This is a genomic window from Oceanobacillus luteolus (assembly GCF_042678205.1).
GTDB classification, from domain to species: domain Bacteria; phylum Bacillota; class Bacilli; order Bacillales; family Amphibacillaceae; genus Oceanobacillus; species Oceanobacillus luteolus.
Window position 1 is genome coordinate 1 of record NZ_JBHUDE010000167.1, and the last position, 57,671, is coordinate 57,671.

Consider the following 57,671-nt stretch of genomic DNA (forward strand, 5'->3'; position numbering starts at 1 on the left):
AGAATAACCTCCCAATCTTATATGTTTATTCTAACAATAAAAAAATAAACTGCGAAGCAAGAGCCGTACGCTCTCTCACTTACACAGTTTATTTTACACTCCCAGTCATCCATATTTCACAAACTTATATCCCCTTCTTTATCCAAACGGAATAAAGTCGTTAACTTCCTCATTTATTTCGAAATGCAATCATCCTATATTTATATCGACCCTTTATTTAGATGATGGAAGTTTAAATTTCTCTTATCATTATAATAAAGAAAAAAACACACTATATTGTCATCCAAATATTCAGCTCTATACTTTAAATCTAACTAGAAATGAAAATTTAAGTTTAGCAGCACACCTCAATCAAACATTCAACACAAATTTTTCCGTTTCTAGTCATCCAGATGGCAATAAGAGTTTATTGAAGTTGAACAAAGAAATAGATGTAAGGTACTTTCTAGATCTGATTAAACCTTATGTTCAAGAAATACCTTCTATGAAATATAAAACATGCCTTGATGAGAAAATAAGATTGTACAGTAATAGGATAAAAGAAAAATATGGTATAGAGGTAATAATTAAATTAAGTTCATCAAGTAGAAGGAACCCTTACTCTACTCTCGAAATTAACAAGATTTTCCAAATGAAAAGGTCAGGGTACAAAGACAAAGAGATTGCAAATAACTTAGGAAGAACCTATTGGTCTGTTACCTATAAAATGAGTGAATTGAGAAAGAAAGGTTTGTTATGACTTTTATATTTGATGAACTGTCAGTTCGATAAATATTATTCATATAGAAAAAGAGACCCCAGATTTATAGGGTCTCTTTCTAATTATTATATTATTGAAGTAATTGTAATACTCCCTGTGGTTGTTGGTTGGCTTGCTTTGCCGCTGTGTCTTTCGATGCACAGAATAGACTATATCTTCACCCTTAACTTCATAAGGGGCTGGGCACTTCGAATGTTTTAAACACCCTACGGATTTCATCATCATAGCATTTGCTTTAGATGGTATATCCTAGTCGTTGAACGTTCTCCAAGATTTCTCTACAGGAGCTTCGCTGCTGATTATCCAATCTTCATGTTTTCATACCTTCACGCCCGCCGTTTCCAGCCACGTTGTGGTCGATGAAGCTCTAAGGATTTCCCAGCAATTCACCCAGTCATACTCCGTTAAATTACTTCAACGGACGCCCTAGAACAGTTTATGCTACATCCTGTTCAAATTGAGCTAACATAGATTGTGCCGCTTGTGAAAGGATATTGTTCTTAGTGAACTCCATCATTTCTTTCGCCATCGTGCGAACATTTACTTTCATAAATGACCAGACTATATCTTCACCCTCTAGTTTTCTAGTAGGGGCCGGGATCTTCGGATTCTGATAGATATTGCGGCTCTATCATTCACCTACGAATTTCATCACCATCGCATTTGCATTAGGTGGTATATTCTAGTCGTTGAACCTTCTCCAGAGTTTCCTCACAGGAGCTCGGCTGCTGATTGCCCAATCTCGTCTTTTTTCGAACCATCACATCTGCTGTTTCCAGCTCTGTTGTGGTAAGACAAGCTCTAAGGGGTTTCCAGCAATTCACCCAGTAGTAATCGCTAACCGTTCCCAGTTAGGACGACTGTGCCTCACTCTACATTAAACAGCTTCGGCATAATCAACGTCACGGATTCTTGATTCTGCAGCAGTTAAGTTTTCTGCTGAAGTACCTAAGTTATTGATTGTGTGTTCTAGTCTGTTTTGAACTGCTCCAAGGTTAGAACGTTGTTCAGAAACAGTATTAATAGCAGTTTGAATTAAATCCAGATTACCTGAAGCTGTTGCATTAGTTCCATCCAACGGTGTTAAACCATCTAAGCCTAAACCATCGACAGTAGCATCACTTAATGTTAACTCAATTGTTTCACCTGAGTTAGCACCAACTTGGAATGTGATTGCTTCAGTTGCAGTACCATCTAGTAGTTTCTTTGTGTTAAATTGAGTTTGCTCGGCAATACTTCCAATTTGTGCAGTAAGTGCTTCAATTTCATCTTCAATTTTCCCTGCATCTTCATCAGTCAGTGTTTCGTTCGCTGCTTGAGTGTATAACTCACCCATACGCTGTAAAATTGCATGTGTTTCGTTTAAAGCTCCTTCAGCTGTTTGGATAAGGCTGATTCCATCTTGAGCGTTTGTAGAAGCTTGTTCTAAACCACGAATCTGGTTACGCATTTTCTCAGAAATTGCAAGTCCTGCTGCATCGTCTCCTGCTTTGTTAATTCTTAGGCCTGAAGAAAGCTTTTCTAAAGATCCTTGTACTGCACCTTGGTTTACTCCTAATTGGCGATGTGCGTTAAGAGCTGAAATATTGTGATTGATAATCATAATCAATCTACCTCCCTGTTTTGTTTTTAGGGTCACATCCTTGTGTCCCTTTTATTTATAACAACTCTATGTAGAGTTATTACCGAAATTAATACGTCACTAAATTCGTGTATGAAAATACATCGTCTTAGTTGGTACCATACCTAAAAGTCTGTATTAAACAATCACTTCTTTGTGACTCAATTATTATATCGGCAGATTTTAAATTAAGTTAAATATTTCTATGGAAATTTTTTAGTATATATATTTTCCTCATCATCTTCCATGTGAAATAAGGTATCTCAACCCAACTGATATCCAGGCACTATGATTCCATTGTGTGATATTCTCCAGCAGCTTCCTTATACAAACGCCCGTTATCAAAACACTACATTTATAACCTAAACCGCCCAACTAATTCATTAAGCTCCTCAGCTAATCTAGCAAGATGCTCAGAACTCCCGGCAACCTCTTCCATTGATCCGTTTACTTCCTGGGCAGATGCAGCAGTCTGTTCGACTCCTGCTGCTGATTCCTCAGAAACAGAGGCAATTTCCTGAATATAGGCGCTCATTTCTTGACTGCCTGTAGTAATGACCGCTAGATTCCCAGTTGCAATATTGATATTTTCCACCATCTCTGTAATTGCTGTACTAATTTCTTGGAATGTCTGCCCAGTCGATATAACCTGTTCAGTTCCTTGTTCAACTTCTACATAACCGTCTTTTAAGGATTCTGCAATTATGGTGGATTCTGACTGAATATTATTGACCACAGTTGTTATCTCACTCACAGAAACAGCAACTTGTTCTGCTAGTTTCCCGACCTCATCAGCAACTACTGCGAAACCTTTACCAGATTCACCCGCTCGTGCTGCCTCGATAGAAGCATTGAGGGCCAACAGATTTGTTTGCTCAGCAATGCTACGAATTACAGAAACAAGCTGGGATATTTCCTGGGAGTGGTTCTCGAAAGTCTGCATTTTTTCCACGGAACTTCTAACAATTTGGTTGATTTCCCGCATTTTTATAGTCGATGTTTCCATAAGTTTACTACCTTCACCAGTCATCTCAAGAATGCGATTTGAATTCTGTTTGACGTGCTCACCACTGACATTTGCCTCATCTACTTTGCTCGTAAACGTCTCAGAAATTTCCGTGAGATCACTTGCGCTATCCGCTTGTCTTTCCGAGCCTTCTGCTAGTTCACTCATCGTAATTGCAATCTGGTCTGTCCCAGTAGTTACTTCGCTTGCTGCTTGGGTAAGTTCCTCGCTATGACTTGAAATTGTTTCTGAAACAACGTTTACTTGATTCAACAGCTCGCGCATATTTTTATTCATCTCATTCGTTGCGACACTTAACTGGCCCATTTCATCGACCGTGTGCACCCTTATCGGCTCTTGGCTCAAATCTCCAGCCGCAATCTGTTTCATCCGCTCCATTACCGTCTTAATACGGCTTGTGATACGCTTCGTAATCCAAAGGGATACAAGTGTCGCTAAAACTAACGAAAGTGCAAGAGCAATGGATATTGGAACAAGGATATCCCTTGCCTTTGCCTCAAATTCAGCCACATTCACTGTACCAGCAAGGATCCAACCAGTTGTCGGGTTCTTAGCGAAGGCCATGATTTTGTCATCACCTTCAAATTCATATTCCATAATTCCTTCTTCTTCGGCAGTCATCATCTCCTCATAGAAGCTATTCACAGAAGCATCCTCGCCGATTAGTGTTTCGTTCGGGTGAGTGATGTATGTTCCACTATCATCCAGAACAATTGCATATCCTGCATCCCCAATCTTTATCTCTTGAACCATTTCTAGGAGGATATCAACAGAAACATCCAGTGCAAATACACCAGTCAGCTCATTCGTCTTTTTGTCGTAAAAAGCTCGAGCTGCTGTGACAACTGTCTCTCCGGTTCCTTCATCTTGATAAGGCTCGGTCCAAATTGTTTCGCCATTCGCACCTACAGCTTGCTTATACCATCTTTGTTCAGTCGGGTTATACCCCTCCTCTAAATCTCCAGCGGGATCGATCATTTCTTCCGTTTCCTCAATTCCTGTATAGATGAAGGCAATCGTATCATCTGCATCCCTCGTTGCGGCCAGGTCTTTGAGTATCTCCGTCTTATTCTTCGGTTCATATTCTGCCAGCAAATCACTAGACACAAAACGATCGATATGGTTATGTATATTTTGGAAGAATATTTCAAATGTACCATTCATCCCGGCCATCTGGCTGTCCACATTATTTGTGAGCTCCTCCATTGTATTACGCGCACTAGATTCATAGCTGACAAACGCAACGACTCCAACTACTACAGTCATAAGAACGAGAAAAGGAAGTAATATCTGATTCCTCAGCGACCGATTGAAGATCGTTCCTTTTTTCTGATTTGAAGATGTACGCTTACCTTCTTTATTTATCATTTGTTCAATCATTCCCCCTATAATAATACTTTTATTGCCCTTTGTATTTGTTTAAGATACACCCTAGTTATATCGGCTGAATAGCAACCTATTTGCAGTTGAAATTAATGGTATTTTTTGTATATGAAATTTACTTACTGTGAACTCAGATAAAAAGAGAAACAAAAAGACACCTCAATGAATAGAATTTCTAACATTGAAGTGTCGTTCACACCAAGGTATTCTTAGTGATTCTTTTTAATTAAACAATAAATTTTTAAAATGCCGCAGTCCATCCTCCATCAACCGTCAACACCGCTCCATTTACAAAACTTGATTCATCGGATGCTAAAAACAATGCTGCATTTGCGATATCTTCCGGCTCACCAACTGCTGGGATAACACCTTGAACAACTTTTGTACGTTCCATTCCAAATTCACTGATGTTTTTCATAGATGCAGAAATATTCGTTTTTACCGCTCCAGGAGCAATCGCATTACAACGAATTCCTTTTTGTGCGTACATATATCCTGTGTTTTTCGTTAAACCGATAACTGCATGCTTAGATGCTCCATAAGTCGCTCCAGCATGTGCACCGTTCATTCCACCAGTGGATGCAATATTTACTATCGTACCGCTTCCTTGCTCAAGGAAGAACGGAATCGCTTTACGCATAGAACGCATCACACCTTTAGTATTTACATCAAATATCAAATCCCAGCGCTCATCGGTGATATCGGCGACTGGTTCAAATCCATCCATGATTCCTGCATTATTTACTAAAATATCGAGTTTCCCATATTCAGTCACAGCTGTATCAATCATTAAATCAATATCTTCTTGTTTTGCTACATTCACCTGTACTGCAATTGCAACACCATGATCAGCAGTAATTTCTTTTACTACATCTTCTGCTCCCTCGAGATTCAAATCGGCAACAATGACTTTAGCCCCTTCTTTCGCATACAACTTCGCAATCGCTCGTCCCATACCTGACGCCGCACCTGTAACAACCGCAACTTTTTCATTTAGTTTCAATTGAATTTCCTCCTTATTGATTAAGATAATAAACAACTGTACAATAATTATACAATCAAAAAAGAAAGTCTACAATCAACAGAAAAAGCTAAACTGCTTAGTATTCAACAGTTTTCAAAAATTTTGTTGAATAAAGGAGAAAATAAAATGAAAAAAGATCTACGCATCATTAAAACGGAAGAAAGCTTGCGAAAGGCATTACTTACCCTACTACAAACAAAACCGTTAGAAACAATCACCATTTCGGAATTATGCAGATTGGCAAAGATTAATCGTGGAACATTTTATCTCCATTATAAAGATGTCCACGGAGTATTCAGACATTACTTTGAAGTCATCGTGAAAGATTTGAGAAAGGCTTATGAGAAACCATATTTGAAGACTAATTTTCGCATCGATAATATCACACCTGATATGGTGGAAATATTTGTTCACGTCAAAAAGTATCAGGAGTTCTATCAAATCGTGTTCGACGAGAAAATCCCTATGACCTATTATTATTTAGTTTTTGATACAATCCGCACCTTTATGAGTGAATCTTTGAATTCCAATATGGAAACAGGTGAAGATTTCGATTTTCTGATTAGTTTCCACGCCAACGCAATATTGGGGATCATCATCGAATGGCATAAGCGCGACTACATCACACCGATTAAGGAAATGAATGAGAGGTTGATCAAGTTTGTATCACTATAGAAGAATATAGAGCCGTTTGAGGTAATTATCTTAGTACTTTTGAAGTTCATCGTTTCACTGCTTTAATCAATTCCAACATAATATTAATTGTCGGCTAATACAGGTGTCTTAGTGGACTGATTTTCATCAATCAGTCTACATACCATCCCCTGTAGGTTTCCAATCTTTCTCTGTCTCTAATAAAACATGATACTTGGTACTTAATTCTTATTTTTCTCTTTATTCTATCTATAAGGAAACTTAATTGGTATAATATGGTGGAATCTCAACTAGAAAAGGAAAGGAAATAGAAACTTGAAAAAATATTTTTTTACATACGTTTTCATTGCTATAGTCATATTTTTATCGGGATGCTCAGATTCTAAAGCAGAGGAAGAAAATGAAGCTACAGAGGAAAGCGAGACTAGCGTCGAAACTTCTACTGAACCAGGTACAGAACTTGAATCTTTAATTGGCCAAAAAATTGAAATAACGGAAGATGGCTCCATACAATTACCATTTGACGATCAAGTATTAGCTGCAACATTTTCAAATGATGGTCATGTGAAATTTTTGGCCTTTGATGAGTACATGATTCTAGTGGAGGGCGAAGAAATCATTCATGCAGACATATCTTCCCCGGATCACCACCTGGAATCTGATGAAATTGCATTATCTGAAGATGGGAGATTCGCTACATGGAGAACTCATCTCGATGATTTTGAAATCAGTGTTTATGATCTTGAAACCCGTGAAAAGCATGTAGTCGAAAAGACAGAAGATCACGATCCTTATAATGTATTTCAGCCTTGGCTCATTGAAAAACATGGAGATACTTACTATCTCATGACAAATGACTATTGGGCTGCGTTGGGAATAGGATATGAATCTGACGGCTCGGTCACTGTACTTGACTTGAATAATTTGGAAATCATCGATGAATATGACAGGGTGGAACCTCTCCTCCCCACAGAACCGATTGAGGATGATGATAAATACCATACGCTTAAAGCTGAGGCTGCCGTACTCGGTATGGAAGACGGGATGTATTCGCCGTATGGCTATTTCAAATACTTTTATGCCATCGAAGAGCCTGGCGAAGATGAAGACTCCATGATGTTAACAAACTTGTACGGTGGAGATACAGCGAATAGCTTTCTTAAAGAAATTAAATTAGAAGATTTAAAGTTTGGCACTGACGAGATCCGCGTCATGGAATTTAGACAGTTAGATACCCAACGGCTTCAGATTGCAGATAATGGCATGTTTATTATTCCCGTTGTGGACGGAAACGTGGAGGAAAATGATTATGCGCTCAGTGTCTATGTAGCTGACTTAACGAAAGATAGTCCAGTTACAGCAACACTTATTACAGAAATAGAAGTAACCGGCAATAGACCTTCTATCATTTTCAATGAAGATGAGTCTGCAATTTATTTATCTCATGGAAATATAATGGAAAGATTTGAACTGAAGTAGACATGCTGTCTAATTATAAAAATTGATTGAGGCAAGAAACAGAGCTCCGAACATCGATTTGTTCGGAGCTCTGTTTTGAACTTTATATGACACTATACAATATCCTCAAACCAAACAAGCTTCACGGGATTAGCATGGACACTCTTCCTCTCCCAAACATCCTCCAAATAAACCTCCGCAATCCTCAACTGCCTCTCATCCTTCACAGCCTCCTCAACCGCCACCACACTCTCAAATATCTCCACAAACCACTTCGCAATATCCTTAGAATAGTATGTTTGCAAATCATAAGAAAGCTTCTTAATTTCAGTTACATGATTCAATAATCCGTCTATCTCATCCTCCAAAACATCAATCCACCGGAAAAGTTCATGATCCAATTTACCAGAATTTCGAACACTCTCCAGCCGGTCCCTCATCTCCTCTGCAAACACTTTCTCAACCTCATATTTGCCAATCAACCGCAAAACCTCAAGCCCCAAAATATTCGCCGTCCCCTCCCAAACCGTCAAAACCTGTGCATCCCGAAGTAACCTCGGCGTTACAAAATCCTCTATATACCCATTGCCACCATGCATCTCGATTGCTTCATGGGCAAAGTGCACCGCTTGCTCCGCAGTTTCCTTTTTCATCACTGCGACATATAATCGAAACAATGCTTTCTCCTTTTCCGTCGCTGTATGTTTCGTATCAAGTCCCATCACCTTATCCATCAGCTCAATCACACGAAACAACGCATTCAGTTCAACTTCTTGTTTGGCGACCATTTTACTGAGCGTTGCTTGGATCATCGGATACTCCGTCAACTTTTTTCCGAATGCCTCCCGCCCCATCGCATAATTCCTTGCCTCCAAATAAGCCCGGCGCATAATTCCAAGCGAAGCTACAGCATTGGAAACCCGTGATAAATTCAACGCCTCAATCATATAGTAGAATCCCTGATTCTCTTCACCGACCAAATATCCTACAGCACCTTCAAACTCCACTTCGGCTGATGGCACTGCCCGGACACCGAGCTTATCCTTCAACCGCCGGATCCTCAGATTCCCAGCTTCCCGATTTTCTTCCCAAGGTACGAGAAAGAGACTTAATCCTTTTGTTCCTTCAGGTGCACCTTTCACCCGTGCAAGCACCATCGCTACACCGCACGCTCCTGCATTACTGGCAAAATATTTTTCCCCAGTAATTCGGTACACCTCTCCAGTCTTTACAGCAAATACTTCATTGGCACCGACGTCCGACCCACCCTGTCTTTCCGTAAGAAATGTCGCTCCCTCATACAACTTCACATCCCCGGTCGAGATTACGTGGGGGAGAAACTTTTCCTTTAATTCCTCGGAAGCATAATGGTCAATGAGGTAGGCGGTCGCCTTCGTCAGTGTCACGGGACAGGCAAGACCTGGTTCAGTATGCGAAAGCAAGTACTTCAGCGCATAAGAATAAACATAATTCCCTTTATGTCCAAGACTAGGAATCTCTTTATGGACATAACCGACAACTCCAGTGTTATACGTATCCTTCACGGATTGCTTATAGCCCTCGTTCAACCAGACCTTGGAGACTTCGTTTCCCATCTTGTCATAGCGGATCAGCTTTGGCTCGCCTTCCTTGTCCGTGTGTGCTGCTCTTTCATCAATTGGCCCTGCACATAATTCTCCGTAATTCTCCAATTCTTTATCCGCCCACTCGAAAAAATCCCCCGACAACGTTTCTTTTAACAGCCTGCGCAAATTAAGATCTTCAATATAAAAATTTCCTGTATTCTTCTTTTCTTTAATATCCAACATTTTCATTCCTCCTAAGATGTAGAACTTATCCTGTCACTTGTTTCCTTAACTCATGTTTCAGTAATTTCCCAGTTGCATTCCTTGGAAGCGCATTCATTTCTTCGTAAACCTTTGGAACCTTATAATCCGCTACTTTACCATGTAAGAACTGTTTCAACTCATTTTCCAAATCAGCTATTTCCCCATCAAGAACGACACAGGCTTTCACCGTTTCACCCCAGTCAGGGTTCGGGATTCCGACTACCGCGACATCTGAAACGAGAGGATGTGTGAGTAATAGATTTTCAATTTCCTTCGGGTAAATATTGACACCACCAGAAATAATAATGTCTTTCTTCCGGTCAATCATCCAATAGAATCCATCTGCATCCTCACGAGCCATATCTCCCGTGTATAGCCAGCCATCTTTCAATACAGCTTTTGTCTGCTCCTCATCCTTATAATATCCTTTCATGTTCCCTTCCCCACGAAGGATGATTTCACCGATTTCTCCCGGTTGTACATCCTCACCTTTGTAGTCAACAATCCGAATCTCACAATTCAAAGCAGCCCGATTACCGATGCTTCCTGCTTTTTCCTCATGATCCTCGAAACCAAGCAATGTTCCATTCGGACCTGCTTCCGTCAATCCGTATACGCAGACAAGTTGATCGGTTTTAAATTTGTTTTTCACCTGCATGACTTCTTCTTTTGAAAGTGGGGCAGCTCCATAAATCCAGTATTTCATCGAGGATAGATCGTAGTTATCAATCTCTGGGTGTTTAGAGGTGGCTAAATAAGCAATCGGTGCTCCGAAGAAATGGGTAGTCTTTTCCTTAGCAACCGTTTCAAGCAGCAATTCAGGAGTAAAGGTTGGCACGACGACATGGGTTGCGCCGACATATAGACCTGACACTAAGAAAAGATGTAACGGCGCCGAATGACTGAGTGGCATCATATGGAGGATGCGGCTCTCTGGCTTCAATTCCATCTCCACCGCAATCGTAAGGGCAACCGTCAATATGTTTCGATAAGTAAAGAGGACACCTTTCGGACTTCCGGTTGTCCCTGATGTATAGAGAATAGAAGCTTCATCATCCTCTGTGAGGTTGCATTCTATTTCTGTACATTCACCATTTGTCAGCAAATCTTCAAAGGATAGCCAGTTAGGCTCAGCTGGCCCTGTCTTAATGAACTGGACTTCAGGGGAATTCCTCGGCAAGTTTCGGACGTTTTCAAAAAGCAACTCATGCGTGATAAACATCGTCGCGTCACTATGTTCCAAAATATACTGTATTTCATTTTCTACCAATCGAGCATTAATCGGCACGGTAAGAGCGCCAAGTCGTAGGACGGCAATATAGGCGATTAAAAACTCTTTCGTATTCGGCAAGTGTAAGATGACTTTATCTCCTTGATCGATACCCAATTCTCTTAGACTATGTGCGAACTTATTGACTGCTTCGTTCCATTCCTTGTAAGTGACTCGTTCAGATGGTGTGACAATACCTTCTTGATTGGGATATTTTCTTGACATGACGGCGAGTAAATTTGGGGTATTCATTTACCTTCACGCTCCAATTCATTTAATTTAGCTTGAAACTCCTTCAACAACGATTCCATTTCTGAACGTATTTGGATAAGCTCGTCGATCCGGTTCGTCACCTCCTCGATTTTGTCTGCTCCATATTCGATTGTCCGTTGCAGCTGTTTTTTTCCGCTCCGGTCAAGGTCAAAAAGCTGAATCATTTCCCTAATCTCTTCCAATTGAAAACCATATTTCTTCCCACGGAAAATCAGCTTCAGCCTTCCACGTTCTTTGTTGGAAAAAATACGCCTTCCACCTTCTGTCCTCTTAGGTTCCAATAAACCAAGCTCTTCATAGTAACGGATAGCTCTTGTAGTTGTCCCAAATTCTTGCGCAAGCTCTGCAATCAAATACGTTTTTCCCCTTTGCATGTCAATCACCTTTGTTTTAATTTTCCTACAATTATAATGTACCATTGACGTTAACGTAAAGTGCAAGAGGGGCAGAAAGTTCCCCCCATCCCACATCACTTGGTAGCGACCTGACTTTTTAATAATACACTTACTAGGATTGCTCGCATTACATCAAACAAAAAATGGTTCTGAGCAACTCTTTCTGCTTAGAACCATTTTATCAAAAAGGATATATAGTTAATCCAAATCAATCCAGACGCTCTTCACTTCAGTATAATTTTCCAAAGCATAAGACCCCATCTCCCGACCGAAACCAGATTCTTTATATCCTCCAAATGGAGAAGCTGGATCCGTGACATTATAACAGTTAACCCACACTGACCCTGCTTTCAGTCGTTCAGCAACGTAATGGGCATTTCTCAGATTTTCAGTCCATAATCCTGCAGCCAATCCATATGAGGAGTTATTGGCACGCTCAATCACTTCGTCTAAATCATCGTAAGGCATAGCTACCACGACTGGTCCAAAAATCTCTTCCCGAGCAATCGACATCGACTCATCCACATTCGTAAAGACAGTTGGTTCAACAAAATAGCCTTTATCTGTATATCCGCCACCGGTCAGCATTGTTGCTCCTTCTTCATTTCCTTGGTTAATATATCTCTTTACCCTGTTTTGTTGTTCCTTAGAGACTAGTGGACCCATTTCCGTATCTGGTGATAATCCGCTTCCTTGCTTTACGTTTTTAGCATAGGATACTAATTCAGATACAACTTCATCAAAGATTGCCCTTTGGATATACACCCTGGAACCAGCACTACATACCTCTCCCTGATTCGCCATAATTCCTGAAAATACACCGGGCACTGCTTTTGTTAAATCAGCATCTGGTAAAATAATGTTAGGAGATTTTCCACCTAACTCAAGGGTTACTCTTTTCATTGTGTTAGCTGCTTCCTTCATAATAGATTTCCCAACAATAGTTGACCCGGTAAATGCAATCTTGTTTACATCTGGATGTTTAACAAGCGCATCTCCAGCCATCTCTCCAAATCCTGGAACAACATTAATCACGCCTTCAGGGAAACCGGCCTCTTTAGCAAGTCTCGCTAAATATAAAGCTGATAACGGCGTTTGTTCAGCGGGTTTTAAGACTACTGTACAGCCTGTTGCCAATGCTGGAGCAATTTTCCAAGAAGCCATCATCAATGGAAAATTCCAAGGAATAATTTGTCCTACAACTCCGACGGGTTCATGTCGGGTATAGTTTAAATAAGATCCTGCAACCGGGATGGTTTGGCCAACAATCTTTGTCGCCCATCCAGCATAGTATTGAAATTGTCCTACAGCATTTGGAATATCATTACCCAGCAATTCATGCAGTGGTTTTCCGTTATCGAGTGAATCAATTTCTGCCAATTCCTGTTTGTTTTTTTCAATCAACTCTCCTAGTTTGAACATCAATCTTCCGCGTTCAGCGGCACTCATTGTAGACCACGGACCCTCTTCAAAAGCTTTCTTTGCTGCTCTGACTGCCTGATCAACGTCTTCTCGCTGTGCTTCACTAACATAGGCAAGCAGTTCTCCATTAGCTGGGTTGTATGTTTGAAACGTCTTTCCAGTATTCGATGGAACAAATTCCCCATTGATAAATAAATTCTGATCACCTGATAAAAACTCTGAAACTTTTTTTGATAATTTTACTGAAGTAACCATTTAAAAGAACCTCCGTTTAATTATAATTTTAAGTTTCTTCAAGCTTACTGTTACTGATTAAAATGCGAATTAACATCTTCGAATTAAACTAATAATCAGTCTTTTATAAATTGAATTCATGTACATCGACACTCAATTAAACATTTCTCAATAGGTTTATTGCAGTACTCATTTCTTGATTAAAAATATACGACCCAGCAACTAATATGTTCGCACCTGCTCCTTTAGACAACCTTCCTGTTTCAATATTGATACCACCATCTACTTCAATTTTGAACTCTAAATTATCATCTTTCCGAAGTCTATCCAACCTGGTTATTTTTTTTATTGCCAGAGGCTGGAATGGATTTCCTCCAAAACCTTCATCACATGTTAACAATAAAACGACGTCAACAAGTTCCAAGCAATGGATAATTGTTTCCACTGGGGTTTCAAGTTTTATTGCTACTCCCGCTTTTACACCTTGCCGCTTAATATGAAGAAGTATTTTTCTAAGGAAAACTGTGCTTTCTGGATGAACTATTAATATATCTGATCCAGCTCTTAAATACTCGTCTATCAATCGCTCCGGTTTGTCTATCATTAAATGAACTTCTAAAGGCAATGAGGTTACATTGCGAATTGCTGCTACTGTAGAGGGTCCCCACGTTGTGTTAGTCACGAAGACACCATCCATAATGTCGATATGCAAATGATCAGCATTAGCTTGTTCCAATCGTCTGATATCCCTTTCCAAATTCAAGAAATCTGCGCTTAGAATTGACGGTGAAACTAACAATCTATTCACTCACTTTCAGCATGGATCGATTTACTCTTTCGCTACTGTCTTTTTAACATAAAGCCCCAATGGGATTGTAATAATCACAAGAATTCCAAGGCCGATATATCCAATGCTTCCTATATTTGCAATAATATAATCAAACACATTTCCATTCCAAAGTGCAGTGGTTTGTCCCTTAATGTCCGTGGCACCACTATTTTCCGCTAGTTTACTAAAGTATGGAGCAAACCAACTTGCGACGTATAAAACAATAACCATATTAATAATTCCGCTAATAGCAGTCTTCAAGATATTATTGTTATGAATAATCGTAGCCATACATGTAAAGAAAGCAATAAATGCCAAATCTCCTAATGGAAGAACTTTGTTACCTGGTAGAATTACTGCTAAAACTAAAGTTAAAGGAATTAGCATTGTTCCAACAATCTGAGTAACAGGTAACCCCAACGTGAGTGCTGAATCCAGACCGATATATACTTCTTTACCTTTAAAGTATTTATTGAAGAATTTCTTCGCAGATTCTGAGATTGGAAGTAATCCTTCGACAATAATCTTTACCATGCGTGGGAAGAGTACAATAATAGCTACAACACCCATCATCAGATTCGCTCCCTCGGTAAAATTGTATCCTGCAAGTAGAGCGAGTAAGATTCCTAGAAAAACCCCGATGATAATTGGATCACCGAACATTCCAATCTTACCTTGGAGATATGTTAAGTCGAGCTTTGAATTACGAAGAAACGGAATCCGGTTGTAAAGCTTATCCAATAGCGCAAATAATGGAACGGTACTTGCGGCATATCCCTGTGGTATAGATATACCATCTACCCCAAGCATGTTCTGTACCCTTTTCGCAGTATAATCGGCTGAAAGCAAAGACCATGTAGCCTGGATTAAACTAGCTCCCATCGCCAAGACAATACTTCCAGTCATGAGGTGTACTACTGCTCCCGTAAAGGCATAATGGGAATAGTTGAAGATATCAATATTCATTGTTTTGGTAAAACCAACCAGCAATAGTACTAAATTGAGTATAAATACTGCTGGAATGATTAACGCTCCTACTAATGTAGAGAAAGTGATACCTGCTGCTGCCCCTGAACCTACATCGATTACTGATAGATTAAAGTCAAAGCGTTGCATGATCTCATTTACAGCTGGTTCTAAAATAGTAGATATAAGTGATATGGCTAAACCAAGACCGACAAATCCAACCCCAACTGTAACTGCACTCCGAATCGACCGTAATACACCTTGACCTAAAATAAGACCAATTACTAAGAGCACCAGTGGAACAAACACTGTTGAACCTAACGAAAGAAAATAATCCACAATCCCCAATTTCTATTCCTCCCTTAGTATTTTTATAATTTTATCTTTTACTTCTTCTTCATTAATACCAACTAAGAATGGAGTTCCTACTACAATAGGTGTCTTATATTTACTTTCATCTATTTTCATAGAAGTGATGAATATGTCAGCAGAACCATCAAACGAATCCAATTCAAAAATCTGTGCTTGGGTGATTGAATAGTTAGTGATTCCTTCCTCTTGTAAAACGCTTTCAACTTTTTGTATAATCATTGTTGATGTTGCAAGTCCTGCTCCACAAGCAATAACAATCTTCTTTTTCATAACCAATCTCTCCTATTCATTAAAATGGTTTTGCATTAAAGAAATCAATTCATCTTGGGATTTCACGTTTTTTATCTTTTTTATGATGTTTCGGTCTTGTAATATATTCGATAACTTTTGTAAAACCTCTAAATGTTTATCACTGTCATTCAATATCAACCCAAATACAATATCCACATCTAGAGGTTGCAAGTCTTGTATGTTCTTAAATTCAATGGATTGTTCAGGCTTAACTACAACAAGTTTTTGTGCTCTGGAATATGTTGTATCGGTATGAGCAATTGCCACATTAAAATCTCCTAAACTCAAACCCGTCGGAAATTCTTTTTCTCGAAGCTTTATTGCCTCTCTAAAATCTTTTGTTACATATTTTTTCTTTTCAAGTTCATCTGCCATAAAGTCAAACAACTCATTTTGGTTAGCTAAAGGTTGGCCATAAAATACTAGGTCCGCTTCTACATACATTTTGAATCCTCCATATTATGAAATAGTACTTTTATCTTGGAATAAAGTAATCAATTCTTCAGGTTGCTCAAAAGACATAATTAACTTGCTTCCATAAATCTTTTCTAACGTATAAATGATCTCGTATAATTTCCCGAGAAGTTTTCGTATGTTTACAACATCCTTCTCTGCCACAGCAAGTAGAATAATTAAGGATACACAGTAATCATCATTCCATTTAATTGGTTTTTTCGTCGTCATAATGGCGATTCTAGTTTCATTTGCCATTGAAGACAGCGCATGTGGTACAGCAACCCAGTTTTTGACCATTGTATTTCCTAACTTCTCACGTTCGAAAACAGATGTTTTAAAATCCTTTTTGACAACGCCATCTTTTTCAAGTACATCAATCAATGTATCTAAACATTCTTCCTTTGTCGTCACATTCTCTTGCAGGAATATATAACGGTCATTAAAATAATTTGATATCGTTTCAGAATTTAATTTACTTTCTTCCCGTTTCCTTTGTGTTGAAGAGTGCTTCAAGTATGTTGAATAGATTCCGATCAATTCTTCATCACTGACTAATGGTGATACATAGACTATTGGTTGTGTAATATCTTCTAACTGGACGGAAGAGATGATGAAATCCACTTCGGATAAGTCCTCATTGTTCAATTGCGATTTAGCTACCAGTCTCAAGTCAACACTGGCAGGAAGTAAGCTTTTAATACGATTCATAATCAAATCGGATGTGACAAGACCGGTTTGACAAACAATCAATACCTTTGACATCTGTTCTTTTCTTTCAATTGCTACTCGAAAATGTATCGTAATAAATGCAACATCATCATCAGTCAGCTTGATTTCATACTTCTTTTCAAAATCCTCAAGGACATACCACAAAATTCTAAATAGCACTCCATAATTGCTTTTTATTTCACCCAGTAATGGATTATAAATATTAATATTTGACTTCAAACGATATATCATCGGGAACATATGATAGATCAACGCATTGTATAATTTATCATCAGTCGTTAAATCTATATTAATCGCCTTGCTCACTTGATCAATGATTTGGCTGATATCTTCAGAAAGTATATTTTTAATATATTTATTACTCAATTTTGCCTCAATCCGATGAGCAAATAGTTGGTTACTAATATGCTGATGTTCTAGCTCGTTAAAATTAAATGAAAGTGATGAAGAAATACGGTGGCTGATTTGGACAGCTAAAGGATAATTTGTAAGTACTGCCCCATCAAACTTAACATCTGGCATCGTAGTCAAATGGTAGCCTCTATAAGCACGCTCGGTTAGTATTAATAAGGATATGAAAAATGACTTCAAATACTGTTCTGAGATATTTAAATCTAGCACTGACACTAGTTCATCCATAGTTTTATAGACAGTGTCTAGAATATTTTTCGTAAACAATGGTTCCAGAATTTCTGCATAAGAAGCCAATGTAAAGTTATGCACTTTTTGTTCAATTAAATAGTACGCAAAGCGTTTGACCGTTTTCTGAATAGTGATTTCTTCACCGTGGATTCTAGTTCCCTTGATGTCTGAAACGAGCCTTACTTCGTCATCCATAAATTTTCGAATCCGATTGATATCTTTGATAATTGAAGTGGTGCTTATATACAAATCTAATGATAACGATTGGTAGGTTACAGTTTGACCTTCCATAAACAGTCTTCTAAAAATTACAATCTGTCGTTCTAAAGATGAATAATTAGGTGTTTCTAGTGTCCCTTCCAATTGATAGATCATTCTTTGGACAGCAGCTGGTTCTCCATGCAGTTTAATTCCTTGGTTAGGTTTCCTATGAATTTCTATTTCCAGTCTGTTAAATACTTCTTCTAATCCTTTTAAATCATTAAAAATTGTTCTTTGCGAAATATTCAGTCTGTTAGCGTAATATTTAGCTGGCATATATTTTTCATTTCTTGCCATTAATTCTACAAGTTTTGCTTGCCTTCTCGTTATATCTAACAAAATCGACACCCCCAGCTAAATGAATTTAATATAGGCTATTCACCGATTACCTTTATAAGACAAGTTCGATCTCTTTTACGGATTTGGTCCCAGTCAATGAAGTAAATATTACCCACCAAACCAACTTGTAATTCACCACCTTCTATTACAAATGTCTCACTAGTACCGAGTAGTGTACTTTTTAAGTGTGCATCTGTATTTAACATCGTGTATGCTTCTGGGCTGATTTTGCCTTTAAAATCTTCTAAACCAACTTTTATATGGTTAGGTCCCGGATGATAGTATTGGCCTTCTGTTGTGCAACGTGGGATTAATTTATCTAGAATATTATTCAAATCCAGTTGCAAATACTCATAACCGTAATAATTTTTATCGTAGGATAGTTCCTCAAAAATGACAGAGCATGTTGTATGCGGGGAGGCAACTACACAAATCCCCTCCTTGATTTTACTATTCATCACATGCTCTTTCACCTGTTCGGTAATATCATGGTAAGTTACCCGATTACCATGGGAGGTCAATGTGAGTTTTCCAGAATAAATTGCCATCGTATTACTTCCTTTCTCCTCTAAATGAAGCTACTACTTGAATCATTTTTTTCATCATTTCTTTCGGATTCTCCGCTTTAACAATTCCACTTGTCACCCCCACCCCATCCGCTCCAAGATTCAAAAGTTCCAATACATCCTTTTCTGAACCAATTCCAGCACCTTGCTCTACCAAAACATTCGAATTGATTTCTTTGATTTGTTCGATTGTTGATAAAACGTAATCCCGACTACTTATTTGATTTTTACCGATTAATGACGTCGGTTCTGCCAATAGGATATCTGGATTTAATAATGCCAAAGCTTGAGCTTCTATTACTGAATCAGCACATACAATCGTCTGTAATCCTACTTGTTTTGCTCGGTTTATTGTCTGTGCAATTTCAGCTACTGACAGTGGATGATCCGCATGGTTTAGTACGACTACCTGAACACCGACATTTTTTAAGGATTCAGCAGAAATTCTTCCCATAGAATCACCAGGATGAATCGGGTCCATATGTTGTGAAGTGATTAGTAGGTTGGGACATTCTTTCGATAAAATAGCCAACTCCGCTGTCGGTGCGGTAAACAGAATATCAAGATGATATTCTTCTGCCAATTGGTTAGCATATTGGGCCAAGTCCAATAGAATCTCCCCAACTAAAAAGTTTTTTGGATTAACAACAAAAAATGGAGCTTTAACTCTTTTATTAGGCAACTTATCATCATCCTTTGTCATATATTAATAGCCTGTGTATTAAAAATGTCATAGTAATGATTCAGACATTGTTCAATACCAGTTTGTAAATGTGTTACAACTTCAAAATAATTCTTTTCTTTAGAAGGTAAATCTTTAGTAGAAGCATTAATTAAATCAGTAAAGATATTGATTTTAACAATTCCATTTAATGCACACCGCTTCAGATTTTCATCCCCCGTTGATGAACCTCCGTGTAACACAAGGGGAACAGCTACACTCTTAGAAATTTCCTCTAGCCTGCTAAAATTTATTTCTGGTCTTCCTACGTAATTTCCATGCGCAGTTCCTATAGATATTGCCAATGAATCAACCTCTGTCTCTTTGTAAAAACGTTCAGCTTCCTCTACACTCGTATAGGAAGAGTCACTAATTTCGTGGTTTTCATAATTATCTCCCGAACCAACATGGCCAATCTCCGCCTCTACAACAACTCCTCTTGGTCTCGCATAATTAATGATTTCTCTTGTTTTCATTACATTTTCTTCATAAGTATCTTGAGAAGCGTCAATCATTACAGAGGTAAAGCCAAAATCAACTGCCTGTTTTACAAAATCTATATCCTCACCATGATCCAGATGTAATACTACGGGTACACTAGCCTTTTCAGCATAATATTTACCTAATATAAAGGCTTCTTCCAAAGGCAAAATTTCATTGTGAGCTTGTGCAAATGAAACGATTAGTGGCAGCTGTCTTTGTTCAGCCACAGAAAGATAAGCACGTAATGTAGTTTGGTCTACAAAGTTAGTTGCTGGAATTGCGAATTTCTTTTTAAGGGCTATTGCAAATAGTTCTTTCGATGTGACGAGCATTTTTTCCACCTCGCATTAACTATATCTCTATGTCCAACCTATGAATAAATTAACATGAAAACGCTTACTCATCATTTCGTTTTTGTTCTATAATAATCATGAAATAAAAAATAATGCACCGAGCGCACTCTTACTCCTCCCAAAACAAAAAAACCCAAAACACCTTACATGTTTGGGTTTCAAGCTTTAATATATAAAACAATAATTCCAAGGCCGACTCACGAAAACGATTGGGTAGTTCGGGGACTGCACTAATTCCACTATCCAAAAAAGCTCTCCGCCTTCTCCAAATAAACTTCCTGCTCCTCCGTCAAATCATGTTCATCGACAATGGCTTCAACTGGGCATGTAGCGACACATGCACCACAATCGATACAGGCATTCGGATCAATAAAAAACTGATCGTCACCTTCCACAATACAATCTACCGGACAAATGCTGACACATTCGCCTGCTTTCTCGTTTGTACAAGGACTTGTAATGACAAATGCCATCCTATCCTCTCCCTTCCTCATGAGGTACTTTTTCTAGTGGCTGATAATTTTCAATATCCAATCCTAAGAAGCGTAAAGCATTAAGACCATGAATCTTTTGCTTCTCCTCTGTGCTTAAAGTAGTTAATGTATCCACGACTTTTCCGGATGGTGCTTCCCGGAGTAGAAAAGGATAATCGGAGCCTGCGATGATTTGGTCTGCCCCGAAACGGTCAATCATAAATTGTAGATTGTTCTCATCGTAAACAAGAGAATCATAATATAGTAGTTTCGCATAGTGGCTTGGCGGGTGTTCCGTTTTTCTAATCTGCGGCCAAACATTCCAGCCCTTGTCCATTCGCGGCAATAGATAAGGCAAAGAACCGCCGCCATGAGCGAAGCAAATTTTCAGATTCGGATACTTATCCAACATTCCGCTCATAATGATACTTCCCGCTGCCAATGCCGTTTCTGAAGGCATGCCCACCATGTACATAAAATTATGCCGAGGCATCCGTTCTCTTCCCAGCGTTTCCCACGGATGCACGAATAAAGGAACATCCATTTCATGAGCAGCCCTGAAAAATTCATCGAGCGCTTCATCATCTAAATTCTTTCCGTTCACATTACTGCCGATTTGAATTCCTTTTAATCCCAATTCATTAATCGCCCTATCCATCTCTTGGATGGCTAATTTTGTATCTTGTAAAGGAACAGTGGCCAACCCGATGAACTTCGTTGGATGCTTTTGAACAATTGAAGCGATGAAATCATTTTGAAATTTCGCCAGCTCCAATCCCTTTTCAGGATCTGACCAATAACTGAACGTCACAGGAATCGGTGATAAAACTTGGATATGTATCCCTTCTTCCTCCATATCCTTCAAACGTGTTTCCGTATCCCATGCTTGATCGGTTATTTCTCTGAATTTCTTTCCTTTGATCATGATATTGGCACCACAGTCACATGTTTTTTCTAGAATCGGCCAGCGTTCATCATTGTATTTCTCTGCTAAGTTTAAAAACTCTTCTGATATGACATGCGTATGAAAATCAATTCGTAAAGTTTTATCCACAGTAAAGGCACTCCTAGTCATTGAATGGTTAAAAGGGAGAATGGATCTCCCTTCTTTTTTATTTTCCTAATTTCGTACCGTACGTAAAATAAGACTCCGGCGGTTTGCTTCCCCACATTTCCATACCGAGCTCCCCAACATTTGATGGCCATTCTATCGGCTTCCAGTCAGGAGCAAACATCAACAATCCTCCTGTCCAGATTTCTACTCGGTGACCAGATGGTTCAAATACATAGATGAATTGTGCACCACTCGTACCATGTTTTCCTGGTCCCCATTCGATTTTAATACCATTTTCCGCCATGATATTGGAAGCTCTTAATAATTCATCTGGTGAATCCAGATAATAGGCGAGGTGGTGGAAAATCCCTCCATTTTGATTGCCGTTTCTCATAAAGGCTATTTCATGCGCAATATTTGTGCGGCTTAACCATGATCCTAACCGGATATCTTCTTTGTTTTGTACAAAATAACGATGATGAATACCTAGTAATTCCGTCCACCATTGTTGCTCTTTTTGCACATCACTAACCATGAAATTCACATGGTCGAAACGACGCGGTGAGACACCTCTTGCAGGATATTTGCTTGGATGGCTCGGCATCAGGGATTTCAAGTTCGGATCATCTGTCGTGAATAATTCCTTTTCCCAATACAGTTCGATGGGAATTCCTGATGGAGATGTAAAATGAATCGCATCACCCAGTGCCTTCTTCGTTCCACCTTCCACCCAAGTAAAATCAATGCCCATCTTCGTTAACTGTGTTTCAAATAAATCCAATGATTCTTTTGAGCTGACACGCCAACCTACGCGATTCACTTCGGAAACATCCGCTGCTTTCAGTACTAAAGTATGGTGATCATAATCTTGCCATGCACGTAAATACGCACGATCCCCTTCCACTTCGGTTACTTCAAGACCAAGTATTTCTCGATAAAAACGTAAAGACTCTTCAAATTTTGTCACACCGATTTCAACATGACCTAAATGTGCGACCGTTCGTAGGTAAGCATCTAACCTTGCCTGTGTAGAATCTTGTGCAATACTTTCTGGAACCTTAGCCATCTCATCCACTCCCTAATTTTTAACTTTTTCTTTTTTCCGTTCATTATTTTTTCTGCTCATGATCGACGTGCTATGTGCAACGTGTAACGATTCATTCGGGTTAATGAATATTTTTGCATTACTAACTGCAATTGGTGCTTCTCCAAATCCAGTTGCCATCAACTCTACTTTTCCGGGATAGGTTGAAATATCTCCAACTGCATAAATCCCAGGTATGTTCGTCTCTGCCCGCGAGTTCGTGACAATCGATTGTTTGTCGATTTCCAATCCCCAATTGTTGATAGGACCTAAATTGGAGATGAAACCATAATTTACGATATAATCATCTGCTTTTATTTCGATTTCCTCTTTTGTTTTTGCTTCTCTTAAAATAATGGATTCAACTTTCGATTCCCCTATTAATTCTTTCGGAACATAAGGGGTAACCACTTGTACCGAACCGTCCTTCAATTGTTGGACACTATGTTCATGGGCACGGAATCGATCTCTTCTGTGGACAATGGAAACGCTTGATGCGATATTTTCAAGCATTAATGCCCAGTCGACAGCTGAATCTCCTCCACCAAAAATACAGACGTCTTTTCCTGCAAAATCCTGGATATCATGTACACTGTAATGCAGATTCGCATGTTCAAACTTTGCTTCGTTATCCAAATTCAACATTCGTGGTTTAAACGCACCATTACCTGCCGTAATAATGATCGTTCTGGAATAATGAACGTCCGAGCTTGTCGTTATTTTAAATACATCCTCTTCCCTCGTTACCTCGAGAACCTCTTCATTTAGGCAGATTTCCTGTTCAAATTGGCTCATCTGCTTCATCAGGCGATCCACCAAATCTTTTGCCTTAATTTCAGGGAAACCTGCTACATCATAAACATATTTATCTGGATATAACGCAGCTAGCTGACCACCTAGCTGCGGTAAACTCTCGATTATTTTTACACTTGCTTGTCGCATGCCTGCATAAAAGGCAGTAAACATACCTACAGGCCCTCCGCCAATTATGGCGATATCGACTACTTCAATTTCATCTCTCATTCATGTACCACCTCTCATGAAGCTAAAGGATTAAACTGATTTTGCCTTGGGGTCTTAAACTATCAAGATTTAAAACTACTTTTTTATGTTTGATTGCTAATCTATCATTTTCGATCACGAGTTCATATTTCAATTTGCCGATAAACGTATCGACTACTTCCCGCTTCGTACGATGGGTTGTAAAATTGCATTCCACCGTAATGACATCAGCATCCAAATCACCAACAAGGATATTATGATAATTTCTAGTCGTCGTAGAATGCGGGTACTCCACATGGGCTTCTTTCTTCAGTAGCCTTTCCGCCCGGTCCTGGAGTCGCGTCCGGTTATCATGGATGTAGTAAAGGGATGTCGTTGGTTCGGCCTCCGGATTGCCAATCGGCGGAACGATATACGTCCCATCATCTGTGAATAATGCCGCCCACTCTTTCAATCTCCATTCATCCAATATCTTCGCTTCGGTGTATAGAAAATCGACAACATCCTGACGCTCTACTGTTTTCACTGTCATTGGTGTGCAACCTCCTTTTCCAGGGATTGTTGAATAATCGTGTTATAATGTCTCCAAAAACTCCGCATTTGCAGTTCATCAGTCGCGAGTGCGTTTTCTTCTCCTCTGACCATTCCTTTGGAAATGTCGTTCCACTGGACTTCGGCGTTGTTGTTATAAGCTTCCTGACATAGTTCCAATGCTTCGTTGTCATCTGGAGTTGCAAAGCCGCCTGGGCCTAAGAATTCTAGGAAGTTATTATTTCTCGCTAAACGATGTTTTTCACTTTCACCTTTAGGAGCCAATGCATAACCCTGTACTTCCATATATCCTGGGGATGTAGGATAGAAGGTTCTTGCGGTTACTGCCATAATGTCATTGATGACGAGATTCGGGAAAATAACAATATTTCTGTTGAAGTTGGCTATACGATTGGCACGTTCTTCTCCAAAACGCTCCGTTAATCTTTGCTTCATTTTTTCCATGTCTTTCTTGAAATCGTCATCCCAAATCGGTGTCCATTGCGCAACCGGTCTTCCCCACGGTGCCTCGTATTCAATGACACTATGGCCGTTGCCTAAGCTGATTCCTCTACCTTCTAAACGCACGCGCTTTAAGTTAGGATCTTGGGCCTGCTTTATATCAAAGTACGTTTTGTGCGTCGGCATGCCATGATATAGATCCACACTATTCTCCGCCAACAGCTTCCAGTTCGCTCTCACACTATACTGTTGAACACCGCCTAAAGCTTCCATCCCGTGCTCTGATTGATCAACAACCAAATCAATGTATTCTTTCGCATTTCCTAAGTATTCTTCTAGGGAAATAGCATTGTCATCAAAGTTAACGAACATGAAACCACGGTAGCTTTCAAGTCGGTTAACCGCTTTCATATTCTTGGTACCTTCATCATTAAAATCTTCAGGGAACCCATCCTTACCTGGCATCCCTACTAGTTCTCCATCATTTTTAAAACTCCACGCGTGATAGAAGCAACGAAAGACCCTTGAATTCCCTGAATCTTCCCTGCAAACAAGTGCTCCACGATGCGGACATGTATTGAATAACGCTCTCACCTCACCATCGTGACTGCGGACAAATAATAAGTTACGGCCACCTACCTTTTTACGCTTGTAATCACCGATTTCCGGGATTTCCGTCTCGTGTCCAATAAATAACCAACATTTGCTGAAAATTTCCGCTCGCTCTCTTGCCAAAATTTCTTTGTCAGAAAAAACACGCCTGTTAACAAGAAACTCACTCTTTTCAAAATTATCTTGGATGATTTTCATGTGAACCCCTCCAATATGTTTAATCTCCAACACAATGTAACCACTTACATTACATTGGAAAATTTTTACTCAAACCAATTATAATAGACAGATTATTTAGATACCAATCGAATTTATTTTGCTTTTCAATCAATTTCAAAAATATATTTTATAGTCATTATGATTTTAAGTATTTTTGATAACGTTTTCATTGACATTTTATGGTTAAATAAACTAATATTTATAACAAAGCTTAAGAATTATCTGAAATAATAGTGAAATGTATCGTTTTTTTTAAAAAGTAGTTTCTTGGGGGGATTATATGAACGAATGCCAGTTGGAAACTTTCCTTACCATTTCCGAATACAAAAGCTATTCAAAAGCTGCGGAAGTCCTTAATGTCACCCAGCCTACCGTTACATCAAGAATCAAATCATTAGAAGAAATCTTGCAATGTTCGTTATTTTCGAGGCTTGGTCATGAAATTTCCTTGACCGAAGAGGGAGTCTTATTTACGGAGTATGCCAAAAATATCTTAATCTATATGAATCACGCAAAAGAGATTAAACAGATGGTTAAAAAACCCGTGATTAAAGTTGGGTTCTCACCTGGGTATTCCTACTCTTTCATTATTGAGATTTTGAAAGCTGTAAAAAACACAGAAAATACGAACGCACAAATAGTAGATCGCTATAATTCCACCAATTTAAATGAAATGTTGCGATCAGGAGTACTAGATTTAATTTTTACGAGAGATATCCTTACAGACAGCCAGAATATCATTTCAGAATATCTTTTCGACAATCCGCTTGTTGTCGTTCTCCCTATCAATCACCATCTTAGTCAAAAACACCCCTTGCACATAGAAGATTTACACCATGAGACCATTTTCAGTTATAAAAGGAACTCTTCACTTTGGAAGTCGATTGATCAAAAGCTTATCCGGGCTCGGGACATCACACGTGTGGATGTTGAGAATAATGAAATGCTGCTGAACGCCGTAGCAAATGATTTAGGGATTGGAATCATTCCAGAGCTCGGAATTGATTCTAAATATCATTCGAAGATTATAACGAAGAGAATCGATGAGCTGGACCAAATACAAAATAAAGTTTATGTCCATTACCGGAGGAACTCACAAATGGAAAAGCTTGCAAAGAAGATCATTTATGCGGTTATTCAACATAAGTATAGCGAAGAATAGGCAGGGAAAACCCTGCCTATCTTTATTTTTGAGCTGAAGTAGTTTTACTTTTATTAAGCTGCAACTTTAAAAGTTCCAAGAAATGATCATCTCTTGTTTGAATAGCTTGTTCACCGAAATCATCATATTTATAAAAACCTTGGTTCGTTCGGATACCATGTTGTTTATTTTCTACCATGTCTGTTAGAAGAGTTGAGACTTCTCTTGAGTTTGATAGATCTTTCATAATGTTGCCTACCATTGCCTTTGTTGTTTCAAGACCTGCCAAATCCTGACTCTCCATTGGACCACAGAATGCCCATTTAAATCCTAGACTCCCCTTCATCGCAATATCAATATCTTCCGCAGTTGCAACACCAGCTTCCATCAAATGAAACGCCTCACGGAGCATCGCTACTTGAATGCGATTGACGATAAAACCTGTAATCTCTTTTTTTAGAACTACTGGAGACTTACCAATTTCTTTCATGAGGTCATACGTTTTGTTTACGATATGTTCTTCTGTCTTTTCAAATTGAACGATTTCTACAATAGGCACCAGTTGTGGCGGGTTAAAGAAATGAGTAATGATGAATCTTTCTGGGTGACTTGCCCCTTGGGTCAACTCTTCCAATGGAAACGTAGATGTGTTAGATGAAATAATAACACTACTTGAGACAGCTTCTTCCATTATTCTATAAGTAGCTAATTTTTGATCGAGAACTTCCGGAATCGATTCAAGAATAAAATCTGCTCCTTCTATCGCTTCTAGTAAATCTGTTGTGAAAGTGATCCGATCTAACGTTTGTCCCACTGCTTTTTCTTCCAGTATTCTCTTCTCTACCATTATTTCTAGGCTGTTACTAATGAGTTGTCGTGCTTTTTCCAGAGAGGATTCCCGTCGTGCTTGGATTTTTACATGTTTACCAGCTAAGGCAAATAATTGTGCGGCACCATGCCCCATTATTCCTGCTCCAATTACGGCTATATTTTTCAATCTCATTCCTCTTTTCTTATAGATTTTTGGTGTCTGTAGAAAAACTTAGAAACTCATTATCAAACGTATAATTACTAAATAGTCAGACTATCTCTCTTCAGTCTACAATGGATTTCCGATATAGGAAAGGTTGCTGTTCCTCTAAGTGGAACTAGAAAGGTATTTTTTAATAGGAATGAACTCAATCATGATTTTATCCATCATCGATAAAAAACCTCTTTGGAAATCCACTATTTTTCACGAAAATTTAACAATCTATTAAATATATTTTAATGTTACCGATAAACTAATGGGCAGACAAAATCATAATAGATTTCAAAGCACCAATTAAAATATTAGGAAGCGGGTAGAAATATGTCATCAAGCAAAAGTAAAAAATCACCAAGGTTCAACTGGATTCAAAGGAAAATCTCAAGAAAAGTCGCGTTTGCTCTTTTCATAGCTATATTTTTGGTATTCTCTGCCACCGGTTTCTTCATTCACTCCTATACGAAATCAATTCTTTTAGATCGTGTGGAAGAAAACCTAGCTAATCAAAGTGATGCTATAGCTGATCAAGTTAATAGCATGTTTAAAGAAAAAGCTACCATCGTCCGTCAAATTGTTACAAACCAGGGAATCATAAAATACTTAAACACTACCGATTCCAGAGACGAGGCTCTTGATAATGATTATTATGCAGGGGTTTCTAAAGCGCTGGATGAAATTGTAGAAACGGATGAGTCGATTGCAATGGCATGGGTGGCAAGTAATCGTTCCAACTTTTTAGTCGGAAGTAATGAGGTATTATCTGATCCTTCTTTCGATATCGCATCTCGACCATGGTATGAACAAGCAATTGCTGAGGAGGACGTTTATTTTACCGAACCGTATATGGATGAGGTGTTTGGAGAAATCATCCTTAGTGCGATGACACCAATAAGTGAAAATGGTAATGTCATCGGGATTGTTGCAATTGACATATTCCTAGATGAATTACCTAATCTGATGGAGTCCTTCAAACTCGGAGAGAATGGTTATTCCTTCTTAGTCACCAATGATGGAACTTTTATTTACCACCCAGATGACTCGTTTATACTGAACGATGAGAAAAACATCCTCTCTTTTGACGGGGAAATCAGTGATATTGGAGCTAAAATGCTTGCTGGAGAAAGCGGTTTGCGGTCTCTTGTGGTAAATAACAACAGAGAATATGTTGGATATTCACCTGTACCAACAACTGGATGGGCAATCGGTACAAGTTTACCGGAAGAAGAGGCACTATCCGTGCTAGAGACATTCACACTATTCATGGTTTCGTTCTTTATCGCAGCCTGTCTGATTCTGCTGGTGGTCGTCACCATCGTTCTGACACGCATGCTTAGAAATATCCCACGGGTAACCGAAGCGATGAACGAGCTTGGCCAAGGAAACTTAAACGTCGTCAATATTGAAACAAAATCTCAGGATGAAATAGGACAGCTCGTTACTTCCACAAATTTGATGCAGCAAAGAATGCGTGAATTGATTAGTAAAATTAGCAACGTATCGGAAACAGTCAGCAGCAAGAGTGAAGAGCTGACTCAATCAGCCAACGATGTCAAAGCTGGTTCCGAACAGGTTGCCACAACGATGCAGGATTTAGCTGACGGCTCAGAATCCCAAGCAAATTCGACAACTGAATTATCCGCAATCATGGCTTCATTCTCGGAAGAAGTTATCGAAGCGCATAACAATAGTACACAAGTTTACGAGTCTTCTAATACTGTTCTTGAGCATACCGCAGAAGGTAGTAATTTAATGGAACGCTCGACAGAACAGATGAAACGGATTGACCACATCATTTATGAATCCGTACAAAAAGTAGAAAACCTGGATACAGAAAGCAAAAAAATCTCTGAACTTGTTTCCGTGATTAAGGGAATTGCTGATCAAACAAACCTACTTGCATTGAATGCTTCGATTGAAGCTGCTAGAGCTGGAGAAAGTGGTAAAGGCTTTGCAGTGGTTGCAAACGAAGTCGGAAAACTAGCAGACCAAGTAGCTTCATCCATTACAGGCATCACAGACATCGTCGAGACGATTCAATATGAATCTGCACAAGTTACGGAGTCTTTACGTGATGGATATAAAGAAGTAGAACAAGGAGCAGAGCAATTAACGGTTACGAGAAATACATTTGAAGAAATCAGTGCCTCCGTTACCCAGATGGTAGAGGGGATTCGAACCATTTCGGATAATCTTTCCTCCATCTCTGTAAAAAGTGATAAGATGAACGTCAATATTCAAGAGATTGCCGCAATCTCCGAGGAATCTGCAGCAGGTGTCGAACAAACCTCTGCCTCTTCCCAACAGATTACCAGCTCCATGGAAGAAGTAGTTGCGAGTTCCGATGAGCTTGCTATACTAGCGGAAGAATTGAATGAATTAATTCATCAATTTAGATTGTAATCGAAAAGGGACAGCCTATGAAAGAAAACAATTTTCTGGCTGTCCTTTTTTATTGTTCGAAAATCACAGACACCTCAATACTCCCGCTTCGTCTCCACATAATTAATCGCCATAATTCGATACGTTTCCCCTGACTCTACAAGTATATATTCCTTCATCCGTTCATAATCAATTTCTTGGTCAAGATGATTCGTAAAAGTGAATTTTTCATTGGTCGTGACAATATAACCCCCATCTTCCATTGATACAACGCTCCATACATTATTTTCCTTAAAATCAAATTGATACGTGCTGTCCTTGAGAGCTGCAATATAATCCCGGAGTTCACGGAAAGCAATACTGTCCGCTAATAAATAGTCCGCAATCAGACTGAAATCCTTATTATTCAGGGCTATCTCATAGTCATTTCGGAAGTTTAAAACGATACTTGCAAGATATTGTCCCAGTTCTCCTAGCTGTCCACTATTTTCATGTACAGCTTCTTCACTTGTCAGATCAACTGCATTCAAGTCGTTATTTTCCACAAAGTAAAAATCCAAGCCAGATAACTCATTATCAGCGAGTGTCATAACTTCCGTCTCAATCATCTCTCCCGCTGCATTTTCCCACACTCCATGCAATTCCGGATTTGCACCAAATGGAAACGGACCTAACTCATCCAAATCCGCAAATGTCACTCCAGTATTTTCTCCATTGATATATAAATAAGCATCGTTTTTATTCGTGCTGAAAGGATACGTTTTTCCAAGGAAACCGATAGAATACTCATACTCCTCATTCGGATAAATATTCACTTCTTCTTCATGAGTGAATTCACCAAAATTATTGTTAGCGTAAGCCTGAATCGTATATTTGCCAGGATAGACCCACATCAGTTCCATTGGTTCCATCGTCTCCAGTGTATGGGTGATGCCGTCAATCGAAACTTCTGTCCTCTCCATGTTCGCAGTAATGATGAGCCGCGTCGGGACCGCTTGGAAAGAATAGGTATGATAAAACCATAAAACTGAATCCTTTTTCAGATGAAACAATCTTCCTCCATTGTTACTATATATAATCTCATTCATCGCATTCTCACTTTCCTCCGTTAGATGGAGAAATTGTTTTTTTATCCCTTCCCACTCCTCATATTTTATGAACTCAAAATAACTCTTCTCATCCATCAGAGCTGCAGCATTCCATTCAATATATTCCATAAAAGCACTGACATCATCATCTATAATGGCCCGCTCCATTTCTCTGAAATCTTTTATAGGGTTAAAATAAAATGTTAAAAATAAGTGCAATCCAATAAAAAGAACACCAAACACACCTGCTATCCAAACCACCCACTTTGTCCGTTTCGATATCAGTTTTCTGGTGTTATAACGTAACTCTTCTGCATTTTGACTAGATTGATAATCAGGATGCTCGCTGCCACATTCTGGACAAAAGCTTTGATCATCTTCTAATAGCTCGTAGCACTCTTTACAAAATCTCACATCACATATCTCCCTCCCATATTTTTATGTAGCTCCGAATGTTGCCAAATCACTAGCTTTGATTTAGCCCAACTAAAAACCTACAAACTTTCCCAGCTGTTTTTAACAAGCATGAAATCAAAATATATTATTAAATCACTATAATACTTAGGAATTTCATCCATTTGATTAAGTAAAAATGGACAATCAAGGAGGGAATTATAAAACAAGGCCAACATTGATGAAGGAGAATAATAATGATGTTAATACTATGTATAGAACGATTAAGGGGATTTATGCCTACATAAACAACCCAGTTACTATCTTTATAAAATAAAAGAAACTCAAAACATCAACGTGTTATGAGTTTCTATATGAAAGACTATGGAATAACTCCTAACCCTAGAGCTATCAGCATCGCGATAAGCAATAAGTATTTCTCCACTTTCGTAACGTCATAAGCATCTCGAGTGTTCATCCTTATCAATAACCAAGCTACAAGTAGGACAAGAACAGCCAACATCATAGCAGCCAATGGACGAGTGTATGCGATCCAAATTGCAGTACAACCAGTTAACAAGAAGTAGATTATAGCTGGCAGTTTTGCCGTAGATTGGCCGAATTGCTCAGCGAACCATACGACCGATGTTCTTTTAGGGGGCACTGCCTCTCTATCCGCTTCCATATCTGGAATATGATGGACCATGACCCAAGCCATGCAGACGAGTGCATTCACTACCGCGTTCTGATACGCCCAAATCGGTATTTGATCAAGAAGCAACCATGGACCAGCAATCCCTAAAAATAGGAAAGCAGGAAATAAACTTAGCCACTCCCCAAGAAATGGGCGATAACTAAATCGGAAAGGCGGAAGGGAATACGATACCGCTGCCCATATTCCGACCAGAATAAGTACACTCAATTTAATTTGACTCGTTAAGAAAAAAAGAACAGCAAGCAATAGAAAAATACACGAAAGTACTTTACCAATCTTCCAAAGCAATTCTGGCGGGAAAATACCATCCTGAATCACTCTGCTCCCACCCGACAAGATAGCAGGACTTTTTGTATCTGTTCCAGAAAGATGATCAGTATAATCGTTAAAAACATGTGTCAATACCCCATGAAAGAGGATCGCTGCAGAAGTTAAAAAGAGAAACATGAATGTTAGAGTAATCGTATCGAGGTTTGAATAGAGATATAGAGGGAGCAAACTTGATAAAATCGTAACCATGCTGGATGACAAAACCGCTATCATCCGCAGCAATTTTAAGCTTCCCCGTAAATGATAAGCTATTTGTTTCATTGACTGCCTCCGTTCCACATCTTTGATTTGTATATAAATAAAAGAACCCTGTGTTATTATGTACCACCGGGTTCTTCAAACTATACATTCTCCCTCTATTTTTCCGAATAAGTTTTGCTTATCGTCAAACCGACTATACGGAATGGAAGAACATTACATTTCCGTATGGATATAGTCTACAAATCTTTCAAACTGCTCATCATACATTGGCTTGACTGCCCATTTCATCATTTTCATTGTCGTTTTGTAGATCCAGTTCGATGGAATTAAGTAAACGTCAACGGTAAAAATCGTTTCTCCGTCTAGTTCCTCTAGTCTATATTCCGTCTTGCTTATCCCTTCTTTTGTTTCCGTCTCTACAACAGCGAAATATGGCGGATCGTACTCTACATACTTTCCTTCCAATTCATATACCTTTCCCCCTATTTTTTGGACCGTTGTAAAAGTTGAGCCTGCCTCTAGATCTTCTTCACTGCCTTCATATATATTTCTAATGATTTGAGTATTCCACTTCAAGACATGCTCGTCTTTGTTTAAGCATTGAAATACAACATCTATCGGTGCAGAAATTTCTGCTGCAAAATGATAACAATGCATCTCTTTCTCTTTCAAAATCCTATCCCCTGTCATAAAAAAATAAGTCCAATTTGATTATATATCGCTTTTTGAAAATTAACTATACCAATGAGGGGCATTCAAAATAAAAAACCCAAAACAATATCTGTTTTGAGTTTTTATCAATATTCCATTATTGAGCTGTATACCCACCATCAACTGGAATGGTGAGTCCTGTTAAGAATGTGTTCTCTGCAGCGAAGATGACTGCGTGGGCAATTTCATCTGCCACACCAAGACGTCCGATTGGATGTTTTGCAACTAGTCCATCATAGTATTCTCCTAATGCTTCTTTATTTACCATACCAGATTCTACATAACCCGGAGCAATTCCCACACAACGGACATTATCTTTCGCATACTGAAGTGCCAACGATTTAGTCATTAATACGACTGCACCCTTCGCAGCGTTGTATGCAAAAGCAGTCGGCTCACCAACAAGACCTAGAATAGAGGCACAGTTGATGATGACCCCGCCACCATTTTCCCGCATCACATTAAGGGCATGCTTTGCACCAAAGAACACACCATCCTGATTGATTTTTATTACTTTTTCGTAGTCTTCATAAGAAAGTGCATGTGTTTCGCCTTGGGAGCCGATCCCAGCATTGTTGAAAATAACGTCTACTGTACCAAAAGTTTCTACCGTTTTATCAACAAGCGCCTTAACTTCTTCCTCTTTTGAAACATCAGCTTTCACAAAGATTACTTCTCCTTTTTCAGCCAGACGATCAGCTTGTTGTTTACCTAATTCCTCATTATAATCACTTAATACTACCTTAGAACCTTTATCAAGAAATGCTTCAACTGTTGCTAAACCAATACCAGAAGCTCCACCTGTAATGATTGCTACTTTACCTTTAAGATCATTCATGTTTTAACACTCCTCTTTAAACTTGTGATTTATTTCACAATATAATTGTATAATGATTATAAGTTATATTCATTAACCATAACCCCTAAACTTCTTACTGTTTTTTATCTAAAAACAGCAAGAAAGTTGTACCTACTTTCTTCTATTAGCGTGATATAATACAAATGACTATTAAATTTCACACACCCTATATCATGGGAGGTAAACAATGCCGAAGAAAATTATTTATTTATTTTTTCTAACACTGCTCAGCATACTATTAGCTGGTTGTTCACCAACGGATTTGTTGGATGTGCTGCAAGACGAAGATCTGACCGATATAACAGAAGATGGACATTATACAAGTAAAGAAGAAGTTGCACTATACATCCATACATACAACAAACTTCCACCAAACTATATAACAAAACGTGAAGCAAGCGAATTAGGCTGGGAGGCAAGTGAAGGCAACCTTTGGGAAGTTACCGACAAGAAAAGTATCGGCGGTGATAAATTTTATAATCGCGAAGGAAAACTTCCGAAAAAAGAAGGCAGGCAATACTACGAAGCCGATATCAACTATGAAGGCGGCTATCGTGGTCCCGAACGGATTGTATATTCGAATGATGGGCTGATTTACTATACGGATGACCATTATGAAACTTTTACTCTATTATATGGAGATGAATAGAATGGAATATATTACATTGAATGGAAAAGAAATGCTGAAAAAAGAAGATGTACATCCATATTTAAAAGATAAATTGTCTATAAAAGACTACTATGGAAATAACCTGGATGCATTATGGGATGTACTAAGTTCATATAACAAAGCGTTGCAAATTGAACTGCTTCATCATGATGACCTGCTTGAAAACTTAGGTGAATACGCCCAAGCCATTGTTCAGTTGTTTCATGATGCAACGGAAGAAAATCCAAGGATTGAATTTAAAATCCGTTAAGACCTTCCTAAAAAATTAAAGCTGGGACTGTAAAAGAATTGCCTTACGTCCCAGCATTCAAAGAGCTTATCCTGTTTTTCCAGCTACGGAAACTGGAGGCTCTTTTTTACCTTTAAGATAATTCATTATGAATACTATAATGATAATGCCATAGCCCAGCATATCAGTAATCAATTCAGGAACGATTAAAAGTAATGCTCCCGAACCGAGAATGATTCGACTGAGAACCCCCAGATTCGTCTTAAAATACCCTTCTACAGCTGCACTTATGGCGATAACCGCTATCGCTGAACTTACCGCAACGATCAGGATATCTATAACACTTGCAAAAGGAAACTCTGTTGCATTCGGAGGCAAGCCTGTTGGATTAATAAGCAGCATCGCTGGTTCGTAAACGAAAATAAATGGTACGATGAACCCTGCTATCGATAACCGGACGGAGATAAATCCTGTCTTCATAGGATCTCCGCCAGCCAATCCCGCACCAGCAAAGGAAGCGAGAGCTACAGGTGGTGTAATGTTCGCGAAAATTCCAAAGTAGAATACGAACAAATGCGCAATGAGAACTGGTATACCGAACTCTGCAAGAGCAGGCGCAGCCATTGTAGCCGTAATAATATACGCTGGGATTGAAGGTAACCCCATACCTAGAACAATCGATGCAAGCATGGTCAAAAATAACGTAAGCATGAGTGATCCAGCACCGATGCTCGTAATTGCAGATGTCAATGTTGCACCAAACCCAGTCAAGTTAACAACACCGATAACCACACCGACAACACCACAAGCAATGACTGTAGACAGTGCTTGTCTTGTACCAGTTTCCAGCGCATGTAAAATATCCATAAATGACATTCTCGTATGTTTTCGGAACCAAGATACAACAACGGTTAACACAATGGTGTAAAAAGCGGCGTAAGAAACAGGCATACCTGAGAACAACATGGCAATCAAGATTACTAATGGAATCATCAAATGCCAGCCCTCTTTTAGCACTTTCTTCAATTGTGGAAGATCGGCCTTAGGTAATCCACGTAAATTTGCCCTTCCCGCCCGGTAATGAACCTGCATAATACTACTCAAGAAAAATAACAGTGCTGGAATAATCGCTGAGAGAGCAATCATTCCATATGATATACCAGTCGTCTCGGCCATAATAAAGGCACTTGCCCCCATAACCGGTGGTAATATTTGTCCACCAATTGATGAGCTTGCCTCAACAGCACCAGCAAAATTTTTATCGTAGCCGATTTTTTTCATTAAAGGAATCGTAAACGCACCGGTACTAACGACGTTTCCAACTGCAGAACCATTGATCGAGCCCATAAAGGCACTTGAAATCACAGCAACCTTCGCTGGTCCACCTTGTTTATGTCCGGCAAGCGCTAGAGCCAAGTCATTGAAAAATTGCCCCATTCCAGACTTTGCTAGGAATGCCCCGAATAAGATGAACAGGAAAATAAATTGCACCGATGCTCCAATTGCTGTAGAGAATAGCCCTTCAGTTTTTGTATACAACTGTCCAAAGATATCCGCCAAATCAAAAGGTCTTGTAAGCAACATCCTCGGAAGCCAATCTTGATGGCTGAAGAAAGGATAACTAAGGAAGAGCAATGCTAATATCGGTAAAATCCAGCCCGTGACCCGACGTGCCGCTTCAAAGACTAATATTACCGTTAATATTGCCATCATAATGTCGGTATTATTGGCAACTCCCCCACGGGTCGTTACGATATCTTGGTAAACAATAAACAAATAGGCACAAGAAGCGATACTCAGTGCAAATAAAATCCAATCATAGTAAGGCACCCTCGTGCGGTCTTGTTTTTTAAACGTCGGATAAAGTAAAAAAACGAGCGCCAAACCAAACATCAAATGCATACTACGCTGCAATAATGTCGGCAACGGATTAAAGGTGATGTACAAATGAAATAATGCATACGTGATTGCCAGAATACTGAAAAACAACATCACATATTTATTATTTACTTTTCGTACATTCGATTCTAAATCGAATTTTTCCAACACCTTCTGCACCTGTTCATCTGAAATCTCAGCAGATGCTGTTGGCATCGGCTTAGCATTTTTCATAAAAACTCACCCCTTACGTACTCCCAAATCGGTAGATTAGTCGTTTTAATGGTGACCGTTTCGTATTGATCAAAGTATCGGTAAAGAGGGACTTCGCGATCCTCGAAAAAGATTGTGGTTTGTACATTTTCTGAGACGGTTATATTTAATTTTTCATAAACAAGATCCATTTTCATTTGAATAAAGCCGTCCTCCGTCTCTGTTTCCACTGCTTGGTAAGGCGTACCAGCACCATATGTCTTAAAATGGGTTTCCGTTAAAACAAGGTTTTGTTTTTCTCTCTTATATGTTTCGAACCATTCTTCTTTTTCGATAGAATGAATCCAACCCAGAACCATCTCTTCCTCTTGAATAAAATAAGTGGTGCTGTTGCCTGCCAATTCGATGACTGGTATTCGGATAAACAGAAGAAAAAGGAGCACGATCAGGGACGCGCTCCCAATCAAAAATCGTTTGACCCTATTGCTCATTGAAGTATTTTTCAGCCCCTGGATGAAGTGGTGCAATCAGACTTTCTTGCGCACCTTCTAAAGAAATATCAGCTGCCGCTTGATGTGAGTTCACCAATGTATCTAGACTTTCAAAAAATGTTTTCGTCAATTGATACACATCATCCTCGCTTAAATCACTCCGCACAACAAAGGCGTTTGGAACAGCTGCAGTCGGAATTGGCTCTTCATTATCATAGGTGCCCGCCGGGATTTCATAAGGGATAAAATAAGGGTGTTTTTGTGCAATTTCATCTACATTATCTGGATCCACAGAAACAAGAACGATATCTGTCGTCTCTGAAAGTTCCATAACGGAAGCATTCGGCAGCCCACTCGTTAAGAAAGCAGCATCAATTCTGCCGGCATTTAATCCATCGGCTGCTTCAGCATAACCAAGGTAGTCAGCTTGTAAGTCATCGTATGTAATACCATGACCGTTCAACAACGCACGCGCATTCAATTCAACTCCTGATCCTTGGTCTCCAACAGCAACCCGCTTTCCAACTAAATCTTCAATCGTTTCAATTCCAGCATCTGCCCGTGCAACGATTTGGACCACATTCGGATATAGTGTCGCTATTTGCGAGATCCCATCTAAGGGTTCTGAGAAGCTCTCTTCTCCGTTCAATGCTTGGCTTAAAGCATCACTCATAACAAAGGCCATTTCCACCTTACCGTCAGCCATTAAGTTTAAATTCTCCGCAGAAGCCCCTGTTGTCTGTGTTCTTGAGTTGACATCAAAAGTATTCGAATAAACATCTGCCAGTGACGTTGCAATGATGTTATACGGACCTGACGCACCACCCGTGGCGATGGTTACAATATTAGATTCAATACTAGCCGAATCCCCTGAATCTGCTTCTGCTTCATTGTCTGAGTCATCACCACATGCCATAAGGACAATGGCGAGTAAAGCTGTCACAAATAAAACAAGCCATTTTTTATCCATACTAATCCCCTTTCGACAATATATTAAAGCGTTTTCATACAATATAATGTTTCAAAACTATTTTGTCAATTAGAATAGAATAATTTTTAAGAATATTCGGTTGGTAATGGGAGAATTGTCATGAATTATGAAGTAGAGATAAGTGGAAGGTTAATTAATAGGAGTATTAACTTATTGAGCTTCGTATATGACTAAGAATGTAAGAATATTAATCTCGTATACTTATGAAAAAGCATTATAACAACACGAACAGGACATTCAGTACCCGATATGTGCTCTTAGAACTTCTATAAAGACTCGAAGGAGTGATTCTGTATTCTATTCGAGCTCTTAGAACTTGTATAAAGACTCGAAGGAATGATTATGTTCTCCATTCGAGCTCTTAGAACCCCTATAAGGACTCGAAGGAAAGATTCTGTACCCCATTCGGGCTTTTAGAACTTCTATAAAGACTCCAAGGAATGATTCTGTACTCCATTCGTGCTATTAGAACTTCTATAAAGACCCGAAGGAAAGATTCTATACTCCATTCGGGCTTTTAGAACTTCTATAAAGACTCCAAGGAATGATTCTGTACTCCATTCGGGCTTTTAGAACTTCTATAAAGACCCGAAGGAGAGATTCCGTACTCCATTCGGGCTTTTAGAACTTCTATAAAGACTCGAAGGAGAGATTCTGTACTCCATTCGGGCTATTAGAAACTCTATAACGACTCGAAGGAATGATTATGTACCTCATTCGGGCTATTAGAACTCCTATAAAGACTCGAAGAAGAGAATCTTTGCTCCATTCGGGCTATTATAGCTTCTATAAAGACCCGAAGGAAAGATGATATCCCCCATTCAGGCTATTAAAACCTCTATAACAACACAAATGAATAAATTACAATCCAGTCCAAACCCCAATAAATAAAAGGACAGGAAAATTCCTGTCCTTTTATTTCCATACACTTAACCGCTCCGAACGTTTGACAAATTTAGCGGACATGGCACGCATTCTGGCCTTTAATAATAGTTTTCGTCCTTCAGGTGTTCTTGTATAAATAAGTTCTGCTTTACCAATCTTCTTCTGCCATTGAGCTAGGAACGTTTCCGCGTAGTCTTTCCTTCTCCCAATTTCTTCTGGTAAAGCATGATAATCATGTTTGACCCAAAGAGTTTTACCAGACTGTCGATGCAGTATGTATCTAGGGTTTTCAATTGGATCTAGTAATTCTTGTAAAGCTTGTAAAAATAACTTTTGTTCGTATTTTGTCCCTCTTTCCAGATGACAATAGACTTCACCTAATGGAGCTTGTTCCGTATATATTCGATTTTCAGAAGGCGGCGTTTGAAGCAATCCAATTTCATAAAGTGTGTGATAGATTGCTTCTCCAACCGACTTCATCCTTTTCTCTATCGAAGAATTAAACAGAAATATCCGCAATGCTTTCCACCAAAACGGCGAAGATGCGAGCACACCGAAAATGAGTCCCATACTTAGATAGACTACTCCTTCATTCGATTCAACCGTGGAAAAACGAATTTTTTCAGCAAGGGCATTAAAGGTATAAGCGATTGTTATAATAGACGTCAATACAAGCGATTTCAATGTATTACGGAGAATAAACGGTCTCGGAATAAAGACTTTATCAACTTGAAGTTCCTCGCGTTTCTGTGAACCTTCCGAAACTGCCCTTTTCCAGCGTGTAAACAACCTACTTCGATCAATAGCACGCCTAGTCATTTCTTGATTGATTTCCTCAATCGTCGCTTTAGTATAATCGTTTTGCGGAATACGCAACCTATCTATTCCGGAGACAATTAATGGCAATTCTTCATCCACCCCTGTTAATGAACGAAAGCGTCGTCTCAAGGATTTCAAGTCATATCCTCCATCCTCAAGAGCAGAATCGACACAGACTAGGTGCCATATATTTGCTGCCTTTTCCGGATTGCCCTTTTCAATTCGGATAGCGCGACCACGCATCTGGTTTGTCAGCATGAATGTACCGACATATGAAGCTAGGATCAGCGTATTGACGCTCGGTGCATCCCATCCTTCTCCAAGCAATGCGGTTGTTCCGACTAATACATCAATTTCACCCGCAGCAAAGATTTCTGTGATGAATTGGACCATCCGCTGCCGGGAAGCTCCCTGCCAAGAGATTTTCACATACCGTTCATCGTGAACCAATACTTCTGCTTCAAACTTTAACTGACTTTTCTCTAATAGAGGAAGTGAACTTTTTGGTATGATGACGATGGAACCTGTCAATACACCTAGTTTGCACTGTTCACCTAGCTCTCTTCTTGCACTTTCAAAAACCGGTATAACACCAAGCCGAACGAGAGGGCTAATGTCTTCCTTACTTTTTGGTAAATCATCACCATAAATGTAATCTGCTAATATAACCAACCTTAAAGAATCACCGAGGGATTTCTTTTCCAATAAAATTATTTTATTGATGCTGTCGAGCTTCGAAGTACTATGTAGTAGTGTCCGCTCCATCGCTTTTGTAGCAATTAATTGTACCCTTCTTCGTTCGATGGCGCCAATTGCTGATAGCTTTTTGCGAATACTTTTTATCGGTTCTTCTTTCGGATCCACCCATTTATCTTTATAAAGCAAACTGGTTAACAATTCCTGCGTCCATTCCAAATCAAATTCCGGTAAATGTTCCGCTTTTTCATCGACAAGCTGGAACGGTTTCTCCCAAGCATTACTTCCTATTTCCTTCAAGTACAATATCATACTGATAAAGTAAGCATGGTTCGCCAACTTCTCTTCCACAAATTCTTCCGATTGAATCCACGGATGAGATTGGATCAATTGTTGGAAATCTTCATTATGTAATAAATCATTTTTGAACTGCTCTACTTCTCTATGATAAAACTCAATTGGACCTTGCTCCTGTTTAGTAGGCTTAGACATCCAAATATAGTCCTGATGCGGACAAAGGTCACCTTCCTTCACGAGGGCGGCAACTTCAATCTCTTCATCTATCGGTCCGCACAACTCTATATACCTGTCCCATTCGGACTTGTCCACATCGTAAGGGGGTGTTGCGGTCAATGCTACTGTACTTAGATTTGTCAGCTTTTTACGTACATCCGTCAACGTCCTCCACCAGCTTGTCCGCAAATGATGGGCTTCATCAAGAATCAGCGTTTGAAAGTTGCATGCAAAAAATTTAGTACGTGCTACTTCTTTTTCACTAAACTCTACTTCTTCCGCTTCCTCATCATCAATCTGCTCGGTGTCATCATGCCCATTCTCATCAAACAGCGCATGTAATCCTTGATACGTGGTTACTGTCAAAAATGTTGGATTTCTCAAGTCCATCGAAATCCAATCAGGTACTTCATTCACTTGTAAAAACAATGACACAAACCGATCGACCCATTGATTGCGGATAGCCAATGTAGGAGCAACGATTAACGTCGGCTTATTTAAACGCAACATGACCTCCAATCCAAGGACTGTTTTCCCCGATCCAGGAGGGGCAATTAAATGAAGATGATTATTTTCCAAATGCTCATCTAAGTTTTTCAATACCTCAGCTTGATAACTGCGCCAAGGATAACAAAATTCAACACTTTTTGGGAAAGCTTCCATAAAATCACCTAATGTAGTTTAGTTGTATGACTAAGCATATCTTGGATGAAATATCCGTTTAACGATTATAGTATCATAGTTTGATAGGGGATATATTAGTTCATTTTACTCAAAATATATTCATCATATGTTTTGACGCAGACAATTGCTTCAAATATACTGAAGCCAACACGAATCGATCGATACCGAATCTAGAAAGGAAATCAAAATGAAACTCTACACTTTAACATCAAAACAGCATCTACCTGTTTCCCGTGAAGAAGCCTGGAATTTCCTTTCGAACCCGGCTCAATTAGAAAATATCACCGCTGATAATATGTCGCTCACACCACTCGAGCCACTGCCGCAAGCGATGTATGAAGGTATGATTATCCATTATCAAATCAGACCATTCCTTGGCATCAAATTGAATTGGGTTACGGAAATCACTCATATTGATGAAGGGCAAATGTTCGTTGACGAGCAACGTTTTGGTCCTTTCCGCTTCTGGCATCACGAGCACCGACTCGTTGAAAAAGGAAATGGCACGGAAATGCAAGATATCGTGCATTATGCAATGCCGTTTTCTCTACTCGGTTGTATTGCACACGTTGTATTCGTACGGAGCATGTTGGAAAATATGTTTAAATACCGTAAATCCGTGATGAAAGATATATTTAGTTAGTGAATTAGTCCTTGTATTTCTCCAATAGACATGGTAATTAGAAAAAGCTAGAACTGTAAAGTCCTAGCTTTTATCTATGATAATAGAAGTCATTTCCTATGAATCTATCCCTCTACCTCAGACCTTAAAGGCTCTCGTAGCTTCCACTGCTTTTTGCCATCCTGTATATAACCCTTCTCTTTGCTGTTCATCCATTTCAGGCTCGAAGGTTTTTTCTACCACCCACTGTTTGGCGATCTCTTCTTTGTCTTTCCAATACCCGACAGCCAAGCCAGCAAGATATGCCGCTCCAAGGGCTGTCGTTTCTTGGACGACTGGACGCTCTACTGGGACATTAAGGATATCACTTTGGAATTGCATGAGAAAATCGTTTTTAACCGCACCACCATCAACCCGTAATGCTTTTAGTTCTATATTTGAGTCTTGAATCATCGCATCGAGCACATCCCGCGTCTGATAAGCGAGGGATTCCAACGTTGCGCGAATAAAATGTTCCTTCGACGTTCCACGTGTAAGACCGAATAGTGCTCCGCGAGCATCACTATCCCAATACGGCGTCCCTAAACCAACAAAAGCTGGAACCATATAGACTCCATCCGTCGATTCTACTTTTGTTGCAAAACTTTCACTTTCCGGTGAAGTTTCGATGATCTTTAGACCATCCCTGAGCCATTGAACGGCAGAGCCTGCAACGAACACACTTCCTTCAAGGGCATATTCCACTTTGCCATCAATTCCCCAGGCGAGCGTTGTGAGCAACCCGTGTTTGGAACTTACTCCTTTTTCTCCCGTGTTCATCAGCATGAAGCAACCAGTTCCATACGTATTTTTCCCCATACCTTCTTCAAAACAGGTTTGACCGAATAAAGCTGCCTGTTGGTCACCCGCAATTCCAGCTATCGGAACTTCATGTCCGAAAAAGTGATAATCAACCGTGTTTGCATAAACTTCAGAAGAAGAACGAACTTCTGGCAGCATCGTTTTTGGAACGCCGAGAATGTCCAGCAACTCATCATCCCACTTGAGGTCATATATGTTGAACATCAATGTCCGGGAAGCATTGGAGTAGTCCGTCACATGTGTTTTCTGGCCCGATAATTTATAGACAAGCCAGGTATCGATGGTGCCGAATAATAAATCGCCGTTTTCCGCTTTTTCCCTTGCACCGTCCACATTATCCAGAATCCATTTCACCTTCGTTCCGGAAAAATACGGATCAAGCAACAGACCGGTTTTGTCACGGAAAAGGTCATTGTAACCTTGTTCACGAAGTTCATTACAAATTTCTTGTGTTTGCCGCGACTGCCAGACGATGGCATTGTAAATCGGCTTACCTGTATTATTGTCCCAAACAACCGCCGTTTCCCGCTGATTTGTTATCCCGATTCCAGCGACTTGATCCGGTTCAATGTCTGCTTTCCGGAGCACATTCGCAATACAAGAAAGAATCGATGTCCATATTTCATTCGCATCATGTTCAACCCAGCCAGGTTTCGGATAAAATTGCTCGAACTCCTTTTGAGCAACCTCCACAATTTCTCCATTATGATTAAATAATATGGCACGGGAACTTGTTGTACCTTGATCGAGAGCGAGTATATATTTTTCTTTTTCCATAAGATGCATTCCTCCGATTTAGCATATTTATTTCTTATCCAAATTTCATACTATACAGCCTTTGATTTTATCTCTTCCTTCTGCAGATCTTTTCTCATTTCCATATTCACTGCGCCAACAATGATAATCAGGACAAGTACACTCATAATCCAGAAGAGTGTAGAGAACTCTCCCAAAAATAATGCTTGATAAAAAACTGTGCCATATACTCCGCCAAATAATGGACCAGCGATTGGTATCCATGCATATCCCCAATCAGAGCTGCCTTTACCTGGTATCGGCAAGAGTGCATGGGCAATTCTTGGTCCCAAGTCACGCGCCGGATTGATTGCATACCCGGTTGCACCACCTAGGGAGACACCAATCGCAACAATCAATAGTCCAACGATTAACGGATTCAATCCTTCTGTAAATTGATTGGCTCCGATAAACATAAGTCCAAGAAGCAATACAAACGTGCCAATCATCTCACTTAGAAAATTTGAAAATGGACTTCTGACAGCTGGTGAAGTCGAAAATACTGCAAGCTTTGCACCAGCATCCTCTGTTTTACTCCAGTGTGGCAAGTAATTCAGATAAGCAATCGTTGCACCAAGAATCGCACCGATCATTTGCGCAGTAATATAAAGCGGAACCTTTTCCCATGGAAATTCCCCGACTGCAGCGAAACCGAGTGTTACAGCTGGGTTGATATGGGCACCTGAAATATTACCAACTGCATAAACGCCCATCGCCACCGCCAATCCCCAACCGACTGTGATGACAATCCATCCGGAATTTTCTGCTTTGGTGTTTTTCAACACCACTCCACCAACGACTCCTGCACCAAGTGTAATAAGAATCATCGTACCAATCAGTTCACCTAAAAATTCGGACATGGTTACACTCCTTTCCATAAACCATTGCTTATTTGTAGGGACGGACATTTGTAAGCGCTTCAAATTCATTGAAGTATATTACAAAAATGCCCACACTCTAAATATATTACTTAGAAAGTAAGTTAGAATGTGGGCTTGTATAATTAGTTGCTATATTTATTTTTCAATAGGTAGTTTTTTAACCGATAGCATCAGCCGTATCCAGTTTCAGATGTTTACGGACCGTGCCATGAGGATCGATGACAAACTTTCTTGCTGCTCCTCCATCGAACTTCTGATACCCTTCAGGAGCATCATCAATGGAAATAACAGTAGCATTAACCACTTTCGAGATTTGTGCACGGTCACTGAAGATTGCTTTCATGAGGTCACGGTTATATCTCATAACAGGAGTTTGTCCAGTTACGAAATGATGTGCCTTCGCGAATCCTAGACCGAAACGGATTTTCAACGTTCCTTCTTTCGCATCAGTGTCTACCGCACCTGGGTCTCCTGTTACGTACAATCCAGGAATACCTAGACGGCCGCCAGCTCTCGTAATATCCATGATGGAGTTCAGTACTGTTGCAGGAGCTTCACCAGCATCACGGCCATGTCCGCTAGCTTCAAAGCCAACCGCGTCGATTGCACAGTCTACTTCTGGAACTCCAAGAATCTGTTCAATTTGTTCGCCGAGATCATCATGTTCTCTCAAGTTGACCGTTTCGCATCCAAAGCTTCTAGCTTGTGCGAGACGCTCTTCGTTCAAATCTCCAACAATTACAACCGACGCACCAAGCAATTGTGTAGAATGTGCCGCCGCAAGTCCAACTGGACCAGCACCAGCTACATAAACGGTGGACCCCATTTTAACTCCTGCACTGACCGCTCCATGGTATCCTGTCGGGAAAATATCAGAAAGCATGGTTAAATCAAGAATTTTATCCATCGCTTGATCTTTATCAGGGAATTTCAATAGCTGGAAATCAGCATATGGGACAAGTACATACTCGGATTGTCCGCCGACCCATCCTCCCATATCCACATATCCGTATGCAGAACCAGGACGATCTGGGTTAACATTCAAGCAAATATGTGTATCTTGCTGACGACAATTGTCACAACGTCCACAAGCAATATTGAACGGAACCGATACAATATCACCTTTTTTGATGAATTCTACGTCACTACCAACTTCGACTACTTCACCAGTAATCTCATGCCCCAGCACCAAACCACTCGGAGCAGTCGTTCTACCACGGACCATATGCTGGTCACTTCCACAGATGTTAGTAGCAATCACTTTAAGTATAACCCCATGATTTACCTTTCTACCAACATTGAGAGGGTTGACCCCTGGTCCATCACGGAGAACGAGATCCGGATATCCAATATCCTTTAATTCTACTTCTCCTGGCTTTGAATACACTACCGCTTTGTTCGACAATAGACTCACTCCTTAAATTTTTTAATAATAAGGATGACTATCATGTATGCGCTTACCCACGTATAAGTATAGCATATTAAAATAAAAATTCAAATAGTTTAGATAAAAATGAATTTGCATAATATTACTTAAAACGACATAAAAACAAATAATTATCTATGAAAAGGGTCGCTTTGATGATATTTCTCGGATACATCAGAACACAACTACTTAAAAGAGGTATAATAGAAATAGATTTATAAGAGAAAAGAGTTGATGCAAATGAGTAAGTACGAATGGAGAAAGCATGCAAAGGAACTCTATTTACCGAAACAAAAACCTAATCTAATAGCTGTCCCAGAAATGAAATTTTTCACGATAAAAGGAAAGGGCAATCCGAATAGCGAGTCTTTCAAACAGGACATCGAAACCCTTTACGGCTTATCCTATGCCATCCGCATGATGCCGAAGAAAGGGCTGACACCAGAAGGTTATTTTGAATATACCTTTTTCCCTTTGGAAGGTCACTGGGATTTGGATGAGGAAGGCAGGAAGCTCGACTATCTTAATAAAGACCATCTCGTTTACAAATTGATGATCAGACAACCAGACTTTGTAACAGACGAGCTATTCGACTACGCAGTGAATACAGTGAAAAACAAAAAAGCACCTCACAATATAGACGATGTGAAATTTGAATCCATTACAGAAGGGTTATGTGTCCAAGCGATGCATATCGGGAGCTTCGATGATGAGCCGAAAACCTTTGAGGTGATGGAACAGTTTTGTATGGACAATAACTTGGATAGAGCAGAGAAAACCCATAAAGAAATTTACATTTCGGATTTCAGGAGAACTGCAACGGAGAAATTGAAGACCGTGTTGAGGTTTAAAGTCACGAAAAATTAAAAAGAGGAAACCAAACGCTCAGCATCAGCACGGAGCGTTTGGTAATTTTCAATTTATACAAGCTTTTCCAACGCCACAATCACACCGTCTTCATCGGCATAGACATAATCTCCTGGTTTCCAATGGACATTACCAAAGGTAAAACTCACATCCCGCTCCCCAATACCGTTCTTCTTACTTTTCAATGGATTTGTTCCGAGCGCTAAAACCCCAACATCCATTGATGCAATATCAGCTGAATCACGGATACAGCCGTTGATGATCACACCTGCGAGTTTTCGCGATACGGCGATACCTGCAAGACGGTCCCCCATCAGCGCACAGTTTGTTGAGCCGCCGCCATTCACAACAATTACCGAACCTTCTGGAACAGATTCCAACGCTTCTTCAAACAGCACATTATCTTCAAACACCTGTACCGTTTCAATTTTTCCGAAAAATCGCCGCTTTTTCCCATATGAACGTAAATCTAATTGACAAACTTGTACCTCGCTTGCATAGTCATCACAAATATCTGCTGTTTTAAAATTTGTCATATTCGCTCCCCCTCTTTTATTCAGAATAGTTTCTTTTATTATGATAGAAATATTAGAATTTGAAAAGAAAAAACTTGGCATCCACCAGATATATGGTGAATGCCAAGCTTACTTGCTACTATAAATTTTTCCTGCCTCAACGGGAATATGCTTAAATTCTTTTACATCAAATAACCCTTTATCCGTCAGTTTTATTTCTGGAATGACGGGGAGAGCCATGAATGACAGCAATATGAAAGGATTAAAGTCGCCCGAAAATCCAATGTGGGCAAGTGCTTGATTCAATCGCTGCAAGTCGCTATATACTTTTTCAAAACTTCGATCGGAAACTAATCCAGCAATAGGTAATGACAATGAAGCAATCAGCTTGCCTTCATGAACAACAACGATCCCTCCATTGATCCCCTTAATACTATTTATCGCTAACATTATATCCTGATCATTCGTACCTGTAGCGATGATATTATGTGAATCATGGGCAATCGTTGTTGCAATTGCCCCGGAAGTCAGGCCTAATCCATGTATGATACCTAGACCAATGTTGCCCGTTTGGTGATGACGTTCAACTACTGCAAGCTTCAGATAGTCTTTTTCAAGCGAAGGCTGAAAAAGACCATTTCTTATATCCACAGCATCGATTTTATGTTCCGTCACAATACTGTTTGGGATGACGGAAATAATATTTGCTTTCTGATTTTCGCCAATCTCCAACCGCAGATCGTCCGTTGAGATTTCATGTATCTGAATGCTATTCATAATTTTTTCAGCTGGAGTGAGCGTATTTTTTATTTTTGGCATAGTTTTTCCATTCATCGCCACCGATTCCCCGTTTACAAAAACCTCATGAATTGTAACGTCTTCCAAGCTATCCAACAACAAGAAATCTGCATCATATCCAGGAGCAATAGCCCCTTTCGTCTTTAAGCCAAAATATTCCGCAGCATTCAATGTCGCCATCTGAAAAGCCGTAATCGGATGAATACCATGCTCAATCGAAATCTTTACATTATGATCGATGCTTCCTTCTTCAATCAAATCATCCAAATGTTTATCATCTGTCACAAACAAGCAGCGTCGGGCATTATTCTCATTCACTGCTTGCAACAGTGTTTTTAGATCACGGGATGCGGACCCTTCACGAAGCATGACATACATGCCTCGACGTAATCTGTCTCTCACCTGTTCCGCTGTTGTACATTCATGATCGCTACGGATACCCGCTGTCATGTAAACATTTATTCCATTTTCATCAACCCCAGCGGCATGACCATCAATTACTCTATTGTTACTTGCTGCATCCAGCAATTTGTCGAGCATCGCATCATTTCCTTGAAAAACTGCGGGGAAGTCCATCACTTCACCTAGGCTGATCACCCGTTCCTCGTTGTAAAAAGGAAGTAAGTCTTCATCTGTCAACACGGCCCCTGCATTCTCGAATGGGGTGGCGGGAACACAGGAAGGGAGACCGATAAATACATTTAATGGAATATTTTCAGATGCATCGAGCATAAACTTAATACCGTCGACACCGCTGACGTTTGCAATTTCATGCGGATCAGCAATGACTGATGTTACACCATGCGGTAATACAACATTCGCAAATTCCGCAGGTGTAACCATCGCGGATTCAATATGAACATGTCCATCAATGAAACCCGGTGTTACAAACTTTCCTTTCGCATCAATGACTTTCTCCCCTGCAAAACTCCCAATTCCAGCAAATACACCATCGACAATAGCGATATCTGCTTCAACAATTTCATGGCTGAAGACATCCAGTATTCTACCGTTTTTAATAACTGTGTCAGCAGGAGTTTTCTTGGCAGCTACTGCGATTCTCTTTTTTAATTTGTTTTTATCCACTATTCACCCTCCTTCCAACACAATCATTTTTTAGTAAGTATTCAAAATGGAGGATGAAAAGGACCGAGCAGTTCGAGGCGGCTTAGCTTTGAGCACCGGAATGTACGTTTGTAGGTACATGAGGAGCGGAAAAGCAAGCCAACGAAGAAATGCGAAGAGTCATTTTCACCGGACATTTTGAACATCCTATTTTAGTGGCCGCCGACCATAAAGTGAATGATGAATGCAATCGTGATAAAATAAACAATCCAGTGTATTTCCTTAAATCTGCCAGTCATCATTTTCAATGCAGTATAGCTGATGAAACCAAATGCCAACCCTGTTGCAATACTATATGTTAAAGGCATCATAATGATTGTTAAAAAGACAGGGATAACATCAGTATAGTCATCAAATTTAATATTCGTGATTTCTGTCAGCATCAATGCACCGACAATGACCAGAATAGGCGCAGTGGCAACACTTGGGATAAAGCCTACGAGTGGTGCGAATAACAGGGCAAATAAGAATAGAACCCCTACCGTAAGTGCGGTTAATCCAGTTCTTCCCCCTTCAGAAATACCAGTCGCATTCTCCACATATGCATTAAGTGCTGTACTTCCGAGTGAAGCACTCGCCATCGTACCAACCGCATCTGCTTGAAGTGCTTTATCTAAATCTTGGATTTTACCATTTTCATCTGTCAGGCCAGCTTTCTTAGTAAGACCGATTAATGTAGCTAGGTTATCAAATAGTTCAACAATCGTAAAGGAGAATATAACAGATAGCACCCCATAGCCAACGGCTGCCATAATATCCATCTGCAAAAATGTTTCAGCTACGCTAGGGAGTTGGAAAGAGATAACATCACTCGCAGCTTTTGGAACCTCAGCAACACCAGCAATCATCGCGATGATGGTTGTGATGATGATCGTCAGCAATAGTCCGCCTTTAATTTTCTTCGCCATAAAGAACCCGGCAATCACGATACCTATCGCAGCAATTAATGGACCTGCTGCTGTAATATCACCCAATCCAATGACTGTCGCCTCATTAGCGGCAATTAAACCGGCGTTTTGGAAACCAATAAATGCAATGAATAGACCAATACCAACCCCGATTGCCGACTTCAATGGGGTCGGCACACCCTCCACAATCTTCTGCCGTATTCCCGTAACGGTAAGGATTAAGAAAACGAGACCGGAAATGAATACAGCACCAAGTGCCGTTTGCCAAGTCAGCCCTAAACCAATAACAACGGTATACGCGAAAAATGCATTCAGACCCATACCAGGTGCTATAGCGACGGGATAGTTTACCCAAAACGCAAATAAGAACGTACAGAACACACTCGCGTAAATCGTTGCCGCAAAAGCTGCTTCATGCGGAATTCCTGCATCTGCCAGTATCATCGGATTTACAATAATAATATAACTCATTGCCAAGAAAGATGTTAAGCCTGCGATCAATTCTGTTCTTACATCTGTACCCCGTTCAGACAGTTTAAATAATCTTTCCAGTAAATTATTCTGATTCGGTGGGACATTATTTTTACCTCGGACTACTTCTTCCGCCTGTTTTGACATACTCCACACCCCTTTATTAACTTTATTTGTTACTCACCAATGGCGGGTTCCTGACACCGAAATTTTTTTATTCTCCTTCACCCCCCCTACAAGACATTTTTGCTTCGAACAGGTTTTTCTCGCAGTTTTTTATACAGAAAAAGCCACAGTAAACTCCTGAAATTCAAGATGATTACTGCGGCTCATTTCTTTTCCGTAAACAGAACAAGAATGTTGATACCGCTCTCAATATAAGGCATAAAGCGAAATACACTTCATTGCCCAGCAAGCTATACTTTTGGCATTTTTTGTCTTTTTACACAGGATTATTGGATATCCTTTGCTTATATATATTCCATCCAATAATCAATTATTCTACGATTAAAGAAGCTGGCATTGGATTTTTTACTGATTAAATCGGTTCAATAAACACATCCATGATGCCGCCACAAATTCCGCCATCTTCATACATGATGCCTTTTGTTAAATCAACCTGATGCTGGCAAGCCCTGCCTTTCTCTATCACCATAAAAGACTTTTCAATCACTTCTCCTTCTCCGCAGCCACCGCCTATCGTTCCATAGATATCTCCATTGGAAAAGATAAGCATCTTCGCTCCAGTACTCCTAGGCGTGGATCCTTTCGTTCGAATGACCGTAGCAACCGCAGCCTTCTTACCTGCTTTTTGTACAGACATGACTTTATCGAAGAACTCCATGTTGTTCATTTTCTTACTCTCTCCCGGAATTTTAATTGTGAATAGCTAGAGATTTTTTCCTTTAATGAGTTGCCCGTTGCAGTATGTTTTACTTTTAGTATTTCCGCCAAAATGCTGATTGCAATTTCCGCAGGCGTTTGCGCACCAACATCCAATCCTACAGGTGAGTAGATGTTTGTAAAATTATGGTCCGTGAATTCTGTCTTCAACTGTTCAAACACACCAGAAATCCTTCTTCTGCTGCCGATCATTCCGATATACTTGGTTCGCTCCTCGGGTTCCATTTCCTCCTCACGTCTCAACAGTTCCTGCAGACTGACCACATCAAATTGATGTCCCCGTGTCAACAGAAGAATATACGTTTCAGATGTAATCGGTACGTGACGGAAAAAGTCAATATATGGTGCACAAACTACCTTGTCGACATAAGGAAAACGTTCCCTGTTTGCAAACTGCTCTCGATCGTCAATGACCGTCACATAGAAACCAAGCATCTTCCCCATTTCCGCGACAGGTTCAGATACATGACCAGCTCCAGCCACAATCAGATGAGGCGGAGCTTGAAAGACCTCTATGAAGCATTCAACTTTTGTTTCCTTATATTGAATCTCAATTGTTTTTGTTCTGCGAACCTCCAGTAAAGGCAAACTGCACTTAATGATTTCGGATTGTAACTCGGAGGGAAGTTGATATTCATCATATAATGTGCCATCCTTTTCTAAGAGCAACGACGTACCAAGTAATGCTTTATCAGTATGACGAGTAATCGTAATGAGAGCAACATCCTTCTGTTCTTGGATAGCTTCTGAAAATCTTTCGTATAGTTGACGACTCATCAAGGCACATCACCTCGCAGTCAGCGTTTGTTTTTTTGTAGCTTGCATTGCCTGGTAAACCCGCTCTGGTGTTGCCGGTAGTTGATAAATCCTTGCTCCTGTAGCGTCATAAATTGCGGCCATGATCGCCGGGATAATCGGAATCATCACTACTTCAGCAATTCCTTTCGCACCGAAAGGACCACTATTCTCATTAGATTCCACAGGAATGGTTTCAATGACAGGTGTTTCTCTGATCGTCGGGATTACATAATCTGTGAAGCTTTTTGTTTTGTTGTAGCCGTTTTCCATCAATACGTCTTCATACAACGTATAGCCAATTCCCATGACAGCTCCGCCTTCACATTGCCCTTCCAGTCCTTGTGGATTCAAGACTTTTCCACAATCGGGAATCGTAACGACCCGAAGAACCTCGGTTTCACCGGTTAATGTATCAACCTCTACCATAACAACATGCGTCATATAACCGTAAAAATGGTGAGGGGCCCCACCGGAATTTTTCAATTCTTCTTTTTCTCTTGGAAGGTAGAAATGACCCTCCACCACCATTGGTTGGTGTTTTTCATAAAGATGTTCATAAATTGCTTTATAATTTACAGCACGTTTTTCCTCTCCAGCTACATGTAACTTATTTTCCGAAAGCTCGATTTGGTCTGCTGAAACTTGTAGGATTTCTGCCGCAGCTTCAGCCATTAAGCCGATCATTTTCGGAGCTGCAGTAGCAATTGCACGACCACCTGTGTATGTTGAACGCGATGCAGAAATTGTTCCGCTGTCCAGAGCCTCTGTCGTATCTCCCTGTATAACGTCGATATCTTCTATATCACATTTTAAAAGCTCTGCTGCAACTTGTGCGTACACTGTCCCATTTCCTGTTCCGATTTCCTCGATGGCAACCGCAACTTTAAACCGTCCATCTTCCAATAGCTCGATTGTAGCTGCACCATAGTCGGGGGTACCAAGACCCATACCGATGGCATGAAAAGATGTGGCAACAGCAACACCACGTTTCTTCCACGGTTCACTAGCTTGAGCTTTATATACGTCCCTGTTTTTCCATAACTCACTTTGTTCCGCCTTCTCTAACGTTTCCACTGTACCGACACTTGAGGTGACGACATGCCCAAGACTGGATTTTTCTCCTTGACAGTAAGCGTTCTTCTTCCTGATTTCAATCGGATCGAGACCAGTTTTTTCCGCAAGCAGGTCAATATGTGTCTCAATCCCAACACAAACCTGGTTGACCCCAAAACCGCGAAAAGCACCGGCAATTCCATTATTCGTAAATACGCAAAAGCCTTCCATATCCACATTAGGAATTTTATAAGGACCAGCGCCATGTTCGATTGCGAGGGCAACAACCGCACCACCTAATGAGGCATATGCCCCGGTATCCGCAACAGCCCGCAATTTATGAGCGATTAACGTACCATCTTTTTTCGCTCCGGTTTTCACCGTTACTTTAAAAGGGTGGCGTTTAATCCCAGCTGCAACCGATTCCTCACGTGATAAGTGAAGTTTCACCGGTCTGCCTCCCGTGTTCATCGCAAGTAATGCTAAATAAATTTGTACGGTTATTTCATCTTTCCCACCAAAGCCTCCACCATTGGGACTGGAATAAATATGAATGCGCTCTGGATTCAGTGCAAGAGATCGTGCAATTTGCAGCTTATCCCGGTGACCATATTGGGATGGACAATGAATCGACAGGGACCCGTCTTCCTCCAACACGCCCCAGCCACCTTCCGTCTCTAAAAATGCGTGCATTTGCCGAGGGGAATAGAATGTATTCTCAAAAATATAATCCGCCTCTTCAAACCCTTTCTCGATATCACCATTTTGGATCGTAATATGACTATGGATATTTCCATCTGGGTGAAGCTGTGGAGCACCTTGTACCATAGCACTTTCCGGATCTGTCACAGCTTCCAGAGGATCATAGTCTACATGGATTAACTCAAGAATTTCCTCGGCAGCTTCCTCCGTTTCCGCTGCAACCAACGCGACGGCATCACCCAAACATCTCACTACGTCTTCACACAGCACCGGTTGATCAGGTGTTACAATACCAAACCCATTGAAACCTGGTATATCTTTATGTGTTAACACGCAGATTACCTCTGGATGTTCCAGTGCTTTTGCTATATCAATCGACTTGATTTTTGCAAATGGATACTTTGCCCGAAGTACCTTCCCCCAAACCATATTCGGGAATTTTAGATCTGTTTTATATTTCTGCTCTCCGGTCACTTTTTCTGGTCCGTCAATTCTTTTTACTCGTTTCCCTACCCATTTTAATTGTTCTTCCTTCATCGTTTGTACTTCTTTTATTTCGTTACTCATCTTTCATCCCACCTCTGCATCAAGCGGTGTAGACCTCTTTCAAGCAACGCACTTGCCATACTCCGCCGGTATTTAGCGCTTCCTCTGACATCTGATATTGGCATCACTTCTTTCCAAGCTGCTCCGGCAATATTTTGGATTGCTGTCTCATCCAATGGACCAAGGGTAAGCATTCTTTCGCATTTTTTAGAGCGAATGATTGTTGGTCCTACAGAGCCAAATGCAATTTTTCCAGAGAGACACTCTCGCGGGTTCTCCCCCATTTTCAAATTGATGGCCACATTAACAATCGAGATGGATTGGGCTTTTCTTGGACCTAACTTTTCAAAAATACCAATTTCATTTTCTCCCTGAGGCTGAATGATGATATTGGTAATCATCTCATCTTGCTTTAAAACCGTTCTCCCTGGTCCCGTAAAAAATTCATGGATAGGAACGACTTTCTTATCATGAAATGAGCTTATTTCTATTTTTGCATCAAGTACATAAAGTGCAGGAATCGTGTCACCTGCTGGTGATGCAGTAGCAAGATTTCCCCCGAGCGTCCCCATATTTTGAAGTTGAACCGCCCCCACCTCTCTAGATGCTCCAACGAGTACATCCGCTTTTTCCTGAAGCAACTCTGATTTAACTATATCTGTATGGGTAGTTAACGGGCCGATATGAATCCCATTTTCTGCTTCGGAGATAAAACGCAGCTCATCCAATCGCTTTAGATTAATCCATATTTCCGGACGAAAGTAACCATCCTTCATGCGGACGACCGCATCTGTCCCTCCGGCAAGTAGACGAGAAGATTTCTCTTCTTCATGCAGAAAGTAAAGGCATTCCTCAACCGTCGACGGCGAATACATATCCATCTCTGAAACTCTCATCTCAACCCTCCTTGAAAAAAGTAAATATCATTCGAATTTCTTAACTATGTTTTCCACTGTTGGTCCAGTGAAGTCCCTACAAGATAATCATCAAGGTTGTTCAAATTCAATAAGACATGTGGCTCGTTAACGGGGATATGCTCGATTGCATCATGATATTTTTGGATGACATTCCGTAATCCTTTACTTTCTTCATTCACCTTCATTAAGTCACGCTTTACGCTAACGGAAAACAAAACAGGATGACCACGTTTTTCTTGATAAACGGGAATGAGGACTTTTCTTTTTGTCTGATGGAAAGCACGTATAAGGATTCTCAGTGTCTCACTGGATACAGGTTGATCCACTGCAGATACGAGAATTCCATCTATATCATCAGCTACACATGAAACACCTTTCTGGATAGATGTACTTTTTCCGTTGGGGTAGTTTTCATTTAATACTGTAATTACATCGTAGGCTGAAATCCTTTTCTGTAACGCTTCCGCTCTATAGCCAAGTACAACAATAATTTCAGCTAGGCCAACTTCGAGCAATTGTTCAATCTGGTACTCGATTAACGTCTTTCCTTTCCAAGGAAGCAGGGCTTTTAATTCCCCCATCCGGCTGGAAAACCCAGCTGCAAGCAGAATTGCTGATACTTTCCTTGCCGTCATCCTGGCGCTCCTCCTGCTGCCAACTGTCTCCTGGCAGCAGTTTGTACTGCCTTAATGATTTTCGTATATCCTGTACAACGACAAAGATTACCGCCTAGGGCTGTCTTCACTTCATCATCTGTTGGGATATGATCGATGCT

At 40.0% G+C, this 57,671-nt stretch carries 51 protein-coding genes and 2 pseudogenes (1 of these 53 running past the window's edge); 10 read left to right on the plus strand and 43 right to left on the minus strand.

What is annotated here, in order from left to right:
* Window positions 1-49: 49 nt before the first annotated feature.
* Window positions 50-406 (plus strand): annotated as a pseudogene (locus ACFSBH_RS20870) (hypothetical protein); the annotation flags it as partial.
* Between the two features lie 9 nt (window positions 407-415).
* Complete coding sequence (locus ACFSBH_RS20875; RefSeq protein WP_379599544.1) at window positions 416-739, plus strand: hypothetical protein; 324 nt, start codon at window positions 416-418, stop codon at window positions 737-739.
* A 457-nt stretch (window positions 740-1,196) separates the two neighbouring features.
* Here ACFSBH_RS20875 and ACFSBH_RS20880 read toward each other — a convergent pair whose 3' ends face one another.
* From ACFSBH_RS20880 to ACFSBH_RS20895, 4 genes and pseudogenes are all read right to left on the minus strand, one after another.
* On the minus strand, window positions 1,197-1,310 hold the full coding sequence (locus ACFSBH_RS20880; RefSeq protein WP_379599546.1) for a flagellin: 114 nt from the start codon (window positions 1,308-1,310) through the stop codon (window positions 1,197-1,199).
* A 336-nt stretch (window positions 1,311-1,646) separates the two neighbouring features.
* Window positions 1,647-2,363 (minus strand): annotated as a pseudogene (locus ACFSBH_RS20885) (flagellin N-terminal helical domain-containing protein); the annotation flags it as partial.
* Window positions 2,364-2,736: 373 nt separating this feature from the next.
* A complete protein-coding gene (locus ACFSBH_RS20890) occupies window positions 2,737-4,788 on the minus strand; it encodes a methyl-accepting chemotaxis protein (protein WP_379599548.1) in 2,052 nt (683 codons plus the stop codon).
* Window positions 4,789-5,032: 244 nt separating this feature from the next.
* Window positions 5,033-5,794 carry an SDR family oxidoreductase gene (locus ACFSBH_RS20895; RefSeq protein ID WP_379599550.1) on the minus strand — a complete coding sequence of 254 codons (762 nt, stop codon included), beginning with the start codon at window positions 5,792-5,794 and terminating at the stop codon, window positions 5,033-5,035.
* 147 nt (window positions 5,795-5,941) lie between these two features.
* Between ACFSBH_RS20895 and ACFSBH_RS20900 the strand changes: the two genes are divergently transcribed.
* Together ACFSBH_RS20900 and ACFSBH_RS20905 are read left to right on the plus strand one after the other, a co-directional pair.
* Window positions 5,942-6,490 (plus strand): TetR/AcrR family transcriptional regulator, encoded by a 549-nt coding sequence (locus tag ACFSBH_RS20900; protein ID WP_379599552.1) that lies wholly within the window; start codon window positions 5,942-5,944, stop codon window positions 6,488-6,490.
* A 294-nt stretch (window positions 6,491-6,784) separates the two neighbouring features.
* The gene (locus tag ACFSBH_RS20905; protein WP_379599554.1) at window positions 6,785-7,948 is read left to right on the plus strand and encodes a hypothetical protein; all 1,164 of its coding nucleotides are present in this window, start codon (window positions 6,785-6,787) and stop codon (window positions 7,946-7,948) included.
* 92 nt (window positions 7,949-8,040) lie between these two features.
* Here the strand turns inward: ACFSBH_RS20905 and ACFSBH_RS20910 are convergent, their stop codons facing one another.
* The 18 genes from ACFSBH_RS20910 to ACFSBH_RS20995 all read right to left on the minus strand — a co-directional run bounded on the left by ACFSBH_RS20910 (window position 8,041) and on the right by ACFSBH_RS20995 (window position 25,774).
* On the minus strand, window positions 8,041-9,741 hold the full coding sequence (locus tag ACFSBH_RS20910; RefSeq protein WP_379599556.1) for an acyl-CoA dehydrogenase family protein: 1,701 nt from the start codon (window positions 9,739-9,741) through the stop codon (window positions 8,041-8,043).
* A 19-nt stretch (window positions 9,742-9,760) separates the two neighbouring features.
* Window positions 9,761-11,278, minus strand: coding sequence for a class I adenylate-forming enzyme family protein (locus ACFSBH_RS20915; protein WP_379599558.1), 1,518 nt, complete (start codon window positions 11,276-11,278; stop codon window positions 9,761-9,763).
* The gene (locus tag ACFSBH_RS20920; protein WP_379599560.1) at window positions 11,275-11,673 is read right to left on the minus strand and encodes a MerR family transcriptional regulator; all 399 of its coding nucleotides are present in this window, start codon (window positions 11,671-11,673) and stop codon (window positions 11,275-11,277) included. The genes ACFSBH_RS20915 and ACFSBH_RS20920 overlap by 4 nt, the downstream gene beginning before the upstream one ends.
* Before the next feature lie 219 nt (window positions 11,674-11,892).
* Window positions 11,893-13,371 (minus strand): aldehyde dehydrogenase family protein, encoded by a 1,479-nt coding sequence (locus ACFSBH_RS20925; RefSeq protein ID WP_379599562.1) that lies wholly within the window; start codon window positions 13,369-13,371, stop codon window positions 11,893-11,895.
* 136 nt (window positions 13,372-13,507) lie between these two features.
* Entirely contained in the window at window positions 13,508-14,158 is a 651-nt protein-coding gene (gene rpe, locus ACFSBH_RS20930) for a ribulose-phosphate 3-epimerase (RefSeq protein ID WP_379599564.1), read from the minus strand.
* A gap of 21 nt (window positions 14,159-14,179) precedes the next feature.
* Window positions 14,180-15,484 carry a PTS galactitol transporter subunit IIC gene (locus tag ACFSBH_RS20935; protein ID WP_379599681.1) on the minus strand — a complete coding sequence of 435 codons (1,305 nt, stop codon included), beginning with the start codon at window positions 15,482-15,484 and terminating at the stop codon, window positions 14,180-14,182.
* 12 nt (window positions 15,485-15,496) lie between these two features.
* Entirely contained in the window at window positions 15,497-15,787 is a 291-nt protein-coding gene (locus ACFSBH_RS20940) for a PTS sugar transporter subunit IIB (RefSeq protein WP_379599566.1), read from the minus strand.
* A 12-nt stretch (window positions 15,788-15,799) separates the two neighbouring features.
* Window positions 15,800-16,252, minus strand: a complete 453-nt coding sequence (locus ACFSBH_RS20945; protein ID WP_379599568.1) for a PTS sugar transporter subunit IIA — start codon at window positions 16,250-16,252, stop codon at window positions 15,800-15,802.
* 15 nt (window positions 16,253-16,267) lie between these two features.
* Entirely contained in the window at window positions 16,268-18,235 is a 1,968-nt protein-coding gene (locus tag ACFSBH_RS20950; protein WP_379599570.1) for a BglG family transcription antiterminator, read from the minus strand.
* 35 nt (window positions 18,236-18,270) lie between these two features.
* The gene (locus tag ACFSBH_RS20955) at window positions 18,271-18,783 is read right to left on the minus strand and encodes a YjbQ family protein (protein ID WP_379599572.1); all 513 of its coding nucleotides are present in this window, start codon (window positions 18,781-18,783) and stop codon (window positions 18,271-18,273) included.
* Window positions 18,784-18,787: 4 nt separating this feature from the next.
* Window positions 18,788-19,483 (minus strand): triose-phosphate isomerase, encoded by a 696-nt coding sequence (locus ACFSBH_RS20960; protein ID WP_379599574.1) that lies wholly within the window; start codon window positions 19,481-19,483, stop codon window positions 18,788-18,790.
* Between the two features lie 17 nt (window positions 19,484-19,500).
* A complete protein-coding gene (locus tag ACFSBH_RS20965) occupies window positions 19,501-20,337 on the minus strand; it encodes a class II fructose-bisphosphate aldolase (protein WP_379599576.1) in 837 nt (278 codons plus the stop codon).
* A gap of 260 nt (window positions 20,338-20,597) precedes the next feature.
* Window positions 20,598-20,831: an indolepyruvate ferredoxin oxidoreductase subunit alpha gene (locus tag ACFSBH_RS20970; RefSeq protein ID WP_251514610.1), complete on the minus strand. Its 234-nt coding sequence runs from the start codon at window positions 20,829-20,831 to the stop codon at window positions 20,598-20,600.
* 1 nt (window position 20,832) lies between these two features.
* Window positions 20,833-21,885 (minus strand): amidohydrolase family protein, encoded by a 1,053-nt coding sequence (locus tag ACFSBH_RS20975; protein ID WP_379599578.1) that lies wholly within the window; start codon window positions 21,883-21,885, stop codon window positions 20,833-20,835.
* Window positions 21,886-21,943: 58 nt separating this feature from the next.
* Window positions 21,944-22,951: a VOC family protein gene (locus ACFSBH_RS20980; protein WP_379599580.1), complete on the minus strand. Its 1,008-nt coding sequence runs from the start codon at window positions 22,949-22,951 to the stop codon at window positions 21,944-21,946.
* 12 nt (window positions 22,952-22,963) lie between these two features.
* Window positions 22,964-23,992, minus strand: a complete 1,029-nt coding sequence (locus ACFSBH_RS20985; RefSeq protein ID WP_379599582.1) for an NAD(P)/FAD-dependent oxidoreductase — start codon at window positions 23,990-23,992, stop codon at window positions 22,964-22,966.
* Between the two features lie 22 nt (window positions 23,993-24,014).
* Window positions 24,015-24,503, minus strand: coding sequence for an aromatic-ring-hydroxylating dioxygenase subunit beta (locus tag ACFSBH_RS20990; protein ID WP_251514601.1), 489 nt, complete (start codon window positions 24,501-24,503; stop codon window positions 24,015-24,017).
* Window positions 24,500-25,774: an aromatic ring-hydroxylating oxygenase subunit alpha gene (locus tag ACFSBH_RS20995; protein ID WP_379599584.1), complete on the minus strand. Its 1,275-nt coding sequence runs from the start codon at window positions 25,772-25,774 to the stop codon at window positions 24,500-24,502. The genes ACFSBH_RS20990 and ACFSBH_RS20995 overlap by 4 nt, the downstream gene beginning before the upstream one ends.
* A gap of 301 nt (window positions 25,775-26,075) precedes the next feature.
* On the opposite strand from ACFSBH_RS20995, the gene ACFSBH_RS21000 reads away from it, so the two are divergent.
* On the plus strand, window positions 26,076-26,957 hold the full coding sequence (locus ACFSBH_RS21000) for a LysR family transcriptional regulator (protein WP_379599586.1): 882 nt from the start codon (window positions 26,076-26,078) through the stop codon (window positions 26,955-26,957).
* A 22-nt stretch (window positions 26,958-26,979) separates the two neighbouring features.
* Here the strand turns inward: ACFSBH_RS21000 and ACFSBH_RS21005 are convergent, their stop codons facing one another.
* On the minus strand, window positions 26,980-27,933 hold the full coding sequence (locus tag ACFSBH_RS21005) for a 3-hydroxyacyl-CoA dehydrogenase family protein (RefSeq protein WP_379599588.1): 954 nt from the start codon (window positions 27,931-27,933) through the stop codon (window positions 26,980-26,982).
* Between the two features lie 354 nt (window positions 27,934-28,287).
* Here ACFSBH_RS21005 and ACFSBH_RS21010 point away from each other — a divergent pair, with 354 nt between their 5' ends.
* Window positions 28,288-30,363 (plus strand): methyl-accepting chemotaxis protein, encoded by a 2,076-nt coding sequence (locus ACFSBH_RS21010; RefSeq protein WP_379599590.1) that lies wholly within the window; start codon window positions 28,288-28,290, stop codon window positions 30,361-30,363.
* 74 nt (window positions 30,364-30,437) lie between these two features.
* On the opposite strand, the gene ACFSBH_RS21015 is transcribed toward ACFSBH_RS21010, so the two are convergent.
* The 4 genes from ACFSBH_RS21015 to ACFSBH_RS21030 form a co-directional block, all read right to left on the minus strand.
* Window positions 30,438-31,844, minus strand: coding sequence for a TcaA NTF2-like domain-containing protein (locus ACFSBH_RS21015; RefSeq protein WP_379599592.1), 1,407 nt, complete (start codon window positions 31,842-31,844; stop codon window positions 30,438-30,440).
* Between the two features lie 361 nt (window positions 31,845-32,205).
* Window positions 32,206-33,129: a prenyltransferase gene (locus ACFSBH_RS21020; protein WP_379599594.1), complete on the minus strand. Its 924-nt coding sequence runs from the start codon at window positions 33,127-33,129 to the stop codon at window positions 32,206-32,208.
* A gap of 153 nt (window positions 33,130-33,282) precedes the next feature.
* On the minus strand, window positions 33,283-33,741 hold the full coding sequence (locus ACFSBH_RS21025) for an SRPBCC family protein (protein ID WP_379599596.1): 459 nt from the start codon (window positions 33,739-33,741) through the stop codon (window positions 33,283-33,285).
* Between the two features lie 136 nt (window positions 33,742-33,877).
* Window positions 33,878-34,618: an SDR family NAD(P)-dependent oxidoreductase gene (locus ACFSBH_RS21030; protein ID WP_379599598.1), complete on the minus strand. Its 741-nt coding sequence runs from the start codon at window positions 34,616-34,618 to the stop codon at window positions 33,878-33,880.
* 208 nt (window positions 34,619-34,826) lie between these two features.
* On the opposite strand from ACFSBH_RS21030, the gene ACFSBH_RS21035 reads away from it, so the two are divergent.
* Both ACFSBH_RS21035 and ACFSBH_RS21040 read left to right on the plus strand, forming a co-directional pair.
* The gene (locus tag ACFSBH_RS21035; RefSeq protein WP_379599600.1) at window positions 34,827-35,288 is read left to right on the plus strand and encodes a ribonuclease domain-containing protein; all 462 of its coding nucleotides are present in this window, start codon (window positions 34,827-34,829) and stop codon (window positions 35,286-35,288) included.
* Window positions 35,281-35,559, plus strand: coding sequence for a barstar family protein (locus tag ACFSBH_RS21040; RefSeq protein WP_379599602.1), 279 nt, complete (start codon window positions 35,281-35,283; stop codon window positions 35,557-35,559). The genes ACFSBH_RS21035 and ACFSBH_RS21040 overlap by 8 nt, the downstream gene beginning before the upstream one ends.
* A gap of 66 nt (window positions 35,560-35,625) precedes the next feature.
* On the opposite strand, the gene ACFSBH_RS21045 is transcribed toward ACFSBH_RS21040, so the two are convergent.
* From ACFSBH_RS21045 to ACFSBH_RS21060, 4 genes are all read right to left on the minus strand, one after another.
* Complete coding sequence (locus ACFSBH_RS21045) at window positions 35,626-37,650, minus strand: TRAP transporter permease (protein WP_379599604.1); 2,025 nt, start codon at window positions 37,648-37,650, stop codon at window positions 35,626-35,628.
* Entirely contained in the window at window positions 37,647-38,120 is a 474-nt protein-coding gene (locus ACFSBH_RS21050) for a DUF1850 domain-containing protein (RefSeq protein ID WP_379599606.1), read from the minus strand. The genes ACFSBH_RS21045 and ACFSBH_RS21050 overlap by 4 nt, the downstream gene beginning before the upstream one ends.
* Window positions 38,110-39,090 carry a TAXI family TRAP transporter solute-binding subunit gene (locus ACFSBH_RS21055; RefSeq protein ID WP_379599608.1) on the minus strand — a complete coding sequence of 327 codons (981 nt, stop codon included), beginning with the start codon at window positions 39,088-39,090 and terminating at the stop codon, window positions 38,110-38,112. The genes ACFSBH_RS21050 and ACFSBH_RS21055 overlap by 11 nt, the downstream gene beginning before the upstream one ends.
* Window positions 39,091-40,026: 936 nt before the next feature.
* Window positions 40,027-42,687, minus strand: a complete 2,661-nt coding sequence (locus ACFSBH_RS21060) for a DEAD/DEAH box helicase family protein (protein ID WP_379599610.1) — start codon at window positions 42,685-42,687, stop codon at window positions 40,027-40,029.
* A 208-nt stretch (window positions 42,688-42,895) separates the two neighbouring features.
* On the opposite strand from ACFSBH_RS21060, the gene ACFSBH_RS21065 reads away from it, so the two are divergent.
* Window positions 42,896-43,351, plus strand: a complete 456-nt coding sequence (locus ACFSBH_RS21065) for an SRPBCC family protein (RefSeq protein ID WP_251512258.1) — start codon at window positions 42,896-42,898, stop codon at window positions 43,349-43,351.
* 117 nt (window positions 43,352-43,468) lie between these two features.
* On the opposite strand, the gene glpK is transcribed toward ACFSBH_RS21065, so the two are convergent.
* The 3 genes from glpK to fdhA form a co-directional block, all read right to left on the minus strand.
* The gene (glpK, locus tag ACFSBH_RS21070; protein ID WP_251512259.1) at window positions 43,469-44,968 is read right to left on the minus strand and encodes a glycerol kinase GlpK; all 1,500 of its coding nucleotides are present in this window, start codon (window positions 44,966-44,968) and stop codon (window positions 43,469-43,471) included.
* Window positions 44,969-45,018: 50 nt separating this feature from the next.
* Window positions 45,019-45,846 carry an MIP/aquaporin family protein gene (locus ACFSBH_RS21075; protein WP_251512260.1) on the minus strand — a complete coding sequence of 276 codons (828 nt, stop codon included), beginning with the start codon at window positions 45,844-45,846 and terminating at the stop codon, window positions 45,019-45,021.
* A gap of 178 nt (window positions 45,847-46,024) precedes the next feature.
* Entirely contained in the window at window positions 46,025-47,281 is a 1,257-nt protein-coding gene (gene fdhA, locus ACFSBH_RS21080; RefSeq protein WP_379599613.1) for a formaldehyde dehydrogenase, glutathione-independent, read from the minus strand.
* Between the two features lie 252 nt (window positions 47,282-47,533).
* Between fdhA and ACFSBH_RS21085 the strand changes: the two genes are divergently transcribed.
* A complete protein-coding gene (locus tag ACFSBH_RS21085) occupies window positions 47,534-48,160 on the plus strand; it encodes a GyrI-like domain-containing protein (protein ID WP_251512262.1) in 627 nt (208 codons plus the stop codon).
* Window positions 48,161-48,213: 53 nt separating this feature from the next.
* On the opposite strand, the gene rraA is transcribed toward ACFSBH_RS21085, so the two are convergent.
* From rraA to ACFSBH_RS21130, 9 genes are all read right to left on the minus strand, one after another.
* Window positions 48,214-48,696: a ribonuclease E activity regulator RraA gene (rraA, locus tag ACFSBH_RS21090; RefSeq protein ID WP_251512263.1), complete on the minus strand. Its 483-nt coding sequence runs from the start codon at window positions 48,694-48,696 to the stop codon at window positions 48,214-48,216.
* Window positions 48,697-48,804: 108 nt separating this feature from the next.
* Window positions 48,805-50,559, minus strand: a complete 1,755-nt coding sequence (gene ade / locus ACFSBH_RS21095) for an adenine deaminase (RefSeq protein ID WP_379599616.1) — start codon at window positions 50,557-50,559, stop codon at window positions 48,805-48,807.
* Window positions 50,560-50,750: 191 nt separating this feature from the next.
* On the minus strand, window positions 50,751-52,124 hold the full coding sequence (locus ACFSBH_RS21100; protein WP_379599618.1) for an NCS2 family permease: 1,374 nt from the start codon (window positions 52,122-52,124) through the stop codon (window positions 50,751-50,753).
* Between the two features lie 391 nt (window positions 52,125-52,515).
* Window positions 52,516-52,830: an XdhC family protein gene (locus ACFSBH_RS21105; protein ID WP_251512266.1), complete on the minus strand. Its 315-nt coding sequence runs from the start codon at window positions 52,828-52,830 to the stop codon at window positions 52,516-52,518.
* Entirely contained in the window at window positions 52,827-53,657 is an 831-nt protein-coding gene (locus ACFSBH_RS21110; RefSeq protein WP_251512267.1) for an XdhC family protein, read from the minus strand. Before ACFSBH_RS21110 ends, ACFSBH_RS21105 begins: the two co-directional genes overlap by 4 nt.
* Before the next feature lie 9 nt (window positions 53,658-53,666).
* Window positions 53,667-56,000: a xanthine dehydrogenase family protein molybdopterin-binding subunit gene (locus tag ACFSBH_RS21115; protein WP_379599621.1), complete on the minus strand. Its 2,334-nt coding sequence runs from the start codon at window positions 55,998-56,000 to the stop codon at window positions 53,667-53,669.
* Window positions 55,997-56,875 carry an FAD binding domain-containing protein gene (locus ACFSBH_RS21120; protein WP_379599622.1) on the minus strand — a complete coding sequence of 293 codons (879 nt, stop codon included), beginning with the start codon at window positions 56,873-56,875 and terminating at the stop codon, window positions 55,997-55,999. The genes ACFSBH_RS21115 and ACFSBH_RS21120 overlap by 4 nt, the downstream gene beginning before the upstream one ends.
* Before the next feature lie 44 nt (window positions 56,876-56,919).
* A complete protein-coding gene (locus ACFSBH_RS21125; protein ID WP_379599624.1) occupies window positions 56,920-57,531 on the minus strand; it encodes a nucleotidyltransferase family protein in 612 nt (203 codons plus the stop codon).
* A protein-coding gene (locus ACFSBH_RS21130; protein ID WP_251512271.1) for a (2Fe-2S)-binding protein crosses the window boundary here: on the minus strand, window positions 57,528-57,671 show its final stretch. 345 nt of this gene lie beyond the right edge of the window; the window shows 144 of its 489 coding nt (coding positions 346-489); its start codon lies beyond the right edge, outside the window; its stop codon occupies window positions 57,528-57,530. The genes ACFSBH_RS21125 and ACFSBH_RS21130 overlap by 4 nt, the downstream gene beginning before the upstream one ends.

What these genes read in the sequence shown, in the direction of transcription:
- ACFSBH_RS20880 (WP_379599546.1), bottom strand. Translation starts at nt 1,310, where the DNA reads ATGAAAGTAAATGTTCGCACGATGGCGAAAGAAATGATGGAGTTCACT.
- ACFSBH_RS20890 (WP_379599548.1), bottom strand. Translation starts at nt 4,788, where the DNA reads ATGATTGAACAAATGATAAATAAAGAAGGTAAGCGTACATCTTCAAAT.
- ACFSBH_RS20900 (WP_379599552.1), top strand. Translation starts at nt 5,942, where the DNA reads ATGAAAAAAGATCTACGCATCATTAAAACGGAAGAAAGCTTGCGAAAG.
- ACFSBH_RS20910 (WP_379599556.1), bottom strand. Translation starts at nt 9,741, where the DNA reads ATGAAAATGTTGGATATTAAAGAAAAGAAGAATACAGGAAATTTTTAT.
- ACFSBH_RS20915 (WP_379599558.1), bottom strand. Translation starts at nt 11,278, where the DNA reads ATGAATACCCCAAATTTACTCGCCGTCATGTCAAGAAAATATCCCAAT.
- ACFSBH_RS20920 (WP_379599560.1), bottom strand. Translation starts at nt 11,673, where the DNA reads ATGCAAAGGGGAAAAACGTATTTGATTGCAGAGCTTGCGCAAGAATTT.
- ACFSBH_RS20925 (WP_379599562.1), bottom strand. Translation starts at nt 13,371, where the DNA reads ATGGTTACTTCAGTAAAATTATCAAAAAAAGTTTCAGAGTTTTTATCA.
- ACFSBH_RS20940 (WP_379599566.1), bottom strand. Translation starts at nt 15,787, where the DNA reads ATGAAAAAGAAGATTGTTATTGCTTGTGGAGCAGGACTTGCAACATCA.
- ACFSBH_RS20945 (WP_379599568.1), bottom strand. Translation starts at nt 16,252, where the DNA reads ATGTATGTAGAAGCGGACCTAGTATTTTATGGCCAACCTTTAGCTAAC.
- ACFSBH_RS20955 (WP_379599572.1), bottom strand. Translation starts at nt 18,783, where the DNA reads ATGGCAATTTATTCTGGAAAACTCACATTGACCTCCCATGGTAATCGG.
- ACFSBH_RS20965 (WP_379599576.1), bottom strand. Translation starts at nt 20,337, where the DNA reads ATGCTCGTCACATCGAAAGAACTATTTGCAATAGCCCTTAAAAAGAAA.
- ACFSBH_RS20970 (WP_251514610.1), bottom strand. Translation starts at nt 20,831, where the DNA reads ATGGCATTTGTCATTACAAGTCCTTGTACAAACGAGAAAGCAGGCGAA.
- ACFSBH_RS20980 (WP_379599580.1), bottom strand. Translation starts at nt 22,951, where the DNA reads ATGGCTAAGGTTCCAGAAAGTATTGCACAAGATTCTACACAGGCAAGG.
- ACFSBH_RS20985 (WP_379599582.1), bottom strand. Translation starts at nt 23,992, where the DNA reads ATGAGAGATGAAATTGAAGTAGTCGATATCGCCATAATTGGCGGAGGG.
- ACFSBH_RS20990 (WP_251514601.1), bottom strand. Translation starts at nt 24,503, where the DNA reads ATGACAGTGAAAACAGTAGAGCGTCAGGATGTTGTCGATTTTCTATAC.
- ACFSBH_RS20995 (WP_379599584.1), bottom strand. Translation starts at nt 25,774, where the DNA reads ATGAAAATCATCCAAGATAATTTTGAAAAGAGTGAGTTTCTTGTTAAC.
- ACFSBH_RS21000 (WP_379599586.1), top strand. Translation starts at nt 26,076, where the DNA reads ATGAACGAATGCCAGTTGGAAACTTTCCTTACCATTTCCGAATACAAA.
- ACFSBH_RS21010 (WP_379599590.1), top strand. Translation starts at nt 28,288, where the DNA reads ATGTCATCAAGCAAAAGTAAAAAATCACCAAGGTTCAACTGGATTCAA.
- ACFSBH_RS21020 (WP_379599594.1), bottom strand. Translation starts at nt 33,129, where the DNA reads ATGAAACAAATAGCTTATCATTTACGGGGAAGCTTAAAATTGCTGCGG.
- ACFSBH_RS21030 (WP_379599598.1), bottom strand. Translation starts at nt 34,618, where the DNA reads ATGAATGATCTTAAAGGTAAAGTAGCAATCATTACAGGTGGAGCTTCT.
- ACFSBH_RS21035 (WP_379599600.1), top strand. Translation starts at nt 34,827, where the DNA reads ATGCCGAAGAAAATTATTTATTTATTTTTTCTAACACTGCTCAGCATA.
- ACFSBH_RS21040 (WP_379599602.1), top strand. Translation starts at nt 35,281, where the DNA reads ATGAATAGAATGGAATATATTACATTGAATGGAAAAGAAATGCTGAAA.
- ACFSBH_RS21045 (WP_379599604.1), bottom strand. Translation starts at nt 37,650, where the DNA reads ATGAAAAATGCTAAGCCGATGCCAACAGCATCTGCTGAGATTTCAGAT.
- ACFSBH_RS21050 (WP_379599606.1), bottom strand. Translation starts at nt 38,120, where the DNA reads ATGAGCAATAGGGTCAAACGATTTTTGATTGGGAGCGCGTCCCTGATC.
- ACFSBH_RS21055 (WP_379599608.1), bottom strand. Translation starts at nt 39,090, where the DNA reads ATGGATAAAAAATGGCTTGTTTTATTTGTGACAGCTTTACTCGCCATT.
- ACFSBH_RS21060 (WP_379599610.1), bottom strand. Translation starts at nt 42,687, where the DNA reads ATGGAAGCTTTCCCAAAAAGTGTTGAATTTTGTTATCCTTGGCGCAGT.
- ACFSBH_RS21065 (WP_251512258.1), top strand. Translation starts at nt 42,896, where the DNA reads ATGAAACTCTACACTTTAACATCAAAACAGCATCTACCTGTTTCCCGT.
- glpK (WP_251512259.1), bottom strand. Translation starts at nt 44,968, where the DNA reads ATGGAAAAAGAAAAATATATACTCGCTCTCGATCAAGGTACAACAAGT.
- ACFSBH_RS21075 (WP_251512260.1), bottom strand. Translation starts at nt 45,846, where the DNA reads ATGTCCGAATTTTTAGGTGAACTGATTGGTACGATGATTCTTATTACA.
- ACFSBH_RS21085 (WP_251512262.1), top strand. Translation starts at nt 47,534, where the DNA reads ATGAGTAAGTACGAATGGAGAAAGCATGCAAAGGAACTCTATTTACCG.
- rraA (WP_251512263.1), bottom strand. Translation starts at nt 48,696, where the DNA reads ATGACAAATTTTAAAACAGCAGATATTTGTGATGACTATGCAAGCGAG.
- ACFSBH_RS21100 (WP_379599618.1), bottom strand. Translation starts at nt 52,124, where the DNA reads ATGTCAAAACAGGCGGAAGAAGTAGTCCGAGGTAAAAATAATGTCCCA.
- ACFSBH_RS21105 (WP_251512266.1), bottom strand. Translation starts at nt 52,830, where the DNA reads ATGAACAACATGGAGTTCTTCGATAAAGTCATGTCTGTACAAAAAGCA.
- ACFSBH_RS21110 (WP_251512267.1), bottom strand. Translation starts at nt 53,657, where the DNA reads ATGAGTCGTCAACTATACGAAAGATTTTCAGAAGCTATCCAAGAACAG.
- ACFSBH_RS21115 (WP_379599621.1), bottom strand. Translation starts at nt 56,000, where the DNA reads ATGAGTAACGAAATAAAAGAAGTACAAACGATGAAGGAAGAACAATTA.
- ACFSBH_RS21120 (WP_379599622.1), bottom strand. Translation starts at nt 56,875, where the DNA reads ATGAGAGTTTCAGAGATGGATATGTATTCGCCGTCGACGGTTGAGGAA.
- ACFSBH_RS21125 (WP_379599624.1), bottom strand. Translation starts at nt 57,531, where the DNA reads ATGACGGCAAGGAAAGTATCAGCAATTCTGCTTGCAGCTGGGTTTTCC.